The sequence below is a fragment of the Methylorubrum zatmanii genome, assembly GCF_014845115.1.
In the GTDB taxonomy this organism is placed as follows: Bacteria; Pseudomonadota; Alphaproteobacteria; order Rhizobiales; family Beijerinckiaceae; genus Methylobacterium; species Methylobacterium zatmanii.
Map to the genome: position 1 here is coordinate 1 of NZ_NKUI01000064.1, position 40620 is coordinate 40620.

36 protein-coding genes and 1 tRNA gene are annotated in these 40620 nt (G+C 68.9%); 11 read left to right on the top strand and 26 right to left on the bottom strand.

Features of this window, described 5'->3' with window-relative positions; genetic code table 11:
- Window positions 1-76: 76 nt before the first annotated feature.
- Together MZTS_RS09075 and MZTS_RS09080 are read right to left on the bottom strand one after the other, a co-directional pair.
- Entirely contained in the window at window positions 77-508 is a 432-nt protein-coding gene (locus MZTS_RS09075; RefSeq protein ID WP_192283363.1) for an HNH endonuclease, read from the bottom strand.
- Window positions 505-915 (bottom strand): recombination protein NinB, encoded by a 411-nt coding sequence (locus tag MZTS_RS09080; protein ID WP_192283365.1) that lies wholly within the window; start codon window positions 913-915, stop codon window positions 505-507. Before MZTS_RS09080 ends, MZTS_RS09075 begins: the two co-directional genes overlap by 4 nt.
- Window positions 916-1083: 168 nt before the next feature.
- Between MZTS_RS09080 and MZTS_RS09085 the strand changes: the two genes are divergently transcribed.
- Window positions 1084-1449 carry a phage capsid family protein gene (locus tag MZTS_RS09085; protein WP_281397021.1) on the top strand — a complete coding sequence of 122 codons (366 nt, stop codon included), beginning with the start codon at window positions 1084-1086 and terminating at the stop codon, window positions 1447-1449.
- 14 nt (window positions 1450-1463) lie between these two features.
- Here the strand turns inward: MZTS_RS09085 and MZTS_RS09090 are convergent.
- Window positions 1464-1537, bottom strand: a tRNA-Gln gene (locus MZTS_RS09090).
- Window positions 1538-1874: 337 nt separating this feature from the next.
- Here MZTS_RS09090 and MZTS_RS09095 point away from each other — a divergent pair.
- Complete coding sequence (locus MZTS_RS09095) at window positions 1875-2594, top strand: cytochrome c biogenesis CcdA family protein (protein WP_192283367.1); 720 nt, start codon at window positions 1875-1877, stop codon at window positions 2592-2594.
- 123 nt (window positions 2595-2717) lie between these two features.
- Here the strand turns inward: MZTS_RS09095 and MZTS_RS09100 are convergent, their stop codons facing one another.
- From MZTS_RS09100 to MZTS_RS09115, 4 genes are all read right to left on the bottom strand, one after another.
- On the bottom strand, window positions 2718-3836 hold the full coding sequence (locus tag MZTS_RS09100; RefSeq protein ID WP_246482059.1) for a glycosyltransferase family protein: 1119 nt from the start codon (window positions 3834-3836) through the stop codon (window positions 2718-2720).
- 127 nt (window positions 3837-3963) lie between these two features.
- The gene (locus tag MZTS_RS09105; protein ID WP_192283371.1) at window positions 3964-4782 is read right to left on the bottom strand and encodes a glycosyltransferase family 2 protein; all 819 of its coding nucleotides are present in this window, start codon (window positions 4780-4782) and stop codon (window positions 3964-3966) included.
- Between the two features lie 153 nt (window positions 4783-4935).
- Window positions 4936-5697, bottom strand: coding sequence for a LuxR C-terminal-related transcriptional regulator (locus tag MZTS_RS09110; RefSeq protein WP_192283373.1), 762 nt, complete (start codon window positions 5695-5697; stop codon window positions 4936-4938).
- 192 nt (window positions 5698-5889) lie between these two features.
- Complete coding sequence (locus MZTS_RS09115; protein ID WP_009861134.1) at window positions 5890-6540, bottom strand: response regulator transcription factor; 651 nt, start codon at window positions 6538-6540, stop codon at window positions 5890-5892.
- Window positions 6541-7244: 704 nt separating this feature from the next.
- Here MZTS_RS09115 and MZTS_RS09120 point away from each other — a divergent pair.
- From MZTS_RS09120 to MZTS_RS09145, 6 genes are all read left to right on the top strand, one after another.
- Entirely contained in the window at window positions 7245-8405 is a 1161-nt protein-coding gene (locus MZTS_RS09120; RefSeq protein WP_343068724.1) for a sensor histidine kinase, read from the top strand.
- Between the two features lies 1 nt (window position 8406).
- On the top strand, window positions 8407-9117 hold the full coding sequence (locus tag MZTS_RS09125; protein ID WP_343068725.1) for a response regulator: 711 nt from the start codon (window positions 8407-8409) through the stop codon (window positions 9115-9117).
- A gap of 195 nt (window positions 9118-9312) precedes the next feature.
- A complete protein-coding gene (locus MZTS_RS09130; RefSeq protein ID WP_192283377.1) occupies window positions 9313-14037 on the top strand; it encodes a malectin domain-containing carbohydrate-binding protein in 4725 nt (1574 codons plus the stop codon).
- 209 nt (window positions 14038-14246) lie between these two features.
- Window positions 14247-15773, top strand: a complete 1527-nt coding sequence (locus MZTS_RS09135; protein WP_192283379.1) for a phosphomannomutase/phosphoglucomutase — start codon at window positions 14247-14249, stop codon at window positions 15771-15773.
- Between the two features lie 353 nt (window positions 15774-16126).
- Window positions 16127-17608: a calcium-binding protein gene (locus MZTS_RS09140; RefSeq protein WP_192283380.1), complete on the top strand. Its 1482-nt coding sequence runs from the start codon at window positions 16127-16129 to the stop codon at window positions 17606-17608.
- A 346-nt stretch (window positions 17609-17954) separates the two neighbouring features.
- Window positions 17955-19385, top strand: coding sequence for a calcium-binding protein (locus tag MZTS_RS09145; protein WP_192283381.1), 1431 nt, complete (start codon window positions 17955-17957; stop codon window positions 19383-19385).
- On the opposite strand, the gene MZTS_RS09150 is transcribed toward MZTS_RS09145, so the two are convergent.
- The 6 genes from MZTS_RS09150 to MZTS_RS09175 form a co-directional block, all read right to left on the bottom strand.
- Entirely contained in the window at window positions 19378-19650 is a 273-nt protein-coding gene (locus tag MZTS_RS09150) for a hypothetical protein (RefSeq protein ID WP_009866650.1), read from the bottom strand. The genes MZTS_RS09145 and MZTS_RS09150 overlap by 8 nt on opposite strands.
- On the bottom strand, window positions 19650-21830 hold the full coding sequence (locus MZTS_RS09155) for a GumC family protein (RefSeq protein ID WP_192283382.1): 2181 nt from the start codon (window positions 21828-21830) through the stop codon (window positions 19650-19652). Before MZTS_RS09155 ends, MZTS_RS09150 begins: the two co-directional genes overlap by 1 nt.
- Before the next feature lie 52 nt (window positions 21831-21882).
- Entirely contained in the window at window positions 21883-23424 is a 1542-nt protein-coding gene (locus tag MZTS_RS09160; protein WP_192283383.1) for an exopolysaccharide biosynthesis polyprenyl glycosylphosphotransferase, read from the bottom strand.
- A gap of 65 nt (window positions 23425-23489) precedes the next feature.
- Complete coding sequence (locus MZTS_RS09165) at window positions 23490-24470, bottom strand: NAD-dependent epimerase/dehydratase family protein (RefSeq protein ID WP_192283384.1); 981 nt, start codon at window positions 24468-24470, stop codon at window positions 23490-23492.
- Window positions 24471-24572: 102 nt separating this feature from the next.
- Window positions 24573-25352: a WecB/TagA/CpsF family glycosyltransferase gene (locus MZTS_RS09170; protein WP_009864180.1), complete on the bottom strand. Its 780-nt coding sequence runs from the start codon at window positions 25350-25352 to the stop codon at window positions 24573-24575.
- Entirely contained in the window at window positions 25349-26350 is a 1002-nt protein-coding gene (locus MZTS_RS09175) for a UDP-glucuronic acid decarboxylase family protein (RefSeq protein ID WP_192283385.1), read from the bottom strand. The genes MZTS_RS09170 and MZTS_RS09175 overlap by 4 nt, the downstream gene beginning before the upstream one ends.
- Window positions 26351-26742: 392 nt before the next feature.
- Here MZTS_RS09175 and MZTS_RS09180 point away from each other — a divergent pair, with 392 nt between their 5' ends.
- Genes MZTS_RS09180 through MZTS_RS09190 form a run of 3 tightly spaced genes read left to right on the top strand, consistent with a single transcriptional unit; the run spans window position 26743 to window position 29961 of the window.
- On the top strand, window positions 26743-28098 hold the full coding sequence (locus MZTS_RS09180) for a polysaccharide biosynthesis/export family protein (protein ID WP_192283387.1): 1356 nt from the start codon (window positions 26743-26745) through the stop codon (window positions 28096-28098).
- Between the two features lie 36 nt (window positions 28099-28134).
- On the top strand, window positions 28135-29544 hold the full coding sequence (locus MZTS_RS09185; protein ID WP_192283389.1) for a mannose-1-phosphate guanylyltransferase/mannose-6-phosphate isomerase: 1410 nt from the start codon (window positions 28135-28137) through the stop codon (window positions 29542-29544).
- Between the two features lie 12 nt (window positions 29545-29556).
- Entirely contained in the window at window positions 29557-29961 is a 405-nt protein-coding gene (locus MZTS_RS09190; protein WP_192283390.1) for a hypothetical protein, read from the top strand.
- A gap of 45 nt (window positions 29962-30006) precedes the next feature.
- Here MZTS_RS09190 and MZTS_RS09195 read toward each other — a convergent pair whose 3' ends face one another.
- From MZTS_RS09195 to moxJ, 13 genes are all read right to left on the bottom strand, one after another.
- Window positions 30007-30699 carry a response regulator gene (locus MZTS_RS09195; RefSeq protein ID WP_192283392.1) on the bottom strand — a complete coding sequence of 231 codons (693 nt, stop codon included), beginning with the start codon at window positions 30697-30699 and terminating at the stop codon, window positions 30007-30009.
- Window positions 30696-31241 (bottom strand): MxaH protein, encoded by a 546-nt coding sequence (locus MZTS_RS09200; protein WP_192283407.1) that lies wholly within the window; start codon window positions 31239-31241, stop codon window positions 30696-30698. The genes MZTS_RS09195 and MZTS_RS09200 overlap by 4 nt, the downstream gene beginning before the upstream one ends.
- Window positions 31242-31249: 8 nt before the next feature.
- Entirely contained in the window at window positions 31250-32188 is a 939-nt protein-coding gene (locus MZTS_RS09205; RefSeq protein ID WP_192283394.1) for a YncE family protein, read from the bottom strand.
- The gene (locus tag MZTS_RS09210; RefSeq protein WP_192283409.1) at window positions 32185-32715 is read right to left on the bottom strand and encodes an SRPBCC family protein; all 531 of its coding nucleotides are present in this window, start codon (window positions 32713-32715) and stop codon (window positions 32185-32187) included. Before MZTS_RS09210 ends, MZTS_RS09205 begins: the two co-directional genes overlap by 4 nt.
- Window positions 32715-33731 carry a vWA domain-containing protein gene (locus MZTS_RS09215; protein ID WP_192283396.1) on the bottom strand — a complete coding sequence of 339 codons (1017 nt, stop codon included), beginning with the start codon at window positions 33729-33731 and terminating at the stop codon, window positions 32715-32717. The genes MZTS_RS09210 and MZTS_RS09215 overlap by 1 nt, the downstream gene beginning before the upstream one ends.
- A gap of 11 nt (window positions 33732-33742) precedes the next feature.
- Window positions 33743-34366, bottom strand: coding sequence for an MxaK protein (locus MZTS_RS09220; RefSeq protein WP_192283411.1), 624 nt, complete (start codon window positions 34364-34366; stop codon window positions 33743-33745).
- Window positions 34366-35418: a VWA domain-containing protein gene (locus MZTS_RS09225; protein ID WP_192283398.1), complete on the bottom strand. Its 1053-nt coding sequence runs from the start codon at window positions 35416-35418 to the stop codon at window positions 34366-34368. Before MZTS_RS09225 ends, MZTS_RS09220 begins: the two co-directional genes overlap by 1 nt.
- A gap of 4 nt (window positions 35419-35422) precedes the next feature.
- The gene (locus MZTS_RS09230; protein ID WP_210329192.1) at window positions 35423-36364 is read right to left on the bottom strand and encodes a nonribosomal peptide synthetase MxaA; all 942 of its coding nucleotides are present in this window, start codon (window positions 36362-36364) and stop codon (window positions 35423-35425) included.
- A gap of 5 nt (window positions 36365-36369) precedes the next feature.
- A complete protein-coding gene (locus tag MZTS_RS09235) occupies window positions 36370-37227 on the bottom strand; it encodes a DUF58 domain-containing protein (protein ID WP_009866177.1) in 858 nt (285 codons plus the stop codon).
- Window positions 37224-38255, bottom strand: coding sequence for an AAA family ATPase (locus tag MZTS_RS09240; RefSeq protein WP_192283399.1), 1032 nt, complete (start codon window positions 38253-38255; stop codon window positions 37224-37226). The genes MZTS_RS09235 and MZTS_RS09240 overlap by 4 nt, the downstream gene beginning before the upstream one ends.
- Window positions 38256-38464: 209 nt before the next feature.
- Window positions 38465-38758, bottom strand: coding sequence for a methanol dehydrogenase [cytochrome c] subunit (locus tag MZTS_RS09245; protein ID WP_192283401.1), 294 nt, complete (start codon window positions 38756-38758; stop codon window positions 38465-38467).
- 115 nt (window positions 38759-38873) lie between these two features.
- Window positions 38874-39467: a cytochrome c(L), periplasmic gene (moxG, locus tag MZTS_RS09250; RefSeq protein ID WP_192283415.1), complete on the bottom strand. Its 594-nt coding sequence runs from the start codon at window positions 39465-39467 to the stop codon at window positions 38874-38876.
- Between the two features lie 44 nt (window positions 39468-39511).
- A complete protein-coding gene (moxJ, locus tag MZTS_RS09255; RefSeq protein ID WP_009865900.1) occupies window positions 39512-40390 on the bottom strand; it encodes a methanol oxidation system protein MoxJ in 879 nt (292 codons plus the stop codon).
- Between the last annotated feature and the right edge of the window lie 230 nt (window positions 40391-40620).

Below are 40620 nucleotides of genomic sequence, written 5' to 3' on the forward strand. Positions count from 1 at the left end.
GCGGGCCATACGTTTTGCCGAGCGATCATCTCGGCGGCGGTCGTCAGATCAGCGACGGGAACGTAATCGACGTTCATCAAGCTTCTCCGAACAGGGAGCGACGGGGCGGAAGGGTTTTGTTGAGGGGAGCGGAGGCCCGGCGCTGTGGCGGGGCCTTTTGGAAGCCCGCGCTCGTCAGCGGGCGGCCCTTCGGCTGGCTGATGCCGAGGTGGCGCATCTTCTGGCGCTTGACCTTGGCGGCGTTGGCGAGATCGCCGTCCTTGCCGTGGGTCTTGGCATCCGCGCACGGCTTGTGGGCCGGGCCGCGATTGGACAGGTCGTTGCTGCCCCCCATCGAGAGCGGTACGCGGTGCTCATCAATCCACGGCTCGCCCGCCTGGATCTTCCGGCCACACAGGACGCACATGCCCTTGTGAGCCTCGAACATCTTGAGGCGCTGCGTCGGGGTAAGGGCCTTGCGGGCAGTCGTGCCGACGTCGGCCTCTTCGGCGCGGTAGAGGCGGCTCATGCTGCCCTCCGCTCATCGCGAGGGGCCGGCTCGCTCCACACCACGTCGCGCTCCGCGCCGAAGGCGTAGATTAGTTCGATGAGATCCGAGAACTCGGCCTTCTTGAGCTTCGAGGTGTGCAAGCCGAGGACGACGAAGGTGCCTGCGTCCAAGCCGGGCACGACCCGTGACTTGCGGAGCGACGCGGTGAAGACATCCTTCCATTCATCGGATGTGAGGCGCTGGCCGTACCACTCGACCTGACGCGCCACGTCGTCCAACATCGGCCAGAGCTTGGCGTTCTGGTCGAGCGAGCGAGTGTCTTCGCGGAACTCGACCAGCATCCCCTCGGGAGCCTTGAGTATCCAGCGAATAGCGCGCTGGCGTACGACGTCGTTGGCGAGGCGGAGGATGTGACGGGCGGCCATCAGCAAGCCCTCCGACGCTGAGCTTGGCAGATCTCCTTGGCCCACGATCCCTGCCAGTCTGTGCGACGGCCGTACTTGCGATGCAGGCGCCCCATTCCTTTCAGATTATCGGAGCAGATGTCGTCCCAAATGTCGTGCCAGACCGCGCCGTAGCGCAGCATCCGCCCGCTGCGGGTCGAGGACGGCCGAGAATACTTCGTGACCTTCATGGCCTCCGGCCCGTTCGCCGACCTGTCGAACGATCCGGCCATGATCGCCGCGAACAAGGATGCCCGCGCCCGTGAGGGCTCCGGCATGGACAAGAACCCGCTCTTCCAGGACGGCGACCTGCTCTACAAGGGCATGATCTACCGCGAGATCCCGGAACTGAGCCAGTTGAAGCTCACCGGAGCCGGCACGGCGGGTGCGGACGTGTATCCGTGCTTCACCTGTGGCCAGCAGGCCATGGGCTACGCGATCGGCCAGCTTCCGGCCCCGACGACCCGCAGGCTGTCCGTAAAGGGCCAGATTTGGCCTACAGCACCAATCACCTAGCGATTTGCAGGAAGTGGCTGGGGGACCTGGATTCGAACCAGGACTAGCGGAGTCAGAGTCCGCGGTTCTACCGTTAAACTATCCCCCACCGAGCTGATTGGAAGCACAACGCATTCCAGCGCCAAGCCCCAATCGCGGGGCCTTGGCGTCCAAGGCTCGCTCGCGGTGTGCGGCTCAGATATGCTGAGCCGGTTCGCCCGTCAACCTATGGACGGGCCCCTCGATGCGAAATTTGCCCCGCATGCCCGCCCCCGTCGTCCCGTCGACACACTCGTCTAGACCACGGCCGTCACCGGCGAGGGGGCGCTGGCGAAAGGAAAGCGGGGGCGTTGCGCCGCTCCCCTGCAGTGCGACAGCTGTCGATGCCGTCCGGCGAGACTCGGTCCGGCGACGCCCAGAGCTATGCGACGGACGGCGCTGAGGCCATGTCCGCCTCCTTCGGCCTCGCCTTCCTCGCCGGGCTCCTGTCCGTGCTGTCGCCCTGTGTCCTGCCGCTGCTGCCCCTCGTGCTCGGCACGGCCGCCTCCGAGCACCGCCTCGGTCCGGCGGCGCTCGCCGCCGGCCTCGCCCTGTCCTTCGTGACCATCGGCCTGTTCGTGGCGACCATCGGTTTCGCCCTGGGCCTCGACACGGCGCTGTTTCGGACGATCGCGGCGGTGCTGCTCGTCGGAATCGGCGGTGTGCTGCTCGTGCCCGCCGCGCAGGATCGGTTCGCCACCGCCGCCGGCCCGGTGGCGAACTGGGCGGAAACCCGCTTCGGCCATCGTTCGACCACCGGACTGTCCGGGCAATTCGGCGTCGGCCTGCTGCTCGGGGCGGTCTGGGCGCCCTGCGTCGGGCCGACGCTCGGGGCCGCCTCGCTGCTGGCCGCACAGGGGCGCGACCTCACCGCCGTCGCCGCGACGATGACGCTGTTCGGCCTCGGCGCCGCCCTGCCGCTGCTTCTGCTCGGCAGCCTGTCCCGGACCCTGCTGCTGGCCAGCCGCGGACGGATGATGCATCTCGGCCGCGGGCTGAAGCTCGGGCTCGGGCTGCTCCTCGTCGCGACGGGCCTCGCCGTCCTGAGCGGCCTCGACAAGGTGCTGGAGACGGCCCTGGTCGAGGCCTCTCCCGATTGGCTGACGGCGCTGACGACCCGGTTCTGATTCCGCTTCCCGTCGACCGGACCGGATGCGGGCTCGGCCAGCCCACGCGGCCCCTGGGCGGAGGCCACATCCGCCATCCCGAAGGGATCAACCGGATTGGCTACGAGACGCTCCTCGCGCCTGTCAGCCCAGGAAGGACCGGCGGTGGTCGGCTTCGGCCGGAACGAGGATTTCGTCCGGCCTCTGGGCAGCGGGGGAGGGCGCGGCCCGGGCGGCGGGGCCCAGCGCCAGCGTCTCCGCGATCACGTAACGGGCGAGCGCGTCGAAGGTGTAGACCCGCTCCACCAGCCTGCGGGCCGCCGCCGTCATCCGGTCGACCTGCGCGTCCTCGGTCCGCAGCAGAGTGTCGAGGGTGTGCTCCAGATCCGCCTGCGGATCGAGGTAGAAACCCTCGCGGCCGTGGAGGAACGGCTCGATGCCGACGAGCGGGCGGGTGTCGAAGATCGGCACGCTGCCGAAGGCCGCCACCTCGTAATGCCGGTAGCAATCCCAGCCGACCCCACCGGGCGAGAGGCAGAACCGGCTGCGGGCGATCGCCTCGGCGAAGGCTTCCCGGTCCAGGCGCTGGGCGGGCGCGTGGATGCGCCAGCCCCGGGCGGCGAGCCGTGGCAGGATCCCCGCCAGAGCCTCGCGAAAGACGATGCCCTGCGCCGAACCGACATAGAACAGGTCATGGCTGCGGGCGGAGGCCGGAAGCGGCGGCGGCGCGGCGGCCGTCTCGATGCCGAGGGCGAAGGGACGCAGCTTCGCCCGAAGCGCGAGGCAGGCGGGGTCCTGACGGGCATGGCCGGCGCAGGCGCCGCGGGGCAGGACGGTTTCGAGGCTGTTCCAGCGATTGGCGGCCAGCTCCCGCTTGAAGAACAGGTCGCAGCGCCAAACGAAAGCGCGATCCCGCGGGTGGATCGTGAGATGGTCGGTGACGTCGAGCACCACGAGCCGGACGCGGGCGCCCCGGGCGGCGAACAGGACGAGGGTGCGGAAGGCGAGCCCGAGCAGGCTCAGGCCCCAATGCACGGGGAGGGGGCGCCCGGCGCTGTTCAGGGGGCCGATGCAGCGGGTCACGACGATGTCGTAATCCTGCACGAGACAGGCCCGGGCGACGCCGACCACCCGACGCGCCAGCGCGAGCAGCCGCGTCGGCAGGCTGCCGGAATGGGGCGCGCGGGTCCTCACATCGGTCCAGCGCAGCCGCGTGTCGAGGAAGGTCGTCCGCTCGGGGAAGGCGGCGGCCACGAGGGGCATGAGGCCGAATTCGAGGATCCGCGGACGATCCGCCCCTCCGGACGGCGCGGTCGCTCGGCCTCGGTCGTTCAAGGTATCCATGGCGGCCTGCGGTCCCGCTGGCGCCCCGCGCCGGGGCGCGGAGACATCAGAAGTGAGCGTGAGGCTGGAGCTTCAGCCGGCTGCGGCCGAGGTCGAGCTGCTTGCTGATCAGCCAGTCGGGGTTGCGGGCGTTGAAGTAGGTCTTCAACGCGTATTTCCAGAATGTCTCTTCGAGGCCGGAGGTCGGCCCGTGGACCGCCTTCACCCGGGCGATCTCGCCCTCCGCCCGCGCCTTGTGGACGGGGCTGGCGCTGTTGTTCTGCCCCGTGCGTCGGAAGCAGGCGACCGGGCGGCCGACCCGGGCATAGGGCTCCAGCGCCAGGGCGCGGCAGAACATCTCGTAGTCGCCGCAATCCTTGTACGCGTAGTCGAAGCCGCCGAGCTGGGCGTAGAAGTCCCGCGAAATATAGGTCGCCATGTGCATCACCGGGTTCCAGCCGAGGCACACCAGCATGCGCGGCGTCATCCAGTTCGGCGGGGCGGCTAGGCCGCCGAGCCCCCGGCCGCGCCCATCGATCCAGCGGATGCCGCCGACGACCCAGCGCGCACCGGTCCGGCGGTAGGCCGCGACCACCGCTTCGAGGCCGCCCTCCACCAGCACGTCGTCGGCGCCCAGAAAGCCGAGGAGCTCGCCGGAGGCGGCGAAGGATCCCTTGTTGATCGCATCGAAGATGCCGCGATCCTTGCCCTGGAGCACCGTGGCGCCCATCGCCCGGGCAAGCTCCACGGTGCCGTCGGTGCTGCCGGCATCGACGATCACGTGCTCGACCTCGATGCCGTTGCGGGCATTGGCCCGCGAGGATTCGATGCACTCACGCAAGTATTCGACGCCGTTGAGCGTCGGGGTGACCACGGACACCTTCATGGCCGGATTCCTTGTCTCTGGCTCTCGGTCACTGGCTCACGCGCCTCGTGCCGGATCCGGGACGAGGCGCGACGCTCTTCGTTTCGTATCGCCGTTTCAGACGAACCGGTGGCCGCCGTTGGAGACGGCCGCCCGGAGGTTCGTGAGGCACTGTCAGGCGAGCGCCAGCCCCCCGGAGGTGAAGTGGTCCCGGCCGGCGACCAGGGAGAGCGGGCTGGCAAGTCCTCCGAACCGGTCGGCAGGAGCGGTGCCGTTGCTGACGATGCCCTTGTTCATCGCCCAGACCGCGGCCTGGGTCCGGTTCTTCACCCGGACCTTGCGCAGGATCGCCTTCACATGGACCTTGACCGTGGCCTCGGCGATATCGAGGTTGCGGGCGATGACCTTGTTGGACTCGCCGAGGGCGAGACCTTCGAGAATGTTGACCTCACGGCTCGACAGGCTGGACAGCGAGGTTCCGTCCGCCCTCTGGAGCCCCGTCAGGGCAGCGACCGGCCCCGGCGCCCGGACCGGATCGGCCGCCAGGCAGAGGCGCCCGAGGAAGCTCATCGGCAGCACGGCGCAATCGGCGATCACGACTTCCAGGGTCTTGAGGAGATCGGTCGGGGAGACGTCCTCGGTCAGGTAGGCCGAGGCGCCGAGCTGAAGGCTGCGCAGCATCAGCCCCTCGGTGTCGCGCAGGGCGAGGGCGACGATCTTCACGTCGGGCAGCGCCTCCGCGACCTGTCCGACGATGCCCGCCGCCTCCTCGTCGATGACGACGAGGGCCATGCGCGCCGCCTGCAGGTCACAGTGATGCAGCGCCATGCTGGCTTCGACCTGCCGAACCGTGAAACGCGTACCGGACAGAAGCGCGACCAGACTCTCCCTGACCATGCGATTGTCGCTGACGATCAGCGTATCGATATGTTCCATCCGAGCTACTCCCCTAAATTGCTCAAGATCTCCCGCACCGCGCCCCGACCGTAGGCCTCACTCTATTCAGGCCGATCGCATCGTCAGATTGTGCGCTGCAGGGTGTTAGGCACAAATTAACTAGACCGAATGGAATGATTCATGTCATGTCAGAAAAAAATTGGACACCCAGTCCGCTCTACGACTTATGCACTAGATTTTCCCCTTGAGCATGGTTGGCGCGAGAAGCGCAGCCTCTGTTCGATTTCTGACACCAAGCACCCTGATCACTGCGGATACGTGAATTTTTACGGTTGCTTCTGCGATGCTCAATGCAACCGCTATTTCTCGATTGGACAATCCCTTACCGATCAAGGCGAGAACTTCGCGCTGGCGCAGCGTCAATCCGAACGAGCGCTCACCGCGCTCCGCCTGCCGAATCGGCGCGGCTGGGTCCGGCGGCTTCACCGGCAGGATGGCGCTGGGAGCGTAGAGCCGGCCCTCGAGGATCGTCCTGACCGCCATCAGCATCTCGTCCTCGCGCTGACGCCGGACGACCAATCCATGAAATCCCAGGCTCAAGGCATCCTGGAACAGGTCGGCCGAGGCCTGCGGGACGACGAGCAGGAGGCGCGCAGCCCCCGCCTCCCGCTTCAGGGCACCGAGATAGGTCGGATCGCCGGCAGGGAGCAGCCGCGACCCGACGATGACGAGATCGGTCTTGAACGGTGACTGAAGTCCCTTGATCAGTTCCAGTGGATTGGAAACATCGACGATGACGCTGCCCCTCAAATGCTCCTCCAAGACCTTTCTCAGGCCGGCACGGAACAGTCTCTGCTCATCTGCGATGATGATCCGGGGCATAATTCAATAAATGCTCCACTATACCGAGATCAGATATAAAATTTTAATGGGATCAAGTACATAAATTTCGAGGTATTACCAAAATTTCTGTCGATTGCCCGCAAATTCGGTGAAAAATACAATCTTTAGCAGAATTTTTGCAGTCAAAGATTGAAAATTATGCATACATTCTTATCAACGCCCCAGAATCGGCCCGGCACACCCTTGCCTCAGTTAGCATGCCGACCACGGCTTCCAAGTTTCAATCAGAATATTACTCCGTTTTGACAGAATCCATGCCGGATCGCGCCGCATTTCAAGCCACATTGGATCCATGCATCCGATAGACCCGCGATTCAGCACAAAATACGCCATCCGGACTATCAACAACGAGTGAGGCTATTTCCACTTTTGTTATATACCGCATTGCAGCGCATGCATATTCTGCCAATCGGTTACTGCTGTGGCGAGCCTCACCGAAAGCCTAGGCAATAACTCGAACGGGCATGCCGCCTTTGCGGCAGACGGCAACTGGGGGCAGACGATGAATCCGGCAGTTGTAAATAACAATGCCTGTTCATCCACAGATCCACCAACGGCGCTCCTGCGTGAGAACTTCCACGCAGGCCTTGGGACGCGCAGCATCTCCGAAGGCCAACAAACGATCATCGGTGACAGCCGGGGCTGCGCCCACGCGAGACCGACCGCATTCGGAGGGGCAGACCGTGCCAGCCGCGACGACGACGGACACCGATCCGTTGGGCGCTGAGGCGGCGCGAGCCCTGGAGGCGATCGGTGATCCGGTGATCGTCGCCGACCGGTCGGGGACCGTCGCCTATGCCAACGATCCGGCCCGCGCGCTCCTGCCGCGTCCTCCGCCGGATGATCCGTCCCGCACCCGCCTCACCGGCAGGATCACGACGGCGTTCCTCGCGCAGGTCAGCGCGGCGCGGACTCCCCTTGCCGGCGTCATCGCGCTCGGGAAGGAGGAGGAGCACCACTTCCGTTGCCATGGCTGCCGCATGGACCGGGAGGGTGCCGACCCGCTCGTGCTGCTCCGCGTCCTACCCTCTCAGGACACGCGGTTCAGCCTGCTGGCGAACGAAGTGGTGATGCTCCGGCGGGAACTCGCCGAGCGCGAACGGTATCAACGCCGCCTGCACATGCTGCTCTGCGAGCGTGATCTTCTGCTGGCCGACCTGCGCAACACCGCCCGTGCCCGCACCCGCGCCGAACGCGACCGGGACGCGGTCCTGGCCCAGCTCTACCGGGCTCATCAGGCGGAGCGGGAGCGCCTGGGTCGGGAGCTTCACGACGAGGCCGGCCAGCAGCTCGCATGGCTCAAGCTCAGGCTCGACCGCCTGCGGCGCGACCCGTCCTCGGCGGAAGTCGATGCGATGCTGACCCAGGTCGATGCGATCTCGGCGAGCCTGCGGCAGGTCGTCCGGGAATTGCGGCCGGTGGCGCTGGCCGAACTCGGCCTGAGCCTCGCCCTCAGCGGCCTTGTGCGCGAGTGGTCCGACCAGAGCGGCGTCGCCATCGAATTCCAGCTCTCCGGCACGACGGTGGCGCTGACGACGGAGATCGAGGTGACGATCTTCCGGCTGGTGCAGGAGGCGCTCACCAACGTCGCCAAGCACGCGGCCGGGGCGCAGCAGGTCTCCGTTACCCTGCAATACGGGGGCGAGGCCATCATCCTGGCGATCGAGGATGACGGGCCGGGGCTGACCCGCGACGGCGCGCCGGAGGACCGGCGCGAGGGAGGCGGGTTCGGCCTGACCGGGATGCGCGAGCGGCTGGCGCTGCTCGGAGGAGATCTCACGATCGAATCGTCCTCCGGCCGGGGGACGACGATCCTGGCGCGCTTGCCAACGAGAGGAGAGTGACGTGAGACCTGCGCAGGCCATGGTCAGGGTCGTCCTGATCGACGACCACCCGATCTTCCGAAGCGGGGTCCGCGGCCTGCTCGGCGAGACGGAAGGCGTCGAGGTGGTCGGGGAAGCCAGCAACGGGCAGCATGCCCTGGACCTGGCGCGAACGACCCGTCCCGATGTCGTCGTCATGGATATCACCATGATCGGCATGAACGGGCTCGCGGTGGCGCGCTCGCTGCACGAGGCGGGCTCGACGGCGCGAGTCGTGTTCCTGACGGTCAACGAGGACCGTGCCTTCGTCGACGAGGCCTTCGCCGCCGGAGCGCAGGGCTATGTTCTCAAGCGCTCCGCCGGCAACAGCCTGCTGGAAGCGATCGACGCGGTCATGGCCGGCCGCCGCTATGTCGATGCCGAACTGCGCACACCGCCCCCACCGGCGGCACCGCCGGAGACCCGGCCGCCCACCGCTTCTCCGGGTGGGGAGGGCGGCCTCACCGGACGGGAGCGCGAAGTTCTCCGCCTCATCGCCCTCGGCATGACGATGAAGGAGATCAGCAACGCGATGTCGATCTCGGCCGCATCCGTCGACACCTACAAGATTCGCGGCTGCAAAAAGCTTGGACTCCGTTCACGCGCAAGCATCGTGCGATTTGCGCTCAGCCAGGGCTGGCTTGAGAATGAGAATAGATTGTCTTCGCTCGCAGGGATATCCCATCCTATGTGAGGATTTCGCAAAAGAACTTTTCGATTCTGCAACCGACGGTGTGGCGAGACCGCCCATGCGACCGGTCTTACATCCTGGTTTATCCGCCGAACCTCGGGGCTAACCCGGAAGAGCGCCGCCAAATACCGCTGCGTGCATGAAGCCCGATCCGGGCAAAGATACGGTCGTCCTCGGTCGCGATCCGAGGGAAAGACCATGGCCGACGTCACCTTTTCTCAATCGACACTGTCCGGATATTCGGGACTGGCCTCCGCCCTGCAATGGGGACCGGACGGGCGTCTCTACGTTGCCGAGCGGTTCGGCAGCATCAAGGCCCTGACGGTCGCCCAGAACGGCAACGGCTACGTCGTCACGGCGACGGAATCGATCGATCTCATCCTGAACATTCCGAACCACAACGACGACGGCACGCTCAATGCGAGCCTGAAGGAGCGGCAGGTCACCGGCATCCTCGTCACCGGCACCGCCCAGAATCCCGTCCTCTACGTGACCTCCAGCGATCCGCGGATCGGCGCCGGCAATGGCGGCGAGGACACCAACCTCGACACCAACTCGTCGATCATCTCGCGCCTCACCTTCGATTCCGCCGCCAATTCCTGGAAGAAGGTCGATCTCGTTCGCGGCCTGCCGCGCTCGGAGGAGAACCACTCCGCCAACGGCATGGCGATCTCGCCCGACGGCAAGACGCTCTACGTCGCGGTCGGCGGCAACACCAATGCGGGCGCGCCCTCCAACAACTTCGCCGGCCTGCCCGAATTCGCCTACGCGGCGGCGATCCTCAAGGTCGATCTCACGGCCATCGATGCCATGACGCTCAAGAGCCCGAACGGGCTCAACCCCTATCTCTACGATCTGCCGACCCTCGACGATCCCAACCGGCCCAATAACGGCACCGCCGGCAACGAGAACCCGGACGGCTCGGATGTCAGCGGGCCGTTCGGCGGCCGCGACGGGTTCAACATGGCCAAGATCACGGCGGACAGCCCGGTGCAGGTCTACTCGCCCGGTTACCGCAACGCCTACGACGTCCTGCTGACCTCCGACGGCAAGATGTTCACCTACGACAACGGTGCCAATAACGGCTGGGGCGGACGCCCGTCGGATGCTGCGGGCAACGTCGTCACCAGCCCCAGCCAAGTTCCGCTCAACACCCCCGATCAGGACGGCGGCACCAAGCGCCTGAACTACGATCAGCTCCACCAGATCACCGAGGAGGGCTATTACGGCGGCCACCCCAACCTCGTGCGCGCGGTGGGGAGCGCCGCCGGCCTGCTGCTGAGCCCGGGGGCGGGCGTCACCGGCGCCACCTTCCTGCCCCAGGGCAGCGCCGGCCTGCCCGCCGACTTCAATTCGGTGATTCCCGCCGGCACCGCCGATCCGCGCCAGGGCGTCTTCTACGAGGGCGGGATCGACGACGGTGCCCTCGATACCGGCCAGGGCTCGCTCAACGGCTTGGCCGAGTACACCGCCTCCACGACCTGGGCCACGGCGACTGGCGGCACGACGAACATCAAGGGCGCCATCCTGGTGACGGATCTGGCCGGCTACCTCCACATCATCCCGCGCAACGCCTCGGGCGGCGTCGACACCACCACCGGCTCCGCCGGTCAGATCGTGGCCGCGGGGAAGCAGGTCGTCCCGATGGGCGGCGGCTCGCCGCTCGGCATCGACGCGGTCGGCGACGGCAAGCCGTTCGCCGGCACCATCTGGGTCACGGCGCTCGCGGACGGCAACATCAAGGTGCTGACGCCGGGGCCCACCAACCCGCAGAATCTCGACCTCGACGGCGATGGGATCAACAACACCCTCGACCCCTTCGCCCTCGATCCCGACAACGGCACCGCCGGCTCCGACATCATCTCCGGCGGCAAGACCGTGGTCTTCAACTTCGAATCCGGCTCGATCCCCGGCACCTTCGGCGGCAGCGGGCTGACCGGCGCCATGATCAATGGGCTCGACCCGTTCCTCGACGGCGGCCTCTACACCTCGGCCAACATCATCGCCGGCGGCGCGGGCGGCGTCATCCAGTTGAAGAACGTGCAGGAAGGCGATCTGACCGAGGGCAACAACACCCTCAAGGACGCGCTGCAGGCCGGCGTGACCTTCGACGACAGCGTGGCCACCGCCAACGTCACCCTGACGATGGCGAACTGGATTCCGAACGCCTCCAGCGATGGCGGCTTTCCCGCGGCAGGCCTGCAGATCGGCACGGGCGATCAGGACAACTTCATCAAGCTGGTGCTGGGCGGGCGCGGCGAGAGCGCCAGCGGCAAATACACCAGCGCGATCTTCGAGACGTCGATGGAGAATCTCGGCGTCGCGCAGAGCGTGTCGGTGACCAACAACGCGCTCCTGAGCGCCGCCAATGCGAGTTGGGTGCAGCTGCGTCTCGCGGTGAATCTGGAGACCAACACGGTGACGCCGCTCTGGCGCTTCGGCACCGGCGCCGTGTCCTCCGCGACCGATCCGAACTCGGCCTTCACCGCCGGCGGCAGCATGACCGTGCCGAGCGGCAGCGCGCTGCTGAAGGCGATCCAGGGCGATTACACGGTCGGCGGCAAGCCGAGCGGGATGGCGGTCGGCCTGCTCGCCACCTCCAATGACGGCGCGCCGTTCACGGCGGATTTCGACGGCATCACCATCACGACGACCGCGAAGTCGGGGGCGACCAACCCGGTCGTGGCCGCGATCAACGCGGGCGGCGGCGCCCTCTCCCAGGACGGCATCAGCTTCTCCGCCGACCAGTACTTCACCGGCGGCGGCGCCTTCACGGACGGCACCGGCGGCAACGGCCTGCAGCCGGCCTTCACCAACACCGTCTACCAGACCGAGCGCTACGGCAATTTCAGCTACGCCATCCCCGTCGCCAGCACGACCCAGGCCTATACCGTCGAGCTGCGCTTCGGCGAACTCTGGTGGAGCAATCCGGGCCAGCGGGTGTTCGACGTCACGCTCGAAGGCCAGACCGTCCTCGACAACCTCGACATCCTCGCCCAGACCGGCAACATCAACACGCCCTACACCTATGTCTCGGGGCCGATCACGGCGGGGGCGAACGGCACCCTCGACCTGCAATTCCTCAACGGCATCGACAACGCCAAGCTCAGCGGCATCGTCGTGCGGCAGGCGGCCAGCGGAGGCGCCGACACGACGGGGCCAACGGTCGCCGGCCCCTTCACGATCCAGCCTCCGGCGAGCGCGACGGCCAGTGCCAGCGTGACGGTGGTCTACACCGACGCCTCGGGGATCAATCTCGCCAGCATCGGCGCGAGCGACATCTCGGTGACCGGAGCCGGTCCGGTCGGGGCGATCACGCTGCAATCGAAGACGAGCACGAGCGCCACCTCGGCCACCGCCACCTATCTCGTCGCCGCTCCGAACGGCGGATGGGTCAACGGCCAGTACACCACCACGGTGAAGGCCGGAGAGATCGCCGATGCGAGCCCCGCCGGAAATACCAACGCCGTCTCGTCCCAGGTGTCGGACTTCCAGCCGAGCAGCGCGGGCGCGGTCGTCGCGGCGATCAACGCGGGCGGCGCGGCGCTGACGCAGGGCGGGATCAGCTTCACGGCCGATCAGTACTTCACCGGCGGCGCCACCTTCGCCGACGGCACCGGCGGCAATGGCCTGCAATCGGCCTTCACCGGCACCGTCTACCAGACCGAGCGCTACGGCAATTTCAGCTACGCCATCCCCGTCGCCAGCACGACCCAGGCCTATACCGTCGAGCTGCGCTTCGGCGAACTCTGGTGGAGCAATCCCGGCCAGCGGGTGTTCGACGTCGCGCTCGAAGGCCAGACCATCCTCGACAACCTCGACATCCTCGCCCAGACCGGCAACATCAACACGCCCTACACTTACGTCTCGGGGCCGATCACGGCGGGGGCGAACGGCACCCTCGACCTGCAATTCCTCAACGGCATCGACAACGCCAAGCTCAGCGGCATCGTCGTGCGGCAGGCGGCCAGCGGCGGCGCCGACACGATGGGCCCGAGCATCGGCTCCTTCACGGTCGAGGCCCCCTCATCCGGCACGGGCCAAGCCAGCGTGACGGTGGTCTATAACGACGCGTCGGGGATCAATCTGGCCAGCATCAACGCCGCCGACCTTGCGGTGACCGGACCGGGGGCCGTCGGCGCCATCAGCCTGCAGACGAAGGTGGCCACGAGCGCCACCTCGGCCACCGCCACCTATCTCGTCGCCGCCCCGAACGGCGGATGGGCCGACGGCGCCTACACCGCCACGGTGAAGGCCGGAGAGGTGACGGATGCGAGCCCGGCGGCCAACGCCAACGCCGCCGCCTCGCACGGCTTCACCATCGACACCACGCCCGGCGGGGACACCCTGGTCATCGCCATCAATTCCGGCGGCGGGGCCTATACCCGCGCGGACGGAACCCTGTTCGAGGCCGACACGGCGGCCACGCCGCACCGCTTCTACGTCGCCGGGCAGGACGGGAACGCGGTCTTCACCGATAACGACCTGATCGCCAACACGACCGACGACGCGCTCTACCAGAACCAGCGGTTCGGCTGGGCGAGCGCCTCGACCACCGATGCCGATGACGGCCGCTTCGGCTACGCCATCAAGAACGCGGATGGCAGCGCGCTCAGCCCCGGTTCCTACGAGGTCGTGCTGCATTTCGCCGAGATCTACACCCAACCCGACAATCAGGGCGGCCTCAGCGCGGCGGGTCAGCGGCAGTTCAACATCGGCATCGAGGGCACCACCATCGCCAATTACGACATCTGGGCGGCGGCCGGGGCCGGTGCGAGCGCGACGACCCTGACGCGGACCGTCTCGGTCACGGACGGAACGCTCGACCTCGCCTTCTGGCAGGGGGCGACCCAGAACCCGACCGTGGCCGCGATCGAGGTGTGGAAGATCAACCCCGCCGCCCAGGACGGGCTTCTGACCTGACATTCCGGTCTGGTCAGAACGCATCGAGACAGGGATGAGACAGGGGCGGGAGCCGATTTCGGCACGAGGCGCTCGCCCCCCTCATGGAACGCCCACTACGCCGCCTCGGCCGGTGGGAGGGCTCTCGCCGACCGGGAGCCGTGTCAGGCACACTTAACGTCTGGTGGCGTACGGTTTTCGTCCGCCGCCGCCCGCGCGAAAGGTCAGCGATGTTCGACGACAGCCCCTCCAAGGCATTTCCCACACCGGTGCCGAAGCTTGAGCCGAACACGTTCGCGTTCGAGCAGCTGCCGATGGTCAAGCCCACGGGCTTCCGCGAATACGACGCCCGCTGGCTGTTCCCGCAGGAGATCAACCTGATGGGCGTCCAGGCGCTGGGCCTCGGCCTCGGCACGCTCATTCACGAGCGCGGCGTCCGCCCCGACATCGTCACCGGCCACGATTTCCGCAGCTACTCCTCCTCGATCAAGCTCGCGCTGATCGCCGGGATGCAGGCGGCGGGCCTGCGGGTGAAGGATATCGGGCTGGCGCTCTCGCCGATGGCCTATTTCGGCCAGTTCGCCCTCGACTACCCCTGCGTCGCCATGGTCACCGCCTCGCACAACGACAACGGCTGGACCGGCGTGAAGATGGGCGCCGAGCGGCCGATGACCTTCGGCCCCGACGAGATGACCCGGCTCAAGGAGATCGTCACCAGCGGCGCATTCCAGTACCGCGAGGGCGGCTCCTACGAGTTCGTCCACGACTTCGCGAAAATCTATCTCGACGACCTCGTGTCGCGCGCCAAGCCGATCACGCGCAGGCTGAAGGTGGTGGCCGCCTGCGGCAACGGCACCGCCGGCGCCTTCGCCCCGACGCTGCTGGAGCGGCTCGGCGTCGAGGTGATCCCGCTCGATGTCGAACCGGATCATTCCTTCCCGCGCTACAATCCGAACCCCGAGGACATGGCGATGCTGCACGCCATCGCCGACAAGGTGCGCGAGACCGGCGCCGATGTCGGGCTCGGCTTCGACGGCGACGGCGACCGCTGCGGCGTGGTCGACAACGAGGGCGAGGAGATCTTCGCCGACAAGATCGGGGTGATGCTGGCCCGCGACCTGTCGAAGCTGCACCCGAACGCGACCTTCGTGGTCGACGTGAAGTCGACCGGCCTGTTCGCCTCCGATCCCGAATTGCGAGCCCGGGAGGTGCGGACCGATTACTGGAAGACGGGCCATTCCTACATCAAGCGGCGCGTCAACGAGCTGTCGGCGCTGGCGGGCTTCGAGAAGTCGGGTCACTTCTTCTTCAACGCGCCGGTCGGGCGCGGCTACGACGACGGCCTTCTGACCGCGATCGCGGTGATCGAGATGCTCGACCGCAATCCGGAAGCGTCGATGGCGGACCTCTACCGGGCGCTGCCGAAGACCTGGGGCTCGCCGACCATGTCGCCCCATTGCGCCGACGAGGTGAAGTACGGCGTGGTCGCGGCGGTCACCGAGCGGTTCCAGGCGCTCCGGGAGGCGGGCGAGCCGGTGGGCGGCCACGCGATCACCGATCTCGTGACGGTCAACGGCGTGCGGGTGACCACCGCCGACGGCACCTGGGGCCTTGTGCGGGCCTCGTCCAACAAGCCGGAACTGGTCGTGGTGGTGGAGAGCCCGGTCTCGGAGGCGCGGCTCCGGGAGATGTTCGCGGCGGTGGATGCCGTGCTGCGCGAGAATCCCGAGGTCGGCGCCTACAATCAGACGATCTGATACGGGATCCGCTCGATCGAAGCGGAGCCCGTCTCGGCAAGCCCGCGCGGTGCTTGAGCGAAGCCCAGATCCGCCCTCCCGAAGGGATCGAACGGATCTGGCATGAGCAAAAGGGCCCGGCAGGGTGCCTGCCGGGCCGCTGTTTGTTGCCGATCCGCAACAATCCGTTCGTCTGTCAGAAAATTTCTGACAGACGCTCGCGGAAAACCGCATTAAGCTGAACCGTTTTCGTCAGTCCATACGCCGTGCGGACTAGTCCGCACCGGTTACGTTGCACATTTGCTAAGTCGATCTAACCCTTAAGCTTCGTTAGGCCCCGCTCCGTTGCGATTAACGCACATCAAGGAGCAAGCATGCCTGCGGGCCTCACCTACAGCACAACCCCCATTCGCACGACGCATGACGGACAAGTCATCGAAAATCTGGATCTCTGGGTCTCCGATGGCGACGCCATCGTGGTCGATCACAACAACGTCGTCATCCGCAACGTCACCATCCATCATGCCGACGGCAACGGCATCGTCGTCGACGATGCCAGCGGCGTCACCGTCGAGAACAGCCTGATCGTCAATTCCGATCCGCCCTCCGGCAACCAGGGCGAGACCGAGGTGGAGACCACCGGCATCCGGGTGCTCAACTCGCCCAACTTCACCGCCTCCCACGTCACGCTGCAGGACAGCGGCACCGGCATCTATCTCGGCCAGTCACCGGGCGCGAAGCTCTCCTATGTCGAGGGCCACAATTTCCACGGCCCCTATCCCGGAGGGCAGTTCGTCCAGTTCTTCGAGTCGCCCAACGGCAACCTGTCGAACTTTGCCGTCAGCAACGACTCGAACAAATCCCATGTCGAGGACAACGTCTCGGTCATCGAGAGCCAGAATGTCTCGATTTCCAACGGCGTGATCGACGGCAACAACTCGCCGAGCGGCGTCGGCGTGATGTTCGAGACCAATTCCCAGGGTGGCCATGTCGAGAATGTCGACGTGATCCACATGGGCAATGGCGGCTTCTCGTCCTATTCGGACGACGTGACCTTCATCAACACCCGTTCCTTCGACAATTTCGCCGGCGATCAGGGCCGGGGTGTTTCGATGTCGAACGGCCTCATCTGGAACGCGACCGGCGACGGCGTGAAGATCCTCGACTCGACCTATACCGACCCCTCGGTGCCCAACAACATCGTCTGGGGCCCGTCCTCCGACGGGGCGGACGTGACGGCGGCCCCCTCCGCCACGCCGATGACGCCGATCCACAACGTGTTCAGCTGGGACGCGGCTGGCGGCACCACCTCCGGCCAGACCGGCACGGACAGCGTCTCGCAGCCGGCAGCGGCCCCGGTGGCGACTCCTCCGGTGGCGGCGGCCCCGGTCACCCCTCCGGTCGCGGCGCCCTCGACCGGTGGCACGGGCATCGACCGGGACGGCACCTCCGCCTCCGAGACGATGACCGGCTCGAGCTTAGCCGACGACCTCGACGGGCTCGGCGGCGATGACACGCTCAACGGCCTGGCCGGCAACGATCACCTCTATGGCGGAGCCGGCCGGGATCGGATCGACGGCGGCAGCGGCACCGACCATCTCTGGGGCGGCCCCGGCGCCGATTGCTTCGTGTTCAAGGCCGGCAACGGCACCGACTGGGTCGAGGACTTCCAGCTTCGCGGCTGGGGGAAAGACGTGGTCGAGCTGAGCAAGACGATGTTCGGCTCGTTCAAGGACATTCTCGCTGCGGCCCACGATGTCGGTCCCGACGTGGCGATCACCTCGGGCTCCGATACGCTGTGGCTCTCCGACGTGCACAAGGCCGATCTGCAAGCCAGCCACTTCCTGCTCGTCTGATCCGCCCGACCGCCGGGGCCGCGGATCCGCGCGGCCCCGGTCCGTCGCAGACCCGATGCGATCGAGAGATCGTTCGGGATGAGGCCGCCCATGCCTCATCCCGACGTCCGAGCGAATCGGACCGGCCCCGCGTCAAGCGTGGCCGTACGGCAACAGGCAGGGGGCGGAAGGAGAAATATCGCCGGGAGGCCGTGGGAGTAACAGCTTTGCCATAAGCTGCTTCCGCGCTCCGGTAGCCCGATCGATCTACGGCGATGGTCCGACGTTGCGTATTTACGCAATCGATCCGCGGATTTAATAATTGTAGCCATTCGTTCCGTTGCAATATTGGTTAAACGGAGCGAACATGGCGACGGGCCTCACCTACAGCAAAACCCCCATTCGCACGACGCATGACGGACAAGTCATCGAAAATCTGGATCTCTGGGTCTCCGACGGCAATGCCATCGTGGTCGATCACAACAACGTCGTCATCCGCAACGTCATCATCCATCATGCCGATGGCAACGGCATCGTCGTCGACGATGCCAGCGGCGTCACCGTCGAGAACAGCCTAATCGTCAATTCCGATCCGCCCTCCGGCAACCAGGGCGAGACCGAGGTGGAGACCACCGGCATCCGGGTGCTCAACTCGCCCAACTTCACCGCCTCTCATGTCACGCTGCAGGACAGCGGCACCGGCATCTATCTCGGCCAGTCACCGGACGCGAAGCTCTCCTATGTCGAGGGACACAATTTCCACGGTCCTTTTCCGGGGGGACAATTCGTCCAGTTCTTCGAGTCGCCCAACGGCAATCTGTCGAACTTTGCCGTCAGCAACGACCCGAACAAGTCCCATGTCGAGGACAACGTCTCGATCATGGACAGCCAGAACGTGACCATTTCCCATGGCGTGATCGACGGCAACAACTCGCCGAGCGGCGTCGGCGTGATGTTCGAGACCAATTCCCAGGGTGGCCATGTCGAGAATGTCGACGTGATCCACATGGGCAATGGCGGCTTCTCGTCCTATTCGGACGACGTGAGCTTCACCGACACCCGCTCCTTCGACAACATCGTCGCGGACCAGGGCCGGGGCCATCCCCTTTCCAACGCCGTCATCTGGAACGCGGATGGCGACAACGTCTCGATCCTCGACTCGACCTATACGAACCCGGCTCTGGCCAACAACATCACCTGGGGCTCGTTCGCCGCGGGGGCGGAGGTGACGGCGGCCCCCTCCGCCACGCCGATGACGCCGATCCACAATCTGTTCGATTGGGCGGCCGGGACCGCCGGAGACCTCGCCGAGGCGGTCACGGGGGGCGCGACGGCGACCCCGGCCGTCGCACCGTCCACCGCCGGCATCGGCCAGGACCGGAACGGCACCTCCGCCTCCGAGACGATGACCGGCTCGAGCTTCGCCGACGACCTCGACGGGCTCGGCGGCAACGACACGCTCGACGGCCTGGCCGGCGACGATCACCTCTATGGCGGGGCCGGGAACGATACGCTCGACGGCGGCAGCGGCACCGACCATCTCTGGGGCGGCTCCGGCGCCGACCGGTTCGTGTTCAAGGCCGGCAACGGCACCGACTGGATCGAGGATTTCCAGGGCAGTGGCAGCGCGCCGGACGTGATCGCGCTGAGCACGGCGATGTTCGGCTCGTTCAGCGCCGTCCTGGCGGCGGCCCACGATGTCGGCCCCGACGTGGCGATCACGTCAGGCTCCGACACGCTCTGGATCTCCGACCTGCACAAGGCCGACCTCACGGCCGGGCACTTCCTGTTCACCTGAGCGGGCCAGCCGGCTCGGATCGCGGGAGATCCTGCGGCCCGGGCCCGCTTTCGCCGGGCCGGTGTCCGGCCAGAACCCGCTCGATGCCCGCCCGGAATTCGGCGAGGGTTCCCAGCGGCCGGGCGCAGCGGCCGCAGGCGATGGCAGCCTCGGCGGTCGGATCGGACGGCCAGGTCACGGCGGGCGAGCCGCAGGCCGCGCAGGCGAAGGTCCGCGCGCTCAGGAGCAGCGGTCCTCCGGCGCCCAGGGCGGTCAGGGCGCCCATCACGCGCTGTTCCGGTAATAGTGCGAGAAGTCCCGGTAGAGCGTGCCGCGATCCGAGGCGCGGCCGTGGTGGCGCTCCAGATCGACCTTGTTCAGGACGAGGCCGGCCACGGTGAGACCGAGGCGGCGCATATAGGCAAGGCTCGCGGTGACGGCGGCCTTCTGGGTGCCGTGCCAGGCCACCACATGCACCACCGCATCGGCGTGCTGGCGCAGGAGTGCCACGTCGCCGAGCAGCAGCACCGGGGGCACCTCCACCAGGATCACGTCGTAGCGCTCGCGGGCCTCGCGCACGAGGGTGCCGAAAGTCGGCTCGGCGTAGATGTCGTGCCCGTCCTTGAGGCCGGAGACCCGCCGGATCGTCGAGATGCGGGATTCCGCCTCGTCATCCCCCGTCTCCGCCTCCCGGTCGCTACGGGCGGCGTGGCGATCCTCGATCGCCGCCCGGCGGGGCGAACCGTCGAGGATCAGCACCCGCCGGCCCATGGCCGCCAGGGACCGCGCCACGGACCGGGCGACCACGGACTTGCCCTCGCCCGGCATCGCCGAGGTGACGAGCACGACCTTGAGCGGTTCGCGTACCGCGACCAGTTCGGCCACCGCCGCCCGCACCGCCTCGCGGAAGACGAGGTCGTGGTCGGGCCGCTCGCCCACCGGCCGGCTCGGCAGCAGGGCGAGGCAGGGCAGGCCGGTCTCGGATTCCATCTCGCCCTGGCTGCGATAGCCCCGGTCGCGGCGGTCGAGGGCGAGCGCCAGCGCCGAGCCGGCCCCGACCCCCGCGAACAGGCCGAGGCCGAGCACCAGGCCGAGGCCGGGGCCGGAGGGCAGGGTCGGCACCTTGGCCGGCGCCAGCATCTGCGCCATCACCGGCTTGAGCTCGCTCAGGGCGTTGGCCGTCTGGTAGCCCTCGTCGAGGACGCGCAGCCGGTCCCGCGTGGTGGTGGCCTCCGCCTGGAGCGCACGCAGCTTGGCTTCGAGCGCCTTGCTCTCGATGAGCGAGCGGCGCAGGGCCGTGACCCGTGCCTCGGCCGCGGATTCGAGCCCGCGGGCGGCGGCGAGATCGACCTCGACCACCTTCAACACCTCGGCCATCCGGACCTGAAGCCGCTGCTGCAGCGCCGCGATCGAGGTCTTGAGGCGCAGCACGCTCGGATGGTTGTCGCCGGAGACGGCGGTGAGCTGCTCCAGCTCCTGGCGCAGCTTGCTGTCGTCGGCCAGCATCTGCTGGATCACCGGCGAGATCGCGGTGTCGACGGCGCTCGGCACGCCGCCGAAGCGGAGCACGTCCTGGGCGCGCCGCAGCCGGGCCTCCTCCGCCAGCCGCTTGGCGGAGGCATTGGACAGATCGGTCAGGGCGTCGCGCAGCTGCTGCTCGCGCAGGTCCACGCCCTCGCGGGCCGATTCGACGAAGCCGGTGCGCTTGCGGAAGGCGTCGATCTCGCCCTCCAGCCGGGTGAGTTCCCCCCGCGAGACCTGGATCTGCTCCGCGTACCAGCGGCTCGCCCGCTCGGTGGCCAGGGAGGCCGCCTGCATCTTGCGCGCCAGGTACTCGGTGGCGAAGGTGTTGGCGACCTCGGCCGCCCGCCGGGGATCCCGGTCGCGGAAGCCGATCGAGATCAGGTAGGCCTTGGCGTCGTTGCCGACGGTGAGCGCCCGCATCAGCCCCTGGGCCATGGCGTCGCGGGCGGTCTCGTGCTGGGCCTCGTCCTCCATCCGCGTCCCGGGAAGGGCGGGAAGCGCGGCCTGGACGCGGCTGGAGAGCGCGTGGCGCAGGGAGGCGACCCAACCGGACGAGGCCTGCTCGCCGGAGGCGTGGCTCGTCTCCTTCGCCTCGGCCTCGAGGCGGCCCGCCACGGCCTGGGCGATGGCGAAGGAGCGGATGATGCGCGCCTCGCTCTCGACGACGGAGGCCGGTTCCAAGGCGATCTGCGGGCCGGACTTGCCCGTCCCGCGCACGTCCTGGGTCTGGCCGAAATCGAACTGGAGGAGCACCTCGGCGACGTAGCTCGGCGGCATGGCCAGGGAGGCCGCTCCCACCGCCAGCGCCGAGACCACCGCGCAGGTGGCGATCATCAGCCGGCGCCGCCACAACACCCCGAGGGTGTGCCCGGTCACGGCCTCGTAATGGGCGGTGAGGGACGGCCGGCCGCCGGACGGCTCGGCTTCGTGGAACGGGTCCATGGATCGCGCCTGTGCCAACGTCGGAAGGAAAGAAGCGGGAACGTCGAGCCTGTCAGCGGGCCCCCTTGGCGGTGAGCACCGCCGGCACCGTTTCGAGGAGGACGTACAGGTCGATCCAGATCGACCAGTTGCGGATGTAGAAGCTGTCCTGCTGCTCCTGAACGCCGAGGTCGCCGTCGCTGCGGGCGGAGATCTGCCACAGGCCGGTGAGGCCCGGCGGCACGCTCGCCCGCAGGGTCTGGAAGGCGGGGCCGAAGCGCTCGGTGTGATAGGCCGGGAAGGGCCGCGGGCCGACCACGCTCATGTCGCCGCGCAGGACGTTGAGGAGCTGCGGCAGCTCGTCGAGGCTGGTGCGCCGGATGAAGGCGCCGATGCCCGGCAGGACGCGCGGGTCGTTCCTGAGCTTGCAGAAGCGGTCCCACTCGCGCCGGGCGGCCTCGTCGCCCGCGAGATGGACGGCGAGCCGCTCCTCCGCGTCGCGATACATGCTGCGCAGCTTGTACACGCGGATGGTGCGGCCGTTCCGCCCGACACGGGGCTGGACGTAGAAGGCGGGCCCCGGATCGGTGAGCTTCACCGCCAGGGCGAGGAGGCCGATCAGCGGTCCGAACACCACCAGCGCGGGCAGGGTGACGGCGAGATCGACGGCGCGCTTGAGCCGGAGATTGTGGGGCAGGAAGATCGCCCGGCGCACCACCAGCCCGACGACCGGACCGAGGCAGCGGGTCTGGAGGCGTACGGTCTCCACCTCCGGCGCGTGGTGCGCGACGAGCACCTGCCGGAAGGGATGGCGGGTCAGCCAGGCGAAGCGGGCGGGCTCGCGCTCCCCCGGCGTGCAGATCGCGACCTCGGCCGCCTCCAGAAGGTCCGCTCCCCCCTCCGGGCCGCCCGCCAGTCCCAGAGAGGCGGTGGCACGGAAGGGCTCGACGCCCTGGGCCGGCTCGCTCACGATGCCGATCGGCCTCAGGCCGAGTTCGGGCCGTGCGGCGAGGCTGCGGGCGAGTTCGACCGCGCCCTCGCCGTAGACGATGGTCGCCGCCCCCCACAGCCCCCGCCGGACCAGCCGCGCCCGGACGAAGCCCTCGGCGTAATGCCCCAGCGGGATGGACAAGAGGGCGGCGATCGCAGCGGCGACGGCCCAGGACCAGGGCGCCCCGCTCCCCATCAGCAGGCCTGCGGCGAACGCGCAGGCGGCGGCGAGGCTGCGGCGGCGCAGGCGCTCGATCGGCTCGGCCTCGATCTGCTCGTAGAGGCCGAACACGGCCATGACGCCGATCTGCACCGCGCACCAGCCGAGCAGGCTGGCCGGCGGGATGCCGGGGCTTGCACCGCTGACGGCCATGAGGAGCAGGCTTCCGCCGCAGGCGGCCAGGATGGCGGCTCCGTCGCCGGCGAGCAGAGCGCCCGTGACGATCAGGCGCCGCGCCCGGCTCGCCGCCTCGGAGGAGCGCCCGGACCGTTTCGGACCGAGACGCTCTCCTTGCCGCTCCTGTCCGCGCCGTTCCTGCCCCCGGCGCTCCGCGCCGAGACTTTCCTGCCAGCCGGCACCGCCGGCCGGCAGCAGGCCGGTATTGGCAACCTCGACATCCGGCATGGGCTCGCTCGCGCTCGGGTGACAGGCAAGACAGGGGCAGGGTGGGGAGGACGGGATCGGCCGGCCTATTCGGCGGCCTGCTTAGGGGCCGCCTCCCGGACCTGGGTCTCGATCCAGCGATAGGTGGGCTTGAGCCCCTCGCGCAGGTGGATGCCGGGCTCCCAGCCCAGGGTCTCGCGCAGGAGGGTGTTGTCGCTGTTGCGCCCGCGCACGCCCTGCGGCCGGCTCAGGTCGAACTTCTTATGGATCGTCTTGCCCGCGATCTCGGCCACGATGTCGACGAGGCCGCTGATGTTGACGAGTTCGTCGGTGCCGAGGTTCAGCGGGCCGGAATAGTCCGACTGCATGATCCGGTAGATGCCCTCGACGCAGTCGTCGACATACATGAACGAGCGGGTCTGCTGGCCGTCGCCCCAGATGTCGACGGTGCCGCCATCGGGGGTGTTGGCGACCTTGCGGCAGATCGCGGCCGGGGCCTTCTCCTTGCCGCCGTCATAGGTGCCGAGCGGCCCGTAGACGTTGTGGAACCGCACCGAGCGGGTCGGGAAGCCGTAATCCTCGGTGAAGTACTGGCAGAGCTTCTCCGTGTAGAGCTTCTCCAGCCCGTAACCTTCCTCCGGCGCGGCCGGGAAGGCGTCCTCCTCCTTCAGCGGGATCACGCTCGGCACGTCCTGCAGGTGCTGCGGGTAGACGCAGGCCGAGGAGGAGAACAGGAACCGCTCCACCTTCGCGTCGAAGGCGGCTTTCAGCATCTGCGCGCTGATCATCGTGTTGTTGAAGGTGATCGAGGCGTGCGCGCCGGAAATGTAGCCGATGCCGCCCATGTCGGCAGCGAGGTTGTAGACCTCGTCGACACCCTTGACCGCCTCGCGGCAATCCTCGAACGAGCGCAGATCGGCGAGCACGAACTCATCCGCATCGCTGGGCCCGAAATCGGGATGTTTGAGATCGACGCCGCGAACATGATAGCCGTGGCGACGCAAGTACGTCACCAGATGTCCACCAATGAATCCGCCAGCCCCGGTGACAACTGCGCTCTTCGACATGATCATGACGCCTTTCTGCTTCGGCGTTGACAACTTTATTTCTAGGAATGACTGAGTATATCTTCTCGATGGGCGATCATACTTTCGCGCCTGGCTAATCCTTCAGAAGGATCGTCGCGGTCGCGACGGCGCGGTCAGCAGCTGAAGCGAGGCGCGCAGGAGGAATTCGGGCACGATCCGCCCGTAGCGGCGCCACAGCCGGCGCGGCTCGGTGCCGAGGCGGAAGGCCCATTCGAGGCCATGCCGCTGCATCCAGGCCGGCGCCTGCCGCTTCGTGCCGGCCAGGAAGTCGAAGGCCGCGCCGACGCCCACCATGACCGGCACGTCCAGCCGGTCGCGGTGGCGCGCCATCCAGTATTCCTGCTTGGGCGTGCTCAAGCCGACCCAGAGGATGTCGGGCCGGGCGGCGTTGATGCGGGCGACGATCTCCGCATCCTCCTCCGGCGAGGTAGGCCGGAAGGGTGGTGAGAAGGTGCCGGCGACCGGCAGGCCGGGAAACTGTGCCCGGAGGCGTCCGGCCAACCGCTCCGGCAGGCCGGTGGCGCCGCCGAAATAGTATTGCCGGTACCCCTTCCGGGCCGAGAGGGCGGTGAGCGCGCGCATCAGGTCGGGTCCGTAGACCCGCCCGGTGCGGGGGAAGCCGAGCCGCCGCGCCATGAAGACGAGGGGCATCCCGTCCGGCGTGACGAGGCCGGCGCCCTCGTGGATCGCGCGCAGGGCGCGATCGGTCTGGCACTCGATGACGCCGTGGGCGCCGGTGATGCAGACGTAGTGGCGCTCGCGGGCCAGGATCCAGCCCTCCACCGCCATCACGGCATCGTCCAGGGTGATCGCGCTGACCGGCACCCCCAGGATCGGAACGCGGGGGAGCGGAGCGTTCACGATCCGGTCCTCGCCAGTTCCGGCACGGCCGGTTCGAACGGCGTGACCGTCGAGGAGGAGGCGGAGAGGAGCGCGTCGAAATAGGCGATCGTCTTCGTCAGACCCTCTTCGAGCCCGACCTTCGGGCTCCAGTGCAGCATCTCCTGGGCCCGGCCGATATCCGGGCAGCGCTGGCGCGGGTCGTCCTGCGGCAGCGGGCGGTGGACGATCTGCGAGCGGGAGCCGGTGAGCGAGACGATCAGCCCGGCGATCTCGGCGATGGTGACCTCGGTCGGGTTGCCGAGATTGACCGCGCCGTCGAGGTCGCCCTCGACGTTCATGAGGCGCATCAGCCCCTCGACGAGGTCGTCGACGAAGCAGAAGGCGCGGGTCTGGCGGCCGTCGCCGTAGAGGGTAATCGGCTCGTTGCGCAGGGCCTGGACCACGAAGTTGGAGACAACCCGGCCGTCGTCGCGGTTCATGCGCGGCCCGTAGGTGTTGAAGATGCGCGCGACGCGGATCGGCACCCGGTGGCGGCGCTGGTAATCGAAGAACAGGGTCTCGGCGCAGCGCTTGCCCTCGTCGTAGCAGGCCCGCGGACCGCTGACGCTGACGAGGCCGCGGTAATCCTCCGGCTGCGGATGCACGTCCGGATCGCCGTAGATCTCGCTGGTGGAGGCCTGGAGGATCGGGATGCCGAGGCGCTTGGCGAGCCCGAGCATGTTGATGGCGCCCAGCACGCTCGTCTTCGTGGTCTGGACCGGATCGCGCTGATAGTGAACCGGAGAGGCGGGGCAGGCGAGATTGTAGATCTCGTCGACCTCGACGTAGAGCGGGAAAGTCACGTCGTGGCGCATGACCTCGAAGCGCGGATTTGCCAGATGTTGGCCAAGGTTCGACCGGTCTCCCGTATAGAAATTATCGACGGCCAGCACGTCGTGGCCCTGCGCTACCAGTCGATCACACAGATGGCTGCCGACAAATCCGGCACCGCCCGTCACGAGGATACGCTTTTTCATCGCTCGCAGTCTCCGACTATCGGTCGGTTTCAAGACTAGGAGACTTCGGAGGCGGCCGGCATTGCTGTTTCGAGGAGGATCTAGCGCCCGGCGGCGCGAAGGCGGCTTACCGCCATCGGGGGGCCGGGGCCCCATTCGGGGCAGAGGTGAGGCAGAGTGCGCGGAATCGGTTCCCAACCGCTCCCCGCCCCCGGAACTGGCACCGTCGGACTAACCCGGTCGCGAGCCGGCGCGGGACCGAATTGCCAGAGCCAACGGGAAGAGGCTCTGGCATTCAAAAGGTGTCAGGACAGGCTTCGATCCCCGTCACGCCCCTCTCGCCCTTGCTTGGGGCCCGGCGGGCCACGGGGCGAGGCGGCCTCGTCCCCGGTCGGCGCGCGAGAGGCGGATGCATGCTCGACTTCAGGAACCACCGGCGTTTCGATGGCGGCTTTCGCCTCGGCCTGATCCTCTCTTTCCTTCTCGCCGGCACGCCGCTTTCCGCCGGCGAGCAGGCCCCGCCCACGGATCCGGACCCGGCGGCCATGGCGGATGCCGCCCTGCTTCTGTCCAGCGGCGACAAGGTGACGATGGTCGTGTTCGGCCAGACCGATCTGACCGGCGAGTACGTGGTCGATGCCGCCGGCGACCTGAACCTGCCGCTGGTCGGACGCGTGCGCGTCGCCGGCCTGTCGCCGGAACAGGCGGAGACCCTGGTGCGCACCCGGCTGAACGACGGCTATCTGCGCTCGGCCACCGTCAGCCTGCGGCTCGCCGAGATGAAGCCGGTCTACGTGCTGGGCGAGGTGCGCTCCCCCGGCAGCTACACCTACCGCTACGGTCTGACCGTGCTCGGCGCCGTGGCTTTGGCCGGCGGCGGGCGGGTGGGCGACCGCTCGATCACCGAGATCAAGGGTGAGGTGCTGGCGGCGCGGGAGCGCCTGCGCGGGCTCGAACTCGCCCGGCTCGCCCAGCGCGCCCGGCAGCTCCGGCTGGAGGCGCAGCGGGACGGGCGGACGAGCTTCGTCTCGGACGAGCTGATCGGCCCCGAGGCGGCGGCGCTGATGCGCGGCGAGCAGGAGATCTTCGGCCTCCAGCGCGAGGCCGAGCGGAGCGAGATCGGCCTGCTGCGCCAGCAGGTCGAGCGGCTGGAGACCGAGCGGGCGGCCCTGACCCAGCAGCGGGCGCTGATCGAGGAGCAGGTCAAGCTGACCGAGGCCCAGGTCCGCAACTATACGCGGCTCAGCGATAACGGCCACGGACTCCAATCGGTGCTGGTGGACCGGCAGCGCGAGAATGCCCGGGTCCGGGCCGAACTCGCCCGAATCGACGCCGAGCTCGCCCGCAACGCCACCTCGACCGGCGAGCTCACCCTGCGCCAGCGCGACACCGAGAACGGCTTCCGGCGCCGGGTGGTGAGCGACCTCCAGGCCACCCGCCAGCAGCTCCTGGAGACGGAGGCGAGCCTGCCCATCGCCCGCGATCTCCTCGAAAGCCGTTCCCGGCGGCTCGCGGCCTCCGACGGCGGCAGCGAGGCCAACTCGTGGAGCGTCGAGGTGACCCGCACCCAGCGCGACCGGGCCGTGACCTTCCAGGCCTCGCTGACCTCCCTGCTGCTGCCGGGCGACGTGGTGCAGGTCTCCCCCGCCCGGCCCGGCAGCGCCGAGCCGGCGCCCCGCAAGGAGGGCACGGCCACGCCCGGAGCGGCCTCTCCCGGTCCCGTCTCGCAAGGTCCGGTCAAGCTCCGGAGCTACGCCGAAACCCCCTGAACTTCCTTCAGCTCAGCACGAAAAGGACGCCTGTCGATGCCTGCACGGATCCAGCCCGTCATCCTCTGCGGCGGCTCGGGAACCCGGCTCTGGCCGACCTCCCGCACCTCGCTGCCGAAGCAGTTCGTGCCCTTGCTCGGACCTCATTCCACCTTCCAGCAGACCCTGCTGCGGCTACAGAGCCCGCTCTTCGCCCGGCCCATCATCGTCGCGAACCGGGATCACCGCCACCTCGTCGAGAAGCAGGCGGCGGCGATCGACGCCCCGATCTCCCTGCTGCTGGAGCCGGAGCGCCGGGATTCCGGCCCGGCGATCCTGGCCGCCTGCACCCTGGTGGCGCAGGACGAGCCGGAAGCGGTGGTGCTCGTGCTCCCCTCCGATCACATCGTCACCGAGCCGCGGGCCTTCCGGCGCGCCGTGGCCTCGGCCCTGCCGGCGGCGCGGGCCGGGCGGCTCGTCACCTTCGGCATCGAGGCGGATCATGCCAGCACGGAATATGGCTGGATCCGGCCCGGCGAGCGCGTCGAGGCACGCTGCCACGCGGTCTGCAAGTTCGCCGAGAAGCCGGACGCGGTGCGGGCGGCCTCCTACCTGTCGAACCGGTGGATGTGGAATTCCGGCAACTTCCTGATGCGGGCCGACACCCTGTGCAGCGAGTACGCGGCGTTCGATCCCGACACCGCCGCGGCCGTGTCCGCTGCCGTCGAGGCGGCGGCCGGGGAGGGCGGCGCGACCGCCCTCGATCCCGACAGCTTCGGCCAGGCCCGGAAAACCTCCCTCGACTTCGCGGTGATGGAGAAGACGAACCGCGCCGCCGTCGCCCGGATGCGCTGCGGCTGGTCGGATGTCGGCAACTGGAACGCGCTCTGGGAGATCAGCGAGCACGACGCCCTCGGCAATGTCAGCCGCGGCGCCGCCGAGCTGTTCGAGAGCGAGGGCTGCTTCGTCTCCTCGGACGGGCTCGTCACCTCGCTGGTCGGGGTGAAGGATCTCGTGGTCGTGGCCGAGAAGGACGCGATCCTGGTGGCCGACCGCAGCCGCTGCGGCGACGTGCGCAAGATGGTCGAGATCCTGCGCAGCAAGGGGCACAGCCAGGCCGAGTGGCACGCCTCGTCGCACCGCCCCTGGGGCAGCTACCGGGTGCTGGAGGCCTCCGACGGCTTCCAGGTCAAGCGGATCACCGTGGCCCCCGGCGGGCGGCTCTCGCTGCAGAAGCACCGCCACCGGGCCGAGCATTGGGTCGTCGTGCGCGGCTGCGCCCGGGTGACCGTGGACGACACCGTCGCCGATTACCGGGAGAGCGAGCACATCTTCATTCCCCTCGGCTCGATTCACCGTCTCGAGAATCCCGGCAACGACAATGTCGAGCTGATCGAGGTGCAACTGGGCAGCTACCTCGGCGAGGACGACATCGTCCGCCTCGAGGATGCCTATCACCGCGCCTGACGCCGGTCCGTCATGACAGGCCAGGAGGAGCGGGACACGGAGACCGGACCGGACGCCGCGGCGTCCGAGCCGGCGGAGCGCGGCACCCTGACCCGGCATTGGGACAGCCTGGACGGGGAGGCCGCGGCGCTGCTCGGCGCGGTCGAGCGCAGCCTCGACCGGGACCGCGAGCCGGGGGAGGGCCGGCGCCCGGCCCCGCTCGGCGGGGATCTGCCCCGGCCCCGCCTCAACGGTCCGGGACGCGCTTCGGCCGTGCCCGATCGCCCGAAGCGCTGGATCACCGCCATGCTCGCCGCAGCGGCGCTGACGATGCCCTTCGCCACGCCCGCAGGTGACACCGGAGCGCGGCCCGCATCGCCAGCGACGCCCCCCTCCGCAGCTGAGCTGCGCCTCGGCGGGCATCCCGACGATCGATGAGGGACGAGCCGGCGCCCACCGTGCAGGCGAGGCTTCGGCCTGCCGTCACCGCAGCGTGGCGCGCCGGTTGACCGCGATCTGGACCAGCGCGGCCCGGGACTCGACGCCGAGCTTCTTGCGCATGCTGGAGCTGGCATTGATGACCGTGCGGTAGCTGACCGCCATGGCGCTGGCGATGGCCTCGTAGGACTTGCCCTGGCTCATCAGCGACAGGATCTGCAATTCACGGCTGCTCAGGGTCGCGAGCGGAGCGGGACGGGCGCTGCGGTTCAGCATGGCCACGTCGGTCGCGAGCGCGTGCGGCAGGTAGCCCCGGCCGGCGGAGACCGCGTCGAAGGCCTCGAGAAAGGCGTCGGGGCCGGCATCCTTGAGCACGAAGCCGAGGGCTCCGCTCTCCAGCGCCCGGGAGACGAGCACGGGATCGGCGTGCATGCTGAAGACCAGGATGCGCGCCTGGGCATCCAGTGCCCGGATCCGGCGGATCAGCGAGAGCCCGGACAGGCCGTCGTCGCGGAAGCTCAGATCGGCCACGACGAGGTCCGGCCGGTGCCGGTGGAACAGGCGGTAGCCCGAGACGATGTCGGCGGCCTCGTGGACGGTGCGGATGCCCGCCGTCTCGGCGAGCCGGCGCACCCCCTGCGTCACGATCGGGTGGTCGTCGATGACGAGGATCGTCGTCGGCCGGTCGGGAGCGGGTCGCGGCGCGCCGCCCCGGAAGGAGAGGCGCCCCTCGCTCACGGCTTCCCTCCCGGCGGCTCGGCCGGCGCCTCCCGCGGCTCCCCCGCGGGCTGCTCCCGGGCTTCGAGGCGGGCGAGCGCAGTGGCATGGTCGGCCCCTTGCGCGCGGGTGTTGTAGTAGTGCTGGCACATCTCGCCGTAGAGACTCTTGTGACGGCCCCGAACCGAGGCGACCTCGCCCAGGCCGTCGATCAGGGCGCGATAGGATTCCGTCTTGCCGATCTCCGACAGCATCTGTCCGAGCTGGACGGTGCGGTTGGCGATCATGCGCTTGTCTTCCACGAAGGCGTTGCGCGCCCTGTCGAGGGCTTCGCGCATTCCCCTGACTTCGGCAGCGTCTGCCCGCAAGGGGTGCCCTGCCTCGCGGCCCGCGAGCCAGCGCGCCGGCTCCGTCCCGTCGGTGGGCGAGAGCCAGGCAGGCAGGTCGTCCTCGGCGGTCGAGGCGACGACCGCCTGATCCTCGCTCCGGTCCGACGGCTCGCCACCGCGATCGCAGGCGGCCAGGATCGGGAGGGCGGCGAGCCCGGCCGCGACGGATCTCAGGACGGGCCTCAAGGCGTGCCTCCCTGCGCGACAGCGACGCCGCGCGGCCCCTCGGCCACCGGCAGCCGCGCCACCTCGCGAAGCGTGGCGAGATCGATGACGGACACGGTGTCGGAGAACCAGTTCGCGACATAGGCCTTGCCGTCCAGAAGCGCGATCCCCTCCGGGTAGCGGCCAACGCCGATCCGCGCCTGGATCGTGAGGCTGGCGGCATCGAGCACGGTGACGGTGCCGGCATGCTGGTTCGTCACGAGGATCCGCGCCCCGTCCGGGCTGACGGCGAGGCCGTAGGGCATGGCCCCGGCAGGCACGGTGGCCAGGGCCGTGAGCGACCCGGTGTCGATCACGGTCACGTCGTTGCTGCGCACGTTGCCGACATAGAGGCGGTGCTCATCGGGGCTGAGCGCCAAGGCGAAGGGCGCGGTGCCGACGGGGATCGTGGCGAGCCGGGTCATCCGCGCCCCGTCGAACACACTGACCCGGTGGCTCTCCCGGTCGGCGACGAACAGCCGGCCGGCCCGGTCGAGCACGATGTGGGCCGGATCCCGGCCCGTCTCGGCGGAGGCCTCCACGGTTCCGTCCTCCGCCGAGAGGCGGTCGACACGGTTGCCCGACCAATCGGCGACGAACAGGCTCCTGCCGTCCGCCGGGGCGGCGAGGCCGAAGGCCTGCCCCCTGTACGGCAGACGGCGCAGGATCTCGCCCGTGGCCGCGTCGGCGACGGTGATCGCGTGCCCGTCCGGGTGACTGAGGAACACCAATCCGCCGCCCGTCGCCACCGTGGCGGGGGCGCTCGCCACGGCGGTGCCACCGGTCACCCGCCCCGCCTCGACCCGCGCGAGCCGCGCGCCCTGCTGGCTCGTGACGAAGACCGTTCCGGCCCAGGCGGGCAGGCTGCTCAGCACGAGGGCGGGGACGAGGATGCACGCGGCGAGGACGGGGCTCATTTCGCCTTGCCGCCCTCCACGGCCGCCTTGAGGCCCTTCAGGCCTTCCGAGAAGAAGCCGTTCATCGCCTCGCGGCCGGCCTCGTCGCTGAGATTCTCCGGCGGCTCGTTGCCGGTGTCGCCGCGATAGAACCGGCCCATCCACTCGACCTTGGAGCCGTCGCCGTCCGGGCTCACGGTGAAGGTCGCGGAATAGGAGGAGACCGGCAGCGCCTTCAGGTCCGGGTCGGACATCCGGTAGGAATAACTGTGCTCCTCCGGCTTATACTCGTCCAGGCTCTCGGTGAGCGTCCCGCCGTTCTTGAACGTCACGGTGCGGCTGCCGCCATCCCTGGATCCGCTGCCCTCGGCCTTCGCGACGGCCGGGTGCCACCTGCCGATCCCGGCGAAATCGCCGGCCACCTTCCAGACGGCATCGGGGCTCGCCTTGATCGTGATCGACTGGGAGATCTTCTGCGGCGTCGGGCCATGGGCGAGCGCGGCGGTCGCGGCGAGCGCGAGCGGAAGAACGAGAAGGGAAAGACGCATCATGAAGTCCTGCTTGCGGTGAAGGGAATGGCGCGCGCCCGGAGGGCGCCCGCGAGGAACACGGCGAGGACGAGGGCAAGCGCCCCGGCGCCGAGAAAGGGCCGCAGGTCGAGTTGACCGGGGAGCGGCCGGGGCGTGGCCGCCGCGAGCAGCGGACCGCGCAAACCATCGGGACCGTCGAGATGGGCGTAGGCGAGCCCGGTCTGGGCGGCGAGGGCCTTGAGATGGGCCTCGCGCACCGAGGACAGGTGCTCTTCGCCCTTGGCGACGGCGCCGCCGAAGGGCGCGTTGCGCGGGTTGTAGCCCTCGCGCGATTCCGCATCGGCCGGCGGCGGACCGAAGCGGTTCTCCTGCTGCACGTCGGTCTCGGCATAGAAGCCGGTCTCACGGCCGCGATCGTTGTATTTCGGGATCGGCGACAGGCCGTAGCCGCCGGTCCCGAGGATCAGGCCGCGCACCGCGCCGGGTTTGCCCTCGAAGGGGGGGATGCCGGTGGCGGGCAGCGGCGGCGTCTCCTGCCCGTCGCTGACGAACAGAAGGTCGGTGTCGAGTTCCCCCGCCATGGCGATGGCCCGGTGCAGGCCGGCACTGATGCGGCTGTCGCCCTCCCAGGCCATGCGCCAATCCACAGCCGCGATGGCTCCGCTGAGCGGCGCGACATCGGCGCAGACCTCGATCGGCGCGAACAGCAGGAAGGGGCGCCGCTCGGTGAAGAGCGCCAGGGCCAGGCGCGAGCCGCAGGGCAGTTCGGGGATCAGCGTGCGCAGGGCCGCCTTGGCGAGATCGAGCCGGCTGGCCGGGCGCCCGTCCAGCACGTAGTCGCGCACGTTCATGCTGCCGGTGATGTCGACCACCGCCAGCACCGACACGCCGGAGCGGGTGAGCGGCAGGGGCGGGACGATCATGGCGAGGAGGGCGAGCAGCAGGGAGGCGGCGAGGGCCTGGAAGCGACGGTCGCGCAGGTTCCGCCCAAGGGGGAGCGCCCCCAGCAGGCCGGGCCCCTTCCGCCCGTTCATGGCTCGCCCGTTCATGGCCCGCCCCTGGGCTGGCCGGGGATGTCGGTCCAGATCTGCTTCGGCTCGGCCTTCAGCTCGTCGCCGAACTTCCGGTCGAATTCCGGAAAGTCGCGGATCAGGCGCGAGGCGACGTCGAAGTTGAATTTCGCATCCCAGAAATCCGGCCGGGCCTGGAGCGCCCGGCGGTAATCCTGGCGGGCAAGGGTCACCTGCGGCCCCGCCTTGTCGAGTTCGCTGCGCTCGATCAGCAGGAAGGCCTGCCGGATGCGGGCATTGGCGACGGCGTAGCGGGCCCGCGCGGCAGCCTCGGCCACTCCCCGGCGGTCGAGGGTGTCGAGGAGCGGTTCGGCCTCGCCCAGCCGGTCGCGGGCCGCCAGGAACTGGGTGCGGGCGACGAGGAGCGCGTCCGGTGCCTCCGCCGCCACGGCGATGTCGCGCCCCGCCTCCAGCTCCGCGATGGCCGCGTTGGTGCGCGTGTTCCGCCAAGCCGAGAGAGCGAAGGTCGCCGCAGCCGCGAGCAGCAGGATCGGCAGAAGCACGAGGAGGCGTGGGCGCAGGCTGCGCCAGCCCCGCATCGCCCCCGCGCCGAGCCGGGCAGCGAGGGACGGGGAGGCGTGGGAAAGGGCGGAGGGCATCATGCGGCGGCCCTTCTCGGCGCGGCGGGGGCGGCAACGGTCGCCGTCCGACGGACGGGCGCGCGCGCAAGATCCGCCTCCGCCAGCTTGGCGAGGACGAGGAGGAGCAGGCCGAGGACGGCGAGCCCATAGGCCCAGCCGGTCAGGTCGCGGCGGGGGCGCTCCTCGGTATAGGGGATCGGATCGCGCTCCAGCGCCTCGATCTGCCGGACGGCGCTCGCCACGGCCTCGGCCCCTTCCGCCTCGAAGGCGCGGTAGGGCACGCCGAGGCTTTTGAAGAACAGGTCGAGATGGCGCTCCGGCGCCGCCTGCGGCGTGTCCTCGCCGGCCGGCTTGTCATGGATCGAGGGCGAACCCTTGGTGCGCAGGAACAGCCAGTAGAGGTTCGGCCGCACCTTGGCGAACTCGGCGCGGAGCTGACCCTGGATGCGCGGATCGATCACCGCCGCGCCGTCCGAGACCAGCAGCAGCGCCCGCGACACGCCCGGCGCGCTCGGCCCGAACTGCGACAGGGCCATGCCCAGGCCACGGGCGACGTTGGTGTAATCGAGACCCGGCCGGTCGATGGCGGCGATGGCCGCGCGCACGGCGTCGTGCCGGTCGGTCATCGGCACGACCAGCATCGGCGCCGTCGAGAAGGCGGTGACGGCGAACTGGTCGTGGGCGCGCTCGCCGACGAAGTCGCGCAGGATGCGCCGGGAGGCCGCCGCCTTCGATTCCTCCTCCCCCGAGGGCTGCCGGCCGGCAAAGGTCTCGTTCATGCTGCCGGAGCGGTCGATCAGCATCGAGACCTGCGCGCCGATGCCGATGCGGGTCACCCGCTCGCCCGCGCGGTAGGGCCCGGCGAGCGCCAGGACGAGACCGCCGATGGCCAGCATGCCGGCGGCGGTCAGGGCGATCCGAAGACCGGAGGAGAGGGGGTCTGCGGGAACGGCGGAGACCGAGGAGACCGCGTTGCGCCGGGTGACGGACAGGACCAGCGGCAGCAGCGCCAGCGGCAGGAACCAGAGCAGCCAAGGCGTGGCCGCGCCGAGCGGGGGGAGGAGTGCCACGGGATCACGCGCTCCGCTCGACCGCGCCGAGGCGGCGCAGCAGCCCCTCGATCTCCGGCAGGGGCAGCCTCTGGCTCGCGCCGGCGGTGTCCCGCCCGAAGAAGGCGAGCCGGGAAGCGGCGAAGAAGCTGGCGAGGCCGCTCTCCTGCGGCCGGAACACCGGGTGGCGCGCCAGGAAATCGGGAAGGTCGTCGGCCAGCACCCGGCGGCCATCGGTCTCGTCGAGGCCGCGATGCAGGGCGAGCAGGGCGTCGCGGTACAGGGCTTCGCCCTCCGAGCGCCGCCTGGCCCGGCGCAACGCCTTCAGGGCCAGCGCGAAGGGCCGGCCGCGGCGGCGGCCGAAGATCCACCAAGCCCGGTCATAGGCGAGGAGGAGCAGCGCCAGCACGGCGAGCCCGAGACAGATGCCCGCCGAGGCCAGGGCCGGCTGCGGATCGAGGCGCGGCGCCCGGCCGTCGGGCCGCAGGTATTCGGCGGGATCGTCGCGCCGCTCGGGCTGCACCTCGCGCAGGGGCGAGACGCCGATCTTCCAGGCGGGCACCTGCGCCACCGCCGTGGTGGAGCCGTTGCTGCCCGCGCTCTCGACGGTCACGGGGAAGCCCGGCACCTCGAGGGTGCGGGCGTCGAGGGCGACGTAGAAATCCTGATAGGTCAGGTGCAGCCGGATCACGGCCGAGCCGTCGCCCGCCCGGCTCTCCTCCGCCCGGACGTCCCGCAGGTCGAGCCAGTAGGCGACGGGGCCCGGTTTCGGCAGGGAGGATCGTTGCAAGGTAAAGCCGGGATCGGTGCGGATCTCGGCCTGGACCTGCACGAGGTCGCCCTGGAAATAGCCGAAGGCGCGGGGCGTGCGCAGCTCGACGCCGCGCACCTGTGCCGCGGCCGGCGACGGAGCGGCGAGGAACGCGGCCACGGCGACGAGAAGGGCGGCGGAGGGGGGAGCGCGCATCGCTCTCACGTCGTCATCAGGTGGCGGCTCAGCGCCTCCGCATCGAAGCGGTCGGCGAGCCGGAAGGGGGGGCGGGCAAACGGCGCGCAGATCCGGCGCAAGCGCTCGACGCGCTCCGCCTCGCGGATGATCCAGCGGCGGCGCAGGGACGGGCGCAGGAAGACGAGGCGGCGGCCGGCGCCCTCCAGATCGTCGAGTTCCACCAAGCCCCAGGCCGGCAGTCCCTCGTCCTCGGCGGAATCGGCCAGCAGCACCGGCGTCACGTCGTGGAGCGCCAGCGCGGAGAGCACTCGCTCGATCAGGTCCTGCGGCCAGCGGAAATCCGAGACGAGGAAGATCAGCTTCGGGCGTCCGGCCAAGCGGCGGGCCGCTTCCAGCAGGCCCTCGGCGCCGCGACCCTCGCACGGAGCGGTGCCAAGGCGGGTGGCGGCGGCCTGGGCGGCGGCGTGATGACGGGTCGCGGGCAGCGTCAGCTCGTCCCGCAGGCTGCCGTCGCAGGCCATCAGGCCGAAGCCGTCGCCGATGCGGGTGGCCGAGCGGGAGAGCGCCGCGCAGAAGGAAGTGGCGAGGCCGAACCGGTCGGCGCGGCCGCGGAAGCGCATGGAGGCGGAGAGATCGACCAGCGCGTAGGTCTCCACCGGGCTGCGCGTCTCGAAGCGGCGGACGACCACGCCCTCGAACGGATCGCGCAGGGAGGCGCGCAGGTCGATGCGGCGCGCATCCGGCAGCCGCAGGAAGCCGACCTGATCGCGAAAGGTGCCGAGGCCGCCGGCATCGCGCCCGCGATGGGCGCCGACGCGGTGTCCGCCGGGCCGCCAGCGCGGCAGGTAGACGATGTCGGCCGCGTCCTCCGGGCCGCTCACGGGGCGGGCACCGTCTCGAACACAGCCCGGATCAACTCGGGCACGATCTCGGTGCGCCGCATCTCGTAGACCGGTTCGAGGAAGACGCGGTGGGCCATCACGGCGGGGAAGACCGCCCGGATGTCCTCCGGCACCAACCAGTCACGGCCCTCCAGCCAGGCGCGGACGCGGGCGGCGCGCACGAGGAAGGCGACGCCGCGGGGCGAGGCACCGCCCTGGACCAAGCGGTCCATGTCGATCCCGGACAGCCGGATTCCGGCCGGGCCGGGCCGGGCCAGCGCCTCCCAGAGCCCGACGACATAGGCCTCGATCGCCGGCTCGGCCCGGATCGCGTGCTGGATCGCGCTGGCGATACTGCCGACGCGGTCATGGTCGAGCACGCCCGTGGCGACCTCTTCGGTCAGGCGGTCGGTGTCGTGGAAGCGGGGATCGAACACCAGGGCGCGGCGGACCCCGGCGTCCCGCGGCGCCTCCATGCCGATCTCCATCAGGAAGCGGTCGCGGGCGGCGGCGGGGAGCTCGAAGGTCTCCTCGCGCTCGACCCGGTTGCGGTCCGCGAAGACTTGGAGATGGGGAAAGCGGTACTCGCGGTTGAAGGCGGACACGCTGCGCTCGGCCATGATGCGCAGGAGCAGCGCGTGGACCTGGGGCCGGGCGCGGTTGATCTCGTTGAAGAAGAAGACCGAGAGATCCTCCGCCTGCCGCAGCACCGGGCCGGGCTCCACGCGCGGACGGCCGTCCTCGCCGAGAGAGGTGTGATAGATCAGGTCCGTCGGCATCATGTCGACGGTGCCCTCGACGCGCTCGTAGGCGCCCCCCAACCCCCGGGCCACCGCACGCAGCAGCGTCGTCTTGCCGACACCGACATCGCCTTCGAGCATGACGTGGCCGCGGGCGAAGATCGCGATGGTCAGGAGACGGATTGCCCGCTCCTGACCAATCACGGCCTTGCCGACCTCGCGCTCGAAGCGCGCGGCCGCTTCCCGCCAATCGGTGAGCATCGCGTCGCCGGGGCGCAGAGTGTTCATTCGCCGTGCTGGCCTTTTTCTTTCATGGGCGCCACGCGCAATCCCTCCCCCTCTGCGGGGGAGGGTGGCCCCCGAAGGGGGTCAGGAGAGGGGAGCGCCGCTTCCGCCGGATCAACGCCGGCCGAGAGCGGTACCGTCGTGCTGCCCCTCTCCCGCCTCGCATCCGCGAGGCACCCTCCCCCGCAGAGGGGGGAGGGTGGAGGCACGGCTCAGTTCGCCGAGATCTTGCTGACGTCGTATTCGAACTTGCCGGTCTTCTTGAAGTTCTCGACCCGCTTCTTGTTGCGCTCCTCCATCGCCTTGATGGAATCGGCCTGCTTGTTCAGTTCCTTGGGATCGTGCTTGGGATCGTACTTGGAGCCGGCGATCTTCTCGGGGAAGCCGGGCTTCGGCTCCCAGCAATTGCCCGCCGCCTTACACTTGGTGCCATCGTAGGCGACGGCCGGGCCGGCGATTCCGGCCAGGGCAATGGCGGCGGCGGCAGCGATGAGAGTGGTCTTCATGGTTTCCTCCATTTCTTGAGACTTGCTCTTCTTGGGGCTTACGCGAGCGGCGATGCTGGTTCATCGCCCGCCCCTTGATCGCGCCGGTAGAACCCCGGCTCGAAACCCGAAAGGATCACTCCTCCAGCGGCTTGCACTGGCCCTTGGCGTCCTTCGGGATGACTTCGCCCTGCTTGTAGGGCTTGTAGTTCTTCTTCTGCTCGTCGTTCAGCCAGACGGCATCCTGAACCGGCCCGGTATAGAGGTGCCGGATCCAGGCGATGGTCTGAAGCATCTCGTCGGGCGTCAGATTTTCGTTGTGCGGCCCCATCATGCCGTTGGCGCCACCGAAGATCGTCGAAAACAGGCCGGCATCCGTCGTGTTGGACGGATAGGTCCAGTAATTGTCGTTGAGGCCCGGCCCAAGTTTGCCTTCCGCCAAGTGGCCGTGGCAGCCCGAGCAGGAGGTCGCGAACAGACTCTCGCCGTTGCGCAGGCAGGACTTGTCGTCGATGTAGCTGTTCTCGCCGGTCTGGAAGAACTTCTTCACCGCCGGGGTGTCACGGCCGCCTTCCTTGCCCTGGGTCACATCGAGCGGTTCGCCGGTCACCGTATTGCGGAATACGATCCCCGATTGCGGGGCGGATTGCGGCTGGGCGAGGACGGGCGGGCTGCCCGCGACGAGCGTGAGCCCGAGGAGGGCGGTCCCGATCTTTGTCCGGTTCATCATCGTCTTGTTCTTGGTCCTCATCGTGGTCTCGGCAGTGCGGCCGCTCAATTCGAGACGGGCAGCACGGGCACGCCCTCCTCCTTCAGGATCGCCTCGATCTTGGGCTTCGCCTTCTCAAGGGCGGCATCGATCTCAGCCTTCAGGGCGGTGTCGTCGCGACGCACGCCCATCGACTGGTCGAAGCTCTGCGGCAGCTTCTGGCCGTCGCTGCGGGTGGTGTCGTCGGGCACGGGGGTCATGCGCAGCTTCACGCCGGAATCCCGCACGTAGCGGGCGACATCGGGCCCGAAGGCCACGCCGACATCGGCCTTTCCGGTGGCGACCTCGTTCACCATCCGGGCCGGATCGATCTGGGTGTACTGGTTGCGCGGGGCGCGGAAGTTCACCAGCGAGTAGAGATAGGCCATGTCCTCTTCGTAGCGGCCGATATCCTTGAGCATCGCCTCGCCCGGCGTGCCGAAGCCGACCACCATGTGGCCGATCTCCTTGAGCCGCGGATCGGACCAGGACTTGATGTCGAGATCCCTGTCGGCGCGGGTGAGGAACACGTAGCCCGAGCGGTAATAGGGCTTGCTGGTCAGCACCCGGGGATCGTCGGAATCGAGCCCGACCACCACGTCGCAGGTCTTCTTCTCCAGGCCGTCGCGCACGAGGTAGATCGCGGGCTTGCCGAGCCAGACGAACTGCGCCTTGCGGCCCATGGCCTCGGCGACGGCGGTGGCGATGCGGTTCTCCAGACCGGACCCGTCCTTGATCGAGAGCGGCGGCTGCTCGGCGGCGCAGACGCGCAGGGTTCCGGCATCCGGCTTCGCGGCGTCCGCAGCTTTCTGTTCCTGCGCCAGGGCGGATGCGCACAGGCTGGCAAAGGCGGTCAGAGCGGCGGCCGAGGCGATGGTACGGCGGCGTCCGTTCACGGGCGACATCTGTTCGTTCCTCCGATTTCTTTTTTGAAGTCTTGGCGCCAGGACGAGCGGACCTGCTTTTTCATGTCCTTGTCTCGTCCGTCGCGCGGCTCTCATGCAGAAGGAGCGGGCGTTGCTGGGAGAAGCGACGTCGCACGCCCTGCGGAGAGGGAAGGGAGGGGACGCGGGCCCTCTCGCGGGTCGCCCGGATCCGCGTCCCCCCTGACCATGGCCCGTCCCGGATCCGGGAC

What these genes read in the sequence shown, in the direction of transcription:
- MZTS_RS09075 (WP_192283363.1), bottom strand. Translation starts at nt 508, where the DNA reads ATGAGCCGCCTCTACCGCGCCGAAGAGGCCGACGTCGGCACGACTGCC.
- MZTS_RS09080 (WP_192283365.1), bottom strand. Translation starts at nt 915, where the DNA reads ATGGCCGCCCGTCACATCCTCCGCCTCGCCAACGACGTCGTACGCCAG.
- MZTS_RS09095 (WP_192283367.1), top strand. Translation starts at nt 1,875, where the DNA reads ATGTCCGCCTCCTTCGGCCTCGCCTTCCTCGCCGGGCTCCTGTCCGTG.
- MZTS_RS09100 (WP_246482059.1), bottom strand. Translation starts at nt 3,836, where the DNA reads ATGCCCCTCGTGGCCGCCGCCTTCCCCGAGCGGACGACCTTCCTCGAC.
- MZTS_RS09105 (WP_192283371.1), bottom strand. Translation starts at nt 4,782, where the DNA reads ATGAAGGTGTCCGTGGTCACCCCGACGCTCAACGGCGTCGAATACTTG.
- MZTS_RS09110 (WP_192283373.1), bottom strand. Translation starts at nt 5,697, where the DNA reads ATGGAACATATCGATACGCTGATCGTCAGCGACAATCGCATGGTCAGG.
- MZTS_RS09115 (WP_009861134.1), bottom strand. Translation starts at nt 6,540, where the DNA reads ATGCCCCGGATCATCATCGCAGATGAGCAGAGACTGTTCCGTGCCGGC.
- MZTS_RS09130 (WP_192283377.1), top strand. Translation starts at nt 9,313, where the DNA reads ATGGCCGACGTCACCTTTTCTCAATCGACACTGTCCGGATATTCGGGA.
- MZTS_RS09135 (WP_192283379.1), top strand. Translation starts at nt 14,247, where the DNA reads ATGTTCGACGACAGCCCCTCCAAGGCATTTCCCACACCGGTGCCGAAG.
- MZTS_RS09140 (WP_192283380.1), top strand. Translation starts at nt 16,127, where the DNA reads ATGCCTGCGGGCCTCACCTACAGCACAACCCCCATTCGCACGACGCAT.
- MZTS_RS09145 (WP_192283381.1), top strand. Translation starts at nt 17,955, where the DNA reads ATGGCGACGGGCCTCACCTACAGCAAAACCCCCATTCGCACGACGCAT.
- MZTS_RS09150 (WP_009866650.1), bottom strand. Translation starts at nt 19,650, where the DNA reads ATGGGCGCCCTGACCGCCCTGGGCGCCGGAGGACCGCTGCTCCTGAGC.
- MZTS_RS09155 (WP_192283382.1), bottom strand. Translation starts at nt 21,830, where the DNA reads ATGGACCCGTTCCACGAAGCCGAGCCGTCCGGCGGCCGGCCGTCCCTC.
- MZTS_RS09160 (WP_192283383.1), bottom strand. Translation starts at nt 23,424, where the DNA reads ATGCCGGATGTCGAGGTTGCCAATACCGGCCTGCTGCCGGCCGGCGGT.
- MZTS_RS09165 (WP_192283384.1), bottom strand. Translation starts at nt 24,470, where the DNA reads ATGTCGAAGAGCGCAGTTGTCACCGGGGCTGGCGGATTCATTGGTGGA.
- MZTS_RS09175 (WP_192283385.1), bottom strand. Translation starts at nt 26,350, where the DNA reads ATGAAAAAGCGTATCCTCGTGACGGGCGGTGCCGGATTTGTCGGCAGC.
- MZTS_RS09180 (WP_192283387.1), top strand. Translation starts at nt 26,743, where the DNA reads ATGCTCGACTTCAGGAACCACCGGCGTTTCGATGGCGGCTTTCGCCTC.
- MZTS_RS09185 (WP_192283389.1), top strand. Translation starts at nt 28,135, where the DNA reads ATGCCTGCACGGATCCAGCCCGTCATCCTCTGCGGCGGCTCGGGAACC.
- MZTS_RS09190 (WP_192283390.1), top strand. Translation starts at nt 29,557, where the DNA reads ATGACAGGCCAGGAGGAGCGGGACACGGAGACCGGACCGGACGCCGCG.
- MZTS_RS09205 (WP_192283394.1), bottom strand. Translation starts at nt 32,188, where the DNA reads ATGAGCCCCGTCCTCGCCGCGTGCATCCTCGTCCCCGCCCTCGTGCTG.
- MZTS_RS09210 (WP_192283409.1), bottom strand. Translation starts at nt 32,715, where the DNA reads ATGCGTCTTTCCCTTCTCGTTCTTCCGCTCGCGCTCGCCGCGACCGCC.
- MZTS_RS09215 (WP_192283396.1), bottom strand. Translation starts at nt 33,731, where the DNA reads ATGAACGGGCGGAAGGGGCCCGGCCTGCTGGGGGCGCTCCCCCTTGGG.
- MZTS_RS09220 (WP_192283411.1), bottom strand. Translation starts at nt 34,366, where the DNA reads ATGCCCTCCGCCCTTTCCCACGCCTCCCCGTCCCTCGCTGCCCGGCTC.
- MZTS_RS09230 (WP_210329192.1), bottom strand. Translation starts at nt 36,364, where the DNA reads ATGCGCGCTCCCCCCTCCGCCGCCCTTCTCGTCGCCGTGGCCGCGTTC.
- MZTS_RS09240 (WP_192283399.1), bottom strand. Translation starts at nt 38,255, where the DNA reads ATGAACACTCTGCGCCCCGGCGACGCGATGCTCACCGATTGGCGGGAA.
- MZTS_RS09245 (WP_192283401.1), bottom strand. Translation starts at nt 38,758, where the DNA reads ATGAAGACCACTCTCATCGCTGCCGCCGCCGCCATTGCCCTGGCCGGA.
- moxG (WP_192283415.1), bottom strand. Translation starts at nt 39,467, where the DNA reads ATGATGAACCGGACAAAGATCGGGACCGCCCTCCTCGGGCTCACGCTC.
- moxJ (WP_009865900.1), bottom strand. Translation starts at nt 40,390, where the DNA reads ATGTCGCCCGTGAACGGACGCCGCCGTACCATCGCCTCGGCCGCCGCT.